Here is a 57,671-nt window from a genome sequence, read left to right on the forward strand (position 1 = left end):
CAACCGTGTGCACCTTGTCGGGCTGCATGCGCAAGCGCTGGTCGATGCATTGGCTCCGGTGTCTGCTCGTGAGTACTCAATTGCGTCGATCCCCGAGGATGGCCGCCTGCAACTTATCGTGCGTCAGGAAATTCATCCTGACGGCGGTCTGGGGCTGTGTTCTGGCTGGCTGACCGAGCATGCGGCGCTCGACGCTGCTGTCAGCCTGCGCTTGCGTCGTAACAGCAGTTTTCACCTGCCTGCCGAGCAGGTCCCGTTGATTTTGCTGGGCAACGGCACTGGACTTGCCGGGCTACGCAGCTTACTCAAGGCACGGATCGATCAAGGGCAAGGGCGCAACTGGTTGCTGTTCGGTGAACGCAACCGAGCGCACGACTTTCATTGCCGTGCGGAGCTTGAGAGCTGGCTTGAGGCAGGCCATCTGACCCGACTGGACCTAGCGTTCTCGCGTGATCAGGCGGAGAAAATCTACGTGCAGGACCGCTTGCGCGAGGCTGAGGATGAATTGCGCGCGTGGCTGAGCGACGGCGCAGCGATCTATATCTGCGGCAGCCTGTTGGGTATGGCGGCGGGGGTGGATCAGGTGTTGAACGAGGTCTTGGGCACGGAGGTGGTCAGCGAACTGATCGAGCAGGGGCGGTATCGGCGGGATGTGTATTGACTCGCGAAGATCGGACGCTCTGCGTCCGGTCTTGACTTCGGAATGCGTCGTTTGAACGACCGTCTTCGCGGACAAGTCCGCTCCCACTGGAGCGAGAGGAACGATAACGTCAACTATCGTGCGACGCTCCGCGTCGGCATGCCGTTCTGGACGCTCTGCGTCCGGTCTTGACTTCGGAATGCGTCGTTTGAACGACCGTCTTCGCGGACAAGTCCGCTCCCACTGGAGCGGGAGGAACGACCACCTCAACTATCGTGCGAAGCTCCGCGTCGGCATGCCGTTTCGGACGCTCTGCGTCCGGTCTTGACTTCGGAATGCGTCGTTTGAACGACCGTCTTCGCGGACAAGTCCGCTCCCACTGGAGCGAGAGGAACGACAATCTCAACTATCGTGCGACGCTCCGCGTCGGCATGCCGTTCCGGACGCTCTGCGTCCGGTCTTGACTTCGGAATGCGTCGTTTGAACGACCGTCTTCGCGGACAAGTCCGCTCCCACTGGAGCGAGAGGAACGACAATCTCAACTATCGTGCGACGCTCCGCGTCGGCATGCCGTTCCGGACGCTCTGCGTCCGGTCTTGACTTCGGAATGCGTCGTTTGAGCGACCGTCTTCGCGGACAAGTCCGCTCCCACTGGAGCGGGAGAAACGATAATCTCAACTCTACGCCTACGCCGCCACAAACTGCTCCGCGTAGTGGCAAGCCACTTGGCGATTATCCACCAGCCTCAGTTCCGGTACGTCGGTTGCGCAGCGCTCGGTCGCGTAGGGGCAGCGCTTGTGGAAGGCGCAGCCGGTTGGCGGGTTGAGCGGGTTGGGCAACTCGCCGACGATCTTGATCTTCGGCTTGAGCGGGTCCGGGTGAATGGTCGGGGTCGCTGACAGCAGCGCCTGCGTATACGGGTGCAGCGGGCGGTTGTAAATCTCGTCTTTGGGACCCATTTCCGCCGGGCGGCCCAGATACATCACCAATACCGTATCGGCGACATGACGCACCACCGACAGGTTGTGGGAGATGAACACATAAGCTGTGTTGAATTCCTTCTGCAGGTCCATGAACAGGTTCAGCACCTGAGCCTGAATCGACACGTCCAGCGCCGAAGTCGGTTCATCCGCCACCAGCACTTTAGGTTGCAGCATCATCGCCCGTGCCAGGGCGATACGCTGACGCTGACCACCGGAAAACATGTGCGGGTAGCGCTGATAGTGCTCGGGGCGCAAGCCGACCTGGGCCATCATCGCCTGCACTTTTTCACGACGTTCCGCTGCTGACAGCCTGGTATTGATCAGCAATGGCTCGCCGAGCTGATCACCGACTTTCTGACGCGGGTTGAGCGAGGCGTAAGGGCTCTGGAAAACCATCTGCACGTCTTTGCGCAACTGCTTGTGCTCGGACTTGCTGGCTCCTGTCACTTCCTGGCCGGCGATTTTCAGCGAGCCGGAGGACGGCTCTTCGATCAGCGTCAGGGCGCGGGCAAGGGTCGATTTTCCACAGCCGGATTCGCCGACCACGGCCAGGGTCTTGCCGGCTTCCAGTTCGAAAGACACGCCGTTAAGCGCGCGCACCAGCGCCGAGCCTTTGAACAGGCCGCGCGAGACTTCGTAGTGACGGGTAAGGTCGCGGGCGGTAAGTACGACGCTCATTACGCCACCTCCTGATTCAAGGGATAGAAGCAACGCGCCAGGCTATGCGCCTTGGGAGCCAGGTCCGGACGCTGGGTCCGGCAGTTGTCACGCACGTACGGGCAGCGCGGCGACAGCAGGCAGCCCTGCGGACGGTCATAGCGGCCCGGCACCATGCCAGGCAGCGTGGCGAGGCGTTCGGCGCCCATGCTGTGCTCGGGAATGGCGGCTAGCAGGGCTTCGCTGTACGGGTGGGCAGGCACGTCGAACAGACCGGGCACCTGACCCACTTCGACTGCCTGACCGGCGTACATCACGCAGACGCGCTGCGCTGTTTCGGCGACTACGGCCAGGTCGTGAGTGATCAGCACCAGCGCCATGTCCTGCTCTTTCTGCAGGCTCAGCAACAGGTCCATGATCTGCGCCTGAATGGTCACGTCCAGTGCGGTGGTCGGCTCGTCGGCGATCAACAGCTTTGGCTCGCCAGCGATGGCCATGGCAATCGCCACACGTTGGCTCATGCCGCCCGACAGTTGGTGCGGGTAGGCATTCAGGCGCGCAGCGGCGCCCGGGATTTCGACTTTTTCCAGCAGCTCCAGCGCCCGCTGATGTGCAGCCTTGCCGGACATGTTCAGGTGCTGACGCAGCACCTCCTCGATCTGGAAACCCACGGTGTAGCTCGGGTTCAGAGCGGTCATCGGGTCCTGGAACACCATCGCCAGGTCTTTGCCGATGATGCGGCGACGCTGCCGGGAGTTGAGCTTGAGCAGATCATTGCCGTCGAAATTGAGTGCGTCGGCGTTGATGATGCCAGGGGAATCGATCAGCCCCATCAGCGCCATCATGGTCACTGACTTGCCGGAACCCGATTCACCCACGATAGCCAGTACTTCACCTCTGTCTACGCTCAGGGACAGGCCGTCCACAACAGGTACGGCCGTGGCGTCGCCGAAGCGGACGTTGAGATTCTTGATTTCAAGAAGTGACATGCGAATCTCCTCAGGCGGCGTTCTTGAGTTTCGGGTCCAGCGCATCGCGCAGACCGTCGCCCATCAGGTTGATTGCCAGCACGCTGAGCAAAATGGTCAGACCGGGCAGGCTCACGACCCACCAGGCACGTTCGATATAGTCGCGAGCCGAGGCGAGCATGGTGCCCCACTCAGGCGTCGGCGGTTGTACGCCAAGACCCAGGAAGCCCAATGCTGCGGCGTCGAGAATCGCCGACGAGAAGCTCAGGGTTGCCTGAACGATCAACGGCGCCATGCAGTTCGGTAGCACGGTGATGAACATCAGGCGCGGCAGGGTTGCACCGGCCAGACGTGCAGCGGTCACGTAGTCGCGGTTCAGTTCGCCCATTACCGCAGCACGGGTCAGGCGGACATAAGACGGCAGCGACACAATGGCGATGGCGATCACTGTGTTGATCAGGCCAGGGCCGAGAATTGCCACGATGGCGACCGCCAGCAGCAACGAGGGCAGGGCCAGCATGATGTCCATCAGGCGCATGACCGAAGGGCCGAGTATGCGCGGGAAGAAGCCCGCCAGCAGCCCGAGAAAAATGCCGGGGATCAAGGACATGACCACCGAGGCCAGACCGATCAGCAGCGACAGGCGCGAACCCTGAATCAGGCGCGACAGCAGATCGCGCCCCAGTTCGTCGGTGCCGAGGATGAACTGCCATTGACCGCCTTCGAGCCATACCGGAGGCGTCAGCAGGAAATCGCGGTATTGCTCGCTCGGGTCATGCGGTGCAATCCAAGGGGCGAACAGGGCGCAGAACACAATCAGAATCATGAACAGCAGGCCGGCAACCGCGCCTTTGTTTTTCGAGAACGCTTGCCAGAATTCTTTGTACGGGGATGGGTAAAGCAGGCTTTGATCGACTGCTACCGCAGGAGTAGGGGTGCTCATATCGATAATCTCAGCGCTGATGACGGATGCGTGGGTTGGCAAAGCCGTAGAGGATATCCACCACGAAATTGACCAGGATCACCAGACAGGCGATCAGCAGAATGCCGTTTTGTACGACCGGGTAGTCCCGCGCGCCAATGGCTTCGATCAGCCACTTGCCAATGCCGGGCCAGGAGAAGATCGTTTCGGTCAGAACCGCACCGGCCAGCAGCGTACCGATCTGCAGACCGAACACGGTCAGCACCGGAATCAACGCGTTACGCAGGCCGTGAACGAATACCACACGTGCCGGCGAAAGGCCTTTGGCCCGAGCCGTACGCACGTAGTCTTCACGCAGCACTTCAAGCATCGAGGAGCGGGTCATCCGGGCGATCACCGCCAAAGGGATGGTGCCCAGCACGATGGCCGGCAGAATCAGGTGATGCAGGGCATCGAGAAACGCGCCTTGCTCGTCGCTGAGCAGCGTGTCGATCAGCATGAAGCCCGTTACTGGCGGAATGTCGTACAGCAGGTCGATCCGCCCGGACACCGGGGTCCAGCCCAGGGTCACCGAGAAAAACATGATGAGGATCAGGCCCCACCAGAAAATCGGCATGGAGTAACCGGCCAGGGAAATGCCCATGACCCCATGGTCGAACAGGGACCCTCGCTTGCGGGCGGCGATCACGCCAGCCAGCAGGCCGAGGATGCCCGCGAAAATCAGTGCTGCCAGCGACAACTCGAGGGTTGCCGGGAACAGCGAGGTGAACTCGCTCCAGACACTGGTGCGCGTACGCAGCGATTCACCGAGGTCGCCTTGGGCGAGCTTGCCGATGTAGTCGATGTACTGGGCATAGAGTGGCTTGTTCAGACCCAGACGTTCCATGGCCTGAGCGTGCATTTCCGGATCGACCCGGCGCTCACCCATCATGACTTCGACCGGGTCGCCCGGAATCAGACGAATCAGGGCGAAGGTCAATAAGGTGATGCCGAAGAAAGTGGGTATCAGCAACCCCACTCGGCGGGCGATAAAACTAAACATCTTGGTGTGTACCTCATCAGCCGGTTAGGCGTGCTCCGGCGAGTCTCGGGTAGAGCTCGCCGGATTATTTTTCTACTTCACCTTGGTAGTGGCGAAGTTGTTAGTGGTGAGCGGGCTTATTTGATAGCCCTCAACGTTGTTGCGCATGGCCGTGAACATTCTGGTGTGAGCCATGCTGATCCACGGCTGATCCTTGTTGAATATTGCCTGGGCCTGCTCATAGAGCGCGGCGCGCTCCTGCGGGTTCACTGTTTCACGAGCCTGATCGATAAGCTTCTGGAAATCGGCATTGCACCAGCGGGCGTAGTTCTCGCCGTTTTTCGCCGCTTCACAGCTGAGCATCGGGGTCAGGAAGTTGTCAGGGTCGCCATTGTCGCCTGCCCAGCCAGCAGACACCATGTCATGTTCGCCATTCTTGGCGCGTTTGAGCATTTCACCCCATTCCATGACGCGAATGTCGATCTTGATGCCGATTTTAGCCAGGTCGGACTGCATCATTTGCGCACCGAGCATCGGGTTGGGATTGGTCGGGCCGCCGCCGTTGCGGGTATAGAGGGTGAAAACAGTGCCCTCGGGTACGCCCGCTTCCTTCAGCAAGGCGCGTGCCTTGTCGAGGTCAATCGGTGGATTCTTGAGGCTGTTGTTGTAACCCAGCAAAGTCGGCGGATACGGGTTGACCGCTACCAGTGCATTGCCTTTGCCGAATACCGCGTTGACATAGGCATTCTTGTCGAACGTCATGTCAATGGCTTTGCGCACCCTCACGTCGCTCAAGTACTTGTGCGTAGTGTTGATCGCAATATAACCGGTCGTCATTGCCTCCAGTTCATCAACCTTCAGATTCGGGTCTTTCTTGATGCTGGGGATATCGTCTGGCTTGGGGTACAGCGCGATCTGGCATTCGTTGGCCTTGAGCTTTTGCAGGCGCACGTTGTTGTCAGTGGCGATGGCCAGAATCAGTGCTTCGGACGGCGGCTTGCCACGGAAGTAATCAGGGTTGGCCTTGAAGCGAACCTGTGCATCTTTGGCATAGCGCTGGAAGATAAACGGGCCGGTGCCGATGGGCTTGCTGTTGAGGTCGCCAGTCTTGTTGGCTTTCAGCAACTGGTCAGCGTATTCGGCCGGGTAGATCGAAGCGAAGGCCATGGCCATGTCTGCCAGGAACGGTGCTTCGCGACGGGTCAGGGTGAATTTGACTGTGTAGTCGTCGGTTTTTTCGACGCTTTTCAGCAGCTCTTTGAAGCCCATGCTTTCAAAGTAGGGGAAGCCGACGCTCGACTTGTCGTGCCACGGGTGCTTCGGGTCCAGCTGACGCTGAAAACTCCAGAGCACATCGTCGGCGTTCATGTCGCGGGTCGGCGTGAAGTAATCGGTGGTGTGAAACTTGACGCCTTTGCGCAGATGGAAGATGTAGGTCAGGCCGTCGTCGCTGATTTCCCAGGATTCAGCCAGTGCCGGAATCACTTCAGTGGTGCCGGGTTTGAAGTCCGCCAGGCGGTTGAACATGGTTTCAGCCACGGCATCGGCCGTTACCGCAGTCGTGTACTGCACCATGTCGAAGCCTTCAGGGCTGGCTTCGGTGCAGACCACCAGCGGTTTTGCCGAAACACTGACCGCGACGCTGAGCAGGGCCAGGGCGATCGAGTTGCTTAGCGATAACAGTTTCAATGTGAACCCTCCATAGAGTTGACGCCGATGGTGGTGCTCTGGCGCAAGGCTGTTGCCTTGCGCCAGAGCGGTTTTCAGCGAATCAAAGAATGTTGAACGGGACCGTCGTTACCAGACGGAATTCGTTGATGTTGCCATCAGCCTGATTCTCGCTGGCGCGGTGCGTGGTGTAAGTGGCGCGAATAGCGGTGGCTTTGAGCGGACCGGACTGTACCGAGTAAGACGAACCAATGCCGTACTCGTAGTGGGTTTCGCCGTCCATCGCCAGCACGTCGGTGTAGCCGGTGCCTTTGTAGTGAGTACCGTCGATGTCCCAGCCGCGGGCCTGGTAGATGTTGAACTTCAGGCCTGGCACGCCGTATTCGGCCATGTTAAGCACGTAAGCAATCTGCAGGGATTTCTCGTTCGGGCCGTTGAAGTCCGAGAGCAGGGAGTTGGCCAGGAAGATGGCGTTGGTGTCGTGGGCGTAGTCGAAATACTCGTTACCGTTCACTTCCTGGTAGGCAAGGCTGACGCTGTGCGCGTTGTGCGTACCGGTGAAGGACAGGCTGTAGGTATCGTTGTCGATTGCGCCCAGTTTGCTTTGACCGGCATCTTTCGTTTTGTAGTAGTTCAGGTTAGTGCTCAGCGCGAATACTTTGCTGTCGCCCAGTTCGTGGGTGAACGCGAAGTAGTACTGGTGCCAGAAGTCTTCCAGGTTCGACGCATAGAAACTGGCGGTCAGGCTGTCAGTCGGCTTGTAGTCACCACCGAACATGTCCAGGCGGTCGGCGGTCTGGCTGCGATCACCGTACTCGGAGCGGAACTTGTCCTGGCTCTGTTCCATACGTGGCGATACGCGGTCGAAGCTGCCGGCCTGGAGGGACAGGTTGTTGAACTCGTCGCTCTGGACGGCCACACCCTGGAAGCTGGAAGGCAGTGCGCGGTTGCCGATGAAGGCGATGACCGGGGTGTTCACCGACTGGCGACCCATGGTCAGCACGGTGTTGGAAACACGTGCCTTGACGTTGCCCAGACCCATTTTGCTCCACTGACCGACGGCATCGCCGTCACGGTCGGCCAGAGTACGGTTGGAATTACCCGCAAAGTCATCAGTGTCGCGGTCCAGCGCAATGGCGTTGTACAGCGCCAGTTCGGTGGAGAAGCCGACTACACCCTGGGTGAAGCCCGAGCTGTAGTTGATGATGGTGCCCTGCTGCCAGTTGATGCGGCGCGGGGTCTGCTTTCTGACGCCGTCGTCGTTATAGCTGAACGTGCTGTCGCGACGTCGCAGTTCGTTGGCGTACCAGTTGCGGGTTGTGCCGGTCAGAAGTTGATCTTCAAAAAAGCCATTGGCGTCGGCCTGTGCGTTCTTGGAGCTCAGCTCGGTCGGCACGAAGGTCTGGCTGGCTGGCGCTGCCTGAACCATCGCGCCAAATGACGAGAGAGATAAGGCCAATAATGCAGTGCTTGTTGTTTTCACGATGTGCAGCTCCCTTTATCACTTTTATAAATGCCAGTTTTTTAAAGTCTGGCTTTTGGTGGTGCAGGGCCTGAGGCCCTGCATTGTTACAAGTATCAATGCGCAACGGCTGTCTTGCGCCGTACACAAGACGGCGAGGACAAGCCTGGGCGGGAATCAATCGACGATGCTCACGCCCGAAAAGTTGTTGCGGCCGAAGGGGCTGACATGGAAGTCCTTGACCTCGGTACGCAGCGGCTGATTGACGGTCGAGTGGGCAATCGGCGTAATCGGTACCTGTTCCTTGAGGTAGCGTTGTGCCTGTTTGTACAGATCGGTGCGCTGCTCGCGATCGGTAGTGGCGACGGCGGCTTTGATCAACTGGTCGTATTTCTCGTCGCACCACATCGAATAGTTGTTACCGCCAATGGCGGCACAGCTGTACAGGGTGCCGAGCCAGTTGTCCGGGTCGCCATTGTCGCCGGTCCAGCCGATCAGCGAGATATCGTGCTCGCCGTTCTTGGTGCGCTTGAGGTATTCACCCCATTCATAACTGACGATGTTGACCTTGATGCCGACCTTGGCCCAGTCGGACTGGAGCATTTCGGCCATCAGCCTGGCATTGGGGTTATAAGGCCGCTGGACCGGCATGGCCCACAGGTTCAGTTCAGTGCCTTCCTTGACTCCGGCAGCACGCAACAGCTCTCTGGCTTTTTCCGGGTTGTAGGGCGCATCCTTGATGCTGTCATCGTAGGACCATTGGGTCGGCGGCATGGCATTGACCGCCAGTTGCCCCGCGCCCTGGTAGACCGCGCCGATGATGGCTTTCTTGTTGACCGCCATGTCCAGCGCCTGACGTACCTGAAGGTTGCCAAGCGGTTCATGACGCACGTTGTAGGAGATGTAACCGAGGTTGAAGCCCGGCTTCTCGATAACCTGCAGGCTTTTGTCTTCCTTGAGCTTGGCGAGGTCCGCCGGGCGCGGGTTGAGCGACACCTGGCACTCGTTGGCCTTGAGTTTTTGCATGCGCACCGAAGCGTCGGTGTTGATGGCGAAGATCAGTTGATCGATCTTCACCCGGCTCGGGTCCCAGTATTCCTTGTTGCCCTTGTAGCGAATCTGCGAGTCCTTCTGATAGCGCTGGAACACGAAAGGCCCCGTGCCGATCGGCTGTTGATTGATGTTTCTGACATCACCTTTGGCCATCAGCTGTTCCGCGTACTCGGCGGACAGAATACCGGCGAAGTTCATCGCGATATTTTGAATGAACGCGGCGTCAACCGTATTTAGGGTGAAGGCCACGGTCAGCGGATCGGTTTTCTCGACGGACTTGATCTTCTTGTTCAGGCCCATTCCGGTGAAATACGGAAACTCGGTCGGGTAAGCGACGCGAAAAGGGTGATCAGGTTTGAGCATGCGGTTGAACGTGAACAGCACGTCGTCGGCGTTGAAGTCGCGACTGGGTTTGAAGTCCTTGTTGCTATGGAACTTGACGCCTTCGCGCAAATGAAAGGTGTAGACCAGACCGTCCGACGAAACATCCCACGAAGTCGCCAGACCCGGAACCACCGAGGTGTCCCCCTGCTTGAACTCGGTCAGGCGGTTGTAGATCGGTTCTGATGCATCGTTGTCGGTGGCCGAGGTGTATTGCGCGCTGTCAAAGCCCGCCGGGCTCGCTTCCGAGCAGAACACCAGGTTATTCGCCTGGGCCAGCGGAGCCAAGGCAAACAGCCCCATGCACGACGTCATCGCAAGAGTTTTACGCATGATGATCCCTATCCTTAAAAGGACGAGCCAAGGCTCGAATGTCTACAAGGCCCACAGGCACGCCCGGTGCTTCGCGATTTACCAGCGCCATGCGGCGACCGCTTCCTGCCTGTTGCCACAACATTTCGACGTTAAGTCGATAGCGGCGCGCGGTATATAGGCTTGAAGGCTGCAAAGCTCGTAGGAAAAAGCGCGGTGACAGTGAAAGCGCGTCGCTGACGACACGTTTCCAGCTGACTGCACGGGCTGCATGTTCAGGTATGGCGGGACACTGCGCCGGGTGAACGGCGCAGCAAACCGCCGCTATTACTTCCCGGTCACGCTCACACCGTAAAAGGAGTTCAAGCCAAACGGGCTGATCTTGAAATCCTGAACGCTGGTACGCATGGGTTGATAGACAGTCGAGTGCGCGATAGGGGTCATCGGCACTGCGTCTTTCAGCAGGTGTTGCGCCTGTTTGTACAGTTCGGTGCGCTTGGCCTGATCAGATGTTTCCTTGGCCTGATGGATCAACGTGTCGAAAGGCTTGTCGCACCACTTGGCAAAGTTGTTGCCGTTCAGCGCGTCGCAGCCAAACAGGGTGCCGAGCCAGTTGTCCGGGTCACCATTGTCGCCGCTCCAGCCAATCAGCATCGCGCCGTTTTCACCATTTTTGGCGCGCTTGATGTATTCGCCCCATTCATAGCTAACGATCTTGACGTTGAGACCGATTTTCTTCCAGTCGGACTGGAGCATTTCGGCCATCAACTTGGCGTTGGGGTTGTAAGGACGCTGTACCGGCATCGCCCACAGGGTGATTTCAGTGCCTTCCTTGACGCCTGCCTTTTTCAGCAAGGCCTTGGCTTTCTCGACGTCGAACGGCGCATCCTTGATGGTTGTGTCGTAGGACCATTGGGTGGGCGGCATGGCGTTGACGGCCAGCTGGCCTGCGCCCTGATACACGGCATCGATGATGCCTTGCTTGTTGACCGACATGTCCAGCGCCTGACGAACTTCCTTGATGGCCAGCGGGTTAGGCTCGTCGCTGCCCTTGATCTTGTCCATGGTGTTGTAGGCGATGTAACCCAGGTTGAAGCCTGCCTGATCAGGCATCTTCAGATTCTTGTCAGCCTTGAGGGGTTCGAGATCGGCAGGGCGCGGGTAAGCGGTGACCTGGCATTCGTTCTTCTTGAGCTTCTGCATGCCCACCGATGCGTCGGTGGTGATGGCGAAGATCAGGTTGTCGATCTTGACGTCTTCAAGTTTCCAGTAATCCTTATTGCCGGTGTAGCGGATGTTGGAATCTTTCTGGTAGCTCTTGAATACGAACGGACCCGTACCGATCGGCTGCTGGTTGATCAGTTCCGGCTTGCCTTCCTTGAGCAGCTTGGCGGCGTATTCTGCGGACTGGATCGAAGCGAAGCTCATAGCCATGTTCTGGATGAACGCGGCGTCGACGGTGCCAAGAACGAACCTGACGGTGTGATCGTCGATTTTCTCGATCTTCTTGATATTGGTGTCCATCGCCATATCGGTGAAGTACGGGAATTCGGTCGGATACGCTTTGCGGTACGGCATGTCCTTGTCAATCATGCGATTGAACGTGAACAGCACGTCGTCGGCGTTGAATTCGCGGGTCGGCTTGAAATAAGGCGTGGTGTGGAATTTCACACCCTCACGCAGATGGAACGTGTAGTTCAGGCCGTCTGGCGAGATATCCCAGCTGGTTGCCAAGCCTGGCACTACGGCGGTGCCGCCGCGTTCGAACTGGCTCAAACGATTGAAAATGGTCTCTGCCGCGGCATCGAAGTCAGTACCTGTGGTGTATTGACCCGGATCGAAGCCGGCAGGGCTGCCCTCGGAGCAGAACACCAGGTTCGATGCTGCGTGGGCGAAAGGTGCGCTGGCGAGCAAGCTGGCGCCGACCAGAAACGGAATGACCGCGTGTTTGAGCATGGTTGCCTCAGTTGTTGTCATTTTTGATTAGAGGGAACGACCTCGTGAGCCGATCCGTCCGATACTTATGCAGGGGCCATACCCAAAGCAAGGCAATGACGTCAAAGAAGCGACAAAGAGTGGCACGATCGTACAAGAATGTCGCGAAAGTGTAATTTTCTGGGCGGTTGATCGTTTGCGCGGTGCATTTTGAATCCGTTCGCGCACCATTCAGGCGCAACCGGGTGAGAAAAATGCACCCGGTTGGAGCCATGTTGTTACTTTGCTGTTCCCAGGCTGACACCGTAGAAGGGCGTCAGACCGAAAGGACTGATCTTGAAGTCCTGCACTTCCTGACGCATAGGCTGAAACACCCGTGAATTGGCAATCGGGGTGATCGGCACTTGTTGCTTGAGAATGTGCTGGGCTTGCTGATAGAGCTTGATGCGTTCATCGCGGTTGGTCGTGATCTTGGCCTGCTGCACCAGCTTGTCGTAGGCGGGGTCGCACCATTTGGCGTAGTTGCTGCCCTTGACGGCTGCGCAGCTATAGAGCACACCGAGCCAGTTGTCGGGGTCACCATTGTCACCGGTCCAGCCGTAGATCATTGCGTCATGCTCGCCGGCCTTGGCGCGCTTGATGTACTCGCCCCATTCATAGCTGACGATGTTGGCCTTGATCCCGATCTTCTCCCAGTCGGACTGAATCATCTGCGCAGACATGCGCGCATTGGGATTGGAGGCGCGCTGAACGGTCATGGCCCACAGATCGATCTTCGTCCCCGGTGCCACACCAGCTTCCTTGAGCAGTTGTCTGGCCTTGGTCACATCGTGTGGCGCATCCTTGATCGTCGGGTCGTAGCTCCACTGGCCAGGCGGCAGGGCGTTTTCGGCCAACTGGCCTGCACTCTGGTAGACCGCCTTGATGATGGCCGGCTTGTCGATGGCCATGTCCAGCGCCTGACGAACCTTGAGTTGATCAAGCGGCGCGTGGGTCACGTTGTAGGCCAGAAAACCCAGGTTGAAGCCTGGCTGACTCAGGACCTTGAGCTTAGGATCCTTTTTCATCTCTTCGATGTCCTGCGGACGTGGATAACCGCTGACCTGGCACTCACCGGCCTTGAGCTTCTGCATGCGCACGGCGGCATCGCTGCTGATCGAGAAGATCAGGTTGTCGATCTTCACATCCTCGGGCTTCCAGTAGTCGGTGTTGCCGACGTAGCGGATCTGCGAGTCCTTCTGGTAACGCTTGAACACGGAAGGCCCGGTGCCGATCGGCTTCTGGTTCAGCTCTTCCGCTTTGCCTTCCTTGAGCAGTTGGTCTGCGTATTCGGCGGATTGAATGGACGCAAAGCTCATGGCCAGGTTTTGTACGAACGCCGCATCAATGTTGTTCAGCGTAAAGCGCACGGTCTGCGGATCGACTTTCTCGACGCTCTTGATCGTCGTGTTCAGGCCCATGTCGGTGAAGTACGGCGACTCCGACGGGTAGGCCTTGCGGAACGGGTGATTGGCATCGAGCAGGCGATTGAAAGTGAACAGCACATCGTCGGCGTTGAAGGTGCGGGTCGGCGTGAAATAATCCGTGGTATGGAATTTCACGCCATCGCGCAGGTGAAACGTGTACGTCAATCCGTCAGGTGACACATCCCAGCGGGTAGCCAGCCCGGGCTCTACTTCGGTTCCGCCGCGCTTGAACTGGGTCAGGCGGTTGAAGACAGTCTCGGCCGAGGCATCGAAGTCAGTGCCGCTGGTGTACTGACTCGGGTCGAAACCGGCCGGGCTGGCTTCGGAGCAATACACCAGAGTGCTCGCCGCCTGGGCCATTGGTGCGCAGGCCAGCAGTGTGCCAGTCAAGAGCAGCGGTTTGAAAAGTGTGTGTCCCATGGATCCCTCGCGTGGTACGGCAGTCACCGTGCATGAATATCGATAATCAGATAGCCAGCGGATAGTGCCGTACTTGGTCGGGGTCGGACAACACGCTTACTTACCGGTCATTCTCTTCCACAAGTCCGCTAACGAGGTGCTTTCGAAAAAAATGTTCAGAAAGTTGCTGCTGTCCTGACTGAAACTCTGCAAGTCTTGCTTTGCGTTGCTCTGCAAGTCGGACTGGTATCGATCCAGCTCGCTCTTGAGTGCGGCCCGTTCGATTTGCGCCGGATTTGCCTCGGCCCATTCACGGACGACGGCGTCCTGCCAGTCACAGTCCATTGGGTGACTGAAAAACCGTGCGGCAACGCGGGCCGGATGCTCGATACCTTCTGTACCTTGCCATTGGCCCAGAAGAGCCTGACCCACTTGAAGCACTGCTTTTCTGGCAAGGATTGCAGCGAGCACATGCAAGGGATGTTGCGCGTGATCCTTGGCCAGCTGCGAATGTGACGGGTCGGTCGAGCCGCTGGTATTGGGGTCTTCGTCGAGCAGGGTTTGCAGATCGTCGACGCTGTTGCCCAGCCAGACGGCCAGACTTTGCATGGCGATACCAAACGCATTGCCAAGCAATCGCCCCGGCGTACCGATGAATGCGTAGAACTTTTCGACCTGTTCGGAGAACGGCAGGCTGGCCCATTGGTCGCGTGCTTCGAGGAACGCCTCGTAGCCCGCAAGCAGACGCTGATCCGGGTGCTCGCCGAGGATGATCAGGAGAATCTGGTCGCGCTCATAACGTTCGCCTGCCTTGAACGCCTCGAACGGCTTGTTGTCTGGCGAGAACAGAATGTTGCCCAGCGGCTCTGCGAGGCTGGCGATGATATCGCTGCCGCCGAACGTGCCGGTCACCAGTGGCCATTGGTGCTTGCAGTTGGCCTTGGAGGTCCAGGGCAGCACACGGGTGTGGCCGAGCTTGATCAGGCTCAGTTCTGCGAAGTTGGAGTGGGCGAAGAAGTCCTCGAGAATATGCAGCGCCGCTCCCATGTCCCGGAGACCGTCAGTGGAGTGTGGGCCAGCCTTTACGGCTGACTCCAGACCTGCGGTCATGATGTCCACCGAACGCTGAATGTTGCGTTTCATCGAGGTCTCATGATCGACCTGTAAAACCGGGTCTTCGGGCAGTACCCAGTCATCGAAATCGGCGTCGCGCTCTTTGGGGCTGGCCGGTTTGGGGTTGATGGCCTTGGGGTTATCGATGTGTTCAGCAGGCCGATAGACGCCGAGTCGCTCCGCTGTCACGACAAAGCGCGAGCGGTCGGTCTGCATCAGATCGGTGAATTCCTTCACCGCCAGCACGTCTACGATGCGGGTCAAGGCCTCGCGGGACAGCAGGTCAGGAAAGCTTTTCGGCATGGTCGTCGCCCGGACGATCTTCGGGTCGAGCAGTTGCGAATAGTCGCGCAGCCAGTTGCCGAAATAGATCGCGCGTATCTCGTCGGGTCTGAAACCTGCAGACTCGAGAACTGCCTCGATAGCGCCATGAGTATGCTTGTGTTCGTCGCCTTTCCCGGCTTCAAACGCCAATGGCGCGGGAAGTGGTTCGCTGTTTATGTCCGTATCCGGATTGTCGGCAACAGCAAAGCGTTCGGAAGTGCTCTCCGGGTGGTTCATCCTTGAATCCTTTGGGGTAAAGACGCGCTGCCGTATCGCTCGGTCAGGGCGGTGGTCTGTGAAATGAGTGCGTAGTTTCGCGGGCGGGGAGGCTGTCGCCAATCAGACGACACGCCGGCAAACGTAGGAGATTGCCGAGGCGCAGAGGGGTATCAAGAGTATGGGTGTGGGAAGTGGTTCGCAGGTGATGGAAAGTGGCGGCAGTCGAAACTGCCGCCGGGTGAATCAAGGCATCGCGACTTCAATCACGCCATCGGCCGCGACGCTGACCTGGCTGGTGCCGGCTTCGACATCCGGGGTTGGTGCCGCTTCGTCACGCAAGGATTTCGCCATCATCATGGCCGGCGCGCGCAGGTAAGGCTGCGGGTAGCCGGAGGTATTGAGGTTCAGGTTGACCAGCTTGTAGCCCGTGCCGCCCAGCGCTTCGGTGACCAGTTGCGCGCGAGCCTTGAACGCCGTCACGGCATCCTTGAGCAGGGCGTCTTCGCTGGTTTTGCGGGTCGATGGCGAAATAGAGAAGTCCATGCCGCCCATTTTCAGGTCCGTCAGCATCTCCCCGGTAAGCTTTGACAGGGCCGCGAAGTCGGCGCTTTCCAGACGCAGTTCGGCACGCTCGCGCCAGCCGGTGATTTTCTGGCCCTTGTCGTCGTAGACCGGGTAACTGTTGCGGCTGCCCTGACGGATTTTCACGTCCTTGACCTGGCGCGCCTGGCCCAGCGCTTTGTTCAGGGTTTCAGTGATCTGCGCCGCCAGTTTTGCCGGGTCGCTGTCCTGCGCTTCGGTGTACAGCGTCACGAGCATCAGGTCACGCTGGACTTCCTGATTGACCTCGGCACGCAGGGAAATCTGATTATAACGGGCTTCTTCAGCCAGAGCCGGCAGGCTGGACAGAGCAGCGGCCAGCGCGACGAACGCGGCAGCGGGGCGGAGATTGAACATGGGAGCTCCTTGTTATCAAACGTCCATCCAACGATTGCCGGATGGTGCAAAGCCTTGAGACTTTAGCCTTATACGCGGGTTTCTGCGATGACCAGACACTCTGGCGTGTGGTGCGATGACGCACTTTTCCAGTTTTGCCTCCCGCTTGGTTATACTCGTCGCGGTCCACCTGGAGCACTCATCAGGAGAGCTCATGCTCGCCCCCGTTCAAATGCTTTCAGCCACACGGCAAAACCTGTGGCGCCTGACATTCATCCGCATTCTGGTGCTGGCCGCGCAGGCAGGTTCGGTCGGGATTGCGTGGCTGTTCGATTTTCTGCCGTTGCCGTGGCTGCAACTGTCGATCACCCTGGGCTGTTCGCTGGTGCTGTGCGGGCTGACCGTCATCCGCCTGCGCACCTCCCTGCCGCTGACCGAGTTCGAGTACGCGCTGCAACTGGCCCTCGACCTGTTGATTCACAGCGCCTTGCTGTACTACTCGGGCGGCTCGGCCAACCCGTTCGTTTCCTATTATCTGGTGCCTCTGACCATCGCCGCCGCCACGCTGCCCTGGCGGTACTCGCTGATCCTGTCCGGCTTCGCGCTGACGATGTACACCATGCTGATGGTTCGTTCCTACCCACTGGAAACCGACGCCATCGCGCGGGAAAACATGCAGGTCTACGGCATGTGGCTGAGCTTTGCGCTGGCGGCGGGGGTTATCACTTTTTTTGCGGCGAAGATGGCCGAAGAGCTGCGTCGTCAGGAACAGTTACGGGCCGAGCGGCGCGAAGAGGGTTTGCGTGATCAGCAGTTGCTCGCCGTCGCGACCCAGGCCGCAGGCGCTGCCCACGAACTGGGCACTCCGTTGGCGACCATGAGCGTGCTGCTCAAGGAAATGCGTCAGGACCATAACGACCCCGCGTTGCAGGACGACCTGGCGGTGTTGCAGGAGCAGGTCAAGCAGTGCAAACAGACCCTCCAGCAACTGGTGCGCGCCGCCGAAGCCAATCGGCGCATGGCCGTGGAACAGCAGACTGCCACGCGATGGCTGGACGAATCGCTTAATCGCTGGCATTTGATGCGCCCGGAGGTGAGTTACCGCTTCTATCAGTTGGGCAAGGGCGAGGTGCCCATGCTGGCCCCGCCGCCGGACTTGACCCAGGCGCTGCTCAATCTGCTCAACAACGCCGCCGATGCCTGCCCCGACGGTCTGGAAGTCAATCTGGACTGGGACAGCGCAGAAGTCTGCATCAGCATTCGCGACCACGGCGCGGGTGTGCCGCTGGCGATTGCCGAGCAGATCGGCAAACCGTTCTTTACTACCAAGGGCAAAGGTTTCGGCCTGGGTCTGTTCCTGAGCAAAGCCAGTGTCACCCGTGCGGGTGGCTCGGTAAAACTCTACAGTCATGAAGAAGGCGGTACGCTCACCGAGCTGCGCCTGCCCCGTGACGCGCGAGGAGAAGAAGCATGAGTGATGAAAATCAGGTCGAAGGCGAAGAGCTGCCGCATCTGTTGCTGGTCGATGACGATGCAACGTTTACCCGCGTGATGGCGCGCGCCATGAGTCGGCGCGGATTTCGCGTCAGCACGGCCGGGTCGGCCGAGGAGGGGCTGTTGCTGGCGCAGCAGGACATTCCTGAATACGCCGCGCTGGACCTGAAAATGGACGGCGATTCCGGCCTGGTTCTGCTGCCCAAACTGCTGGAAATGGACCCGGACATGCGCGTGGTGATTCTCACCGGTTATTCGAGCATTGCCACGGCGGTCGAAGCCATCAAACGCGGCGCCTGCAATTACCTGTGCAAGCCCGCCGACGCCGACGACGTACTGGCTGCGCTGCTGTCCGAGCGCGCCAACCTCGACACGCTGGTGCCCGAGAATCCGATGTCGGTCGACCGCCTGCAATGGGAGCACATCCAGCGTGTGCTGGCCGAGCACGAAGGCAACATTTCAGCGACGGCGCGGGCGCTTGGCATGCACCGCCGAACCCTGCAGCGCAAATTGCAGAAGCGCCCCGTTCGGCGCTGATGAAGGTTTTTTCATAGTGATCGCGTAGGCGTTTTTTTGCTTCATTGTGCTCAGGCATCGTAGTTCCATAGAGAGCGAGCCTGAACCACATGAATCGCAATGCTGAATATTCGGTCGTCAACGATACGGTAAAAGGGGCCTTTTTCCCCCGTGTCTGGAAGCTGATAGCGCCGTATTGGCGCAGTGAGGAAAAGAAGTCTGCCTGGGCTTTGCTGATCGCAGTGATCGCCTTGTCACTGTTCAGTGTGCAGATATCAGTCCTGTTCAACAGTTGGTATCGGGACTTCTACAATTCGCTGCAGAACAAGGATCTGGCGGCGTTCACTCACCTGATCCTGTACTTCAGCGGGATTGCCGCCATCGCTATCCTGGCCGCCGTCTACCGCCTGTACCTGAACCAGATGCTGACCATTCGCTGGCGTCGCTGGCTGACCGAGCAGCACTTCGCCCGCTGGCTCGAGCACAAGAATTACTACCATCTGGAGCAGGGCGGTTACACCGATAACCCCGACCAGCGCCTGTCCGAAGACCTCAATGAATTCACCACCAGCACCCTCAGCCTCGGGTTGGGGTTGATGAGCGCCGTGGTCAGCCTGGTTTCATTTTCGGTCATTCTCTGGGGCGTATCGGGCAGCATCGAGCTGTTTGGCATCACTGTTAACGGTTATATGTTCTGGGCGGCCATGCTCTATGCGTTGGTGGGCAGCTTGCTGACGCACTGGATCGGCAAGCGCCTGATCCCGTTGAACAATCAACAGGAACGCTACGAGGCAGACCTGCGTTTTGCTCTGGTGCGCGTGCGGGAAAACGCCGAAAGCATTGCTTTGTCCGAGGGCGAAAAGAATGAAAATCAACGTCTGAGCGGGCGCTTCACGATGATCTGGAATAACTTCCGGACCTCCATGAAAGTCCAGAAGCGCCTGACCTTCTTCACGTCCGGCTATGCGCAGATCGCGCTGATCTTTCCTTTCATTGTCGCCGCGCCCCGGTATTTCGCAGGCAAGATCGAGCTGGGCGATCTGATGCAGATCAACTCGGCGTGCGGCAACGTGCAGGAGAACTTCAGCTGGTTCATCAGCGCCTACAGCACGTTGGCGTCATGGCGTGCCACGTCGGATCGTCTGCTGAGTTTCCGCCAGGCCATGACCGATCTCGAGGCGCAACAGCCGGCCATCAAGACGGTTTCCGGTGCGGATGCGCTGGTTCTTCGTGATCTTGGGCTGAGCATCGGCGAGGGGCGACAGTTGTTGAACGATGCCAACCTGCGCATCGGCGCAGGCGAGCGGGTCATGCTCAGTGGTCCGTCGGGCAGTGGCAAAAGCTCTTTGCTCAGGGCGCTGGGCGGCTTGTGGACAGAAGGCGCAGGTACGATTCAACTACCGGCTGGTCCTGCACTGTTTCTGCCGCAACGGCCTTATCTGCCTATCGGCACCCTGCGCGAAGCGATGAGTTATCCACAGCCTGCCGATCACTATCCGGCCGAGCGTTTTGCCGACGTGCTGATGCAGTGCCGTCTTGAGCATCTGGTGCCGCGTCTGGATGAAAGCAATCACTGGCAACGCTTTTTGTCGCCCGGTGAGCAGCAGCGCGTAGCATTTGCCCGCGCGCTGCTGATTGCACCGCGCTGGCTGTATCTGGATGAGGCGACTTCGGCCATGGATGAAGAGGACGAGACGGCGATGCATCGTGCAATCATCGACGGCCTGCCCGGGATCGGCCTGCTCAGTGTCGGGCATCGCAGCAGCCTGAAGCGTTTTCATGGTCGGCATGTACGCGTTGAGGGGCGCACCTTGATCGAACAATCGGCTTCCGAGCCTGTTTGAGGTCGGTCCTGTCCGGAGGTTGGCGCTTTTTGAGGGTGTGATCATACAACCGCTGAGCTATGATTAGCCCTTGTTTAGCAGTCCAGAGATCGATGTTGGATGGAAAATCAAAGCGCTCTGCCTCGTGCCCGCAGAAAACACCGCAGCCTCGCGCAGGAGCTGGTGACCGAGCTGTCCGAGCGTATTCGCAGTGGCCAGCTCAAGCGCGGCGATAAACTGCCCACTGAATCCGCGATCATGGAAGAGCAGGGCGTCAGCCGGACGGTGGTGCGCGAGGCGATCTCGCGTCTGCAAGCGTCCGGTCTGGTCGAGACCCGGCACGGCATCGGCACCTTCGTTCTGGACACGCCGAGCCCTAGTGGCTTTCGCATCGATCCGGCGACCATCGTCACCCTGCGTGATGTGCTGGCGATTCTGGAGCTGCGCATCAGTCTGGAAGTGGAGTCGGCAGGGCTTGCCGCTCAACGTCGCAGCGATGAGCAACTGGCAGCCATGCGCGCCGCGCTGGACGCGCTCAATGAAAGCGCCGCCCACGCGACCGATGCGGTGGCCTCGGACTTCCAGTTTCACCTGCAAATCGCGCTGTCGACCGGTAACCGCTATTTCACGGACATCATGACCCACTTGGGGACCAGCATCATTCCGCGCACGCGCTTGAATTCTGCGCGTCTGGCCCATGATGATCAGCAGCATTACATGGACCGGCTGAGCCGTGAGCACGAAGAAATCTTCGACGCCATCGCCCGCCAGGACTCCGACGCCGCCCGCGCCGCCATGCGCCTGCACCTGACCAATAGCCGCGAACGCCTGCGCCACGCCCACGAAGAAGCCGAATCGCAGCGGGCGTGAGGATCGGATGGACGCAGAGCGTCCAGAACGGCATGCCGACGCGGAGCGTCGCACGATAGTTGAGATCAGAGCACACACGTCCCCGTGGGAGCGAGCTTGCTCGCGAAGGCGGGCTCACGGCATACCCACGCAACGTGGATGAGCAGAATTCATGCCTCTCCGAAAAAACCCGAAAATCCCTGTTGAGTGATTTTATTATCAGTTGTACGATGACCTACGACATCGGCACTGGCCCGGTGATCTTCTAACAATTATGTCTCCAGGGTGTTCGAATAATGAATCCACAAGAACTGAAGTCCATCCTCTCTTCCGGTCTGCTGTCCTTCCCGGTTACCGATTTCAACGCACAGGGCGATTTTCATCGCGCTGGCTATATCAAACGCCTTGAGTGGCTGGCGCCTTACGGTGCAAGCGCTCTGTTCGCTGCGGGCGGTACAGGTGAGTTCTTCTCCCTGGCGGCCAGCGAATACTCCGAAATCATCAAGACTGCCGTCGACACCTGCGCCACCAGCGTGCCAATCCTCGCCGGTGTAGGCGGTGCCACCCGCCAGGCCATCGAATACGCTCAGGAAGCCGAGCGTCTGGGCGCCAAAGGCTTGCTGCTGCTGCCGCACTACCTGACCGAAGCCAGCCAGGACGGTGTTGCCGCGCACGTTGAAGCGGTCTGCAAATCGGTCAAGATTGGTGTGGTGGTCTACAACCGCAACGTCTGCCGCCTGACCCCGACCCTGCTGGAGCAACTGGCCGAGCGCTGCCCGAACCTGATCGGCTACAAGGATGGTCTGGGTGATATCGAACTGATGGTGTCGATCCGTCGCCGTCTGGGTGATCGCTTCTCTTATCTGGGCGGTCTGCCTACCGCCGAAGTCTACGCTGCGGCCTACAAAGCGCTGGGCGTGCCGGTCTACTCGTCGGCGGTGTTCAACTTCGTACCGAAACTGGCGATGGACTTCTACCACGCCATTGCCCGCGACGATCACGAGGCCGTCGGCAAGTACATCGACGATTTCTTCCTGCCTTACCTGGAAATCCGCAACCGCAAAGCCGGTTATGCCGTGAGCATCGTCAAGGCGGGCGCGAAGATCGCCGGCTACGACGCAGGCCCGGTCCGCGCGCCATTGACCGACCTGACACCGGACGAGTGCGACATGCTCGCCGCTCTGATGGACAAGCAAGGCAAGCAATAACACCTGTAACGCAAGAGCCGCTGAGCGATCAGCGGTTTTTTCGTTGCCCTGCATGATCTTTACAGGTGGCAGGCGTCATCGCCGTGACACTGCCAAGGGGCCTGTAACGCTACACCCAAAAAACAGCTTTACCCGCGTAAAAAAATAATCAGTGGGAGCTTTACCATGCAAAAGTCCAAGCCGACGCACGTCCGCTATTTGATTCTGTTGATGCTGTTTCTCGTCACCACGATCAACTATGCCGACCGTGCCACCATCGCAATCGCGGGTTCTAGCATCCAGAAAGACCTCGGCATCACGCCGGTCACGCTGGGCTATATCTTTTCTGCATTCGGCTGGGCCTACGTGGCCGGTCAGATCCCTGGTGGCTGGCTGCTCGACCGGTTCGGGTCGAAGAAAGTCTATGCCATGAGCATCTTCACCTGGTCGCTGTTCACCCTGCTGCAAGGCTACGTCGGTGAATTCGGCATTTCCACGGCGATCGTCGCGCTGTTCATGTTGCGCTTTCTCGTCGGGCTGGCCGAAGCGCCATCCTTCCCGGGTAACGCGCGCATCGTGGCGGCCTGGTTCCCGACCGCCGAGCGCGGCACGGCTTCGGCGATCTTCAACTCGGCGCAATACTTCGCCACCGTGCTGTTCGCTCCGTTGATGGGCTGGATCGTTTACACCTACGGCTGGCAGCATGTGTTCGTGGTCATGGGCGCGGTCGGGATCGTGTTCTCGATGATCTGGATGAAAGTCATTTACGGTCCGCGCAATCACCCGATGATCAACGAGGCCGAGTTCGAACACATCTCCAGCAATGGGGCGCTGGTCGATCTGGATCAGGACAAAGGCAAAGGCGCGCCCAAAGCAGCCAGCAGCGGGCCGAAGTGGGACTACATTCGCCAGTTGCTGACCAACCGCATGATGCTGGGCATCTACCTCAGCCAGTACTGCATCAACGGTATTACCTATTTCTTCCTGACCTGGTTCCCGGTGTACCTGGTTCAGGAGCGCGGCATGACCATCCTCAAGGCGGGCATGATCGCGTCGTTGCCGGCCATCTGCGGCTTCATTGGCGGGGTTCTGGGCGGGATCATTTCCGATTACCTGCTGCGCAAAGGGCACTCGCTGACCTTCGCCCGCAAGGCGCCGATCATCGGTGGCTTGCTGCTGTCGACTTCGATCGTGACCTGCAACTATGTGGACGTGGAATGGGTGGTCGTCGGCTTCATGGCGCTGGCATTCTTCGGTAAAGGCGTGGGCGCGCTGGGCTGGGCGGTGATGTCCGACGTTTCGCCCAAACAGATCGCCGGCTTGAGTGGCGGCCTGTTCAACACCTTCGGTAACGTTGCATCGATCACCACCCCGATTGTGATTGGCTACATCATCAGCAGCACCGGTTCGTTCAAGTGGGCACTGGTGTTCGTCGGCGCCAACGCGCTGGTGGCGGTGATCAGTTACATTTTCATCGTGGGTGAAATCAAGCGTGTGGAATTGAAAGAGCCGCCTGCCAAGGGGCCATTGCTGAACGATCCAGTCAGCGACCTTTCCGAAGCAAAATCCTGAGGAAACCGTGATGAACCTGATTCAACATGCCGATTCTCCACGCTACATCCGGTTGCATCCGCTGGATAACGTCGTGGTCGTGGTCAACGACCAGGGCGTGCCGGCCGGGACCGAGTTCGACAACGGCCTGGTGACCGTCGATAACGTGCCGCAGAGCCACAAGGTCAGCACCGTGGATCTGGCGGTCGGCGAGGCGATTATTCGTTACGGCCATACCATTGGTTACGCGCTGCAACCGATCCCGCGCGGCAGTTGGGTCAGGGAAGATCAACTGCGCATGCCGTCTGCGCCTGCGCTCGACAGCCTGCCGATGTCCGACGCGGTGCCGGAGAAACAGGCGCCGCTTGAAGGCTATACCTTCGAAGGCTACCGCAATGCCGATGGCACGGTGGGTACCCGGAACATTCTGGGCATTACCACCACTGTGCAGTGCGTGACCGGCGTGCTGGATCATGCGGTCAAACGCATTCGTGACGAATTGTTGCCCAAGTACCCGAACGTTGACGACGTGGCGGCGCTGACCCACAGCTACGGCTGTGGTGTGGCGATCACTGCCACCGATGCCTACATCCCGATTCGCACCGTGCGCAATCTGGCGCGCAACCCGAATCTGGGCGGCGAAGCGCTGGTCATCAGTCTGGGCTGCGAGAAATTGCAGGCCGGGCAGGTCATGCACGAAGGCGACAGCTCGGTGGACCTGAGCGATCCCTGGTTGTACCGGCTTCAGGACTCCAGCCACGGCTTCAATGAAATGATCGAGCAGATCATGGAACTGGCCGAGACACGCCTGAAGAAACTAGATCTGCGCCGTCGCGAGACCGTTCCGGCCTCGGAGCTGATCCTTGGCATGCAATGCGGCGGCAGTGATGCGTTTTCCGGCATCACCGCCAACCCGGCGCTGGGCTATGCCTCGGACCTGCTGTTGCGTGCTGGCGCGACGGTGATGTTTTCCGAAGTGACTGAAGTGCGTGATGCTATTTATCTGCTGACCTCCCGTGCGCAGGACCAGGACGTCGCTCAGGCGCTGGTTCGCGAGATGGACTGGTACGATCGCTATCTGGCCAAAGGCGAGGCGGATCGCAGCGCCAACACCACGCCGGGTAACAAGAAGGGCGGGTTGTCGAACATTGTCGAAAAATCCCTGGGGTCGATCGTCAAATCCGGCAGCAGCGCGATCAATGGCGTGCTTGGCCCTGGTGAACGGGTCAGCGGCAAAGGCCTGATCTTCTGCGCCACGCCGGCCAGTGACTTTGTCTGCGGCACGCTGCAACTGGCCGCCGGGATGAACCTGCACGTATTCACCACCGGGCGCGGTACTCCGTATGGTCTGGCGATGGCTCCGGTGGTCAAGGTGTCGACCCGCACTGAACTGGCCCAGCGCTGGCCCGACCTGATCGATATCGACGCCGGCCGCATCGCCACCGGACGCGCCAGCATCGAGGATCTGGGCTGGGAGTTGTTCCACTTCTATCTGGACGTGGCCAGCGGCAAGAAAAAAACCTGGACCGAACACTACCGCCTGCACAACGACATCACCCTGTTCAACCCGGCACCGATTACCTGACAGGGTGGGCCGCTGCGCGCTGTCTGAGCACAATCCGAAAGATTCTCTGAACTTTAGGGCGCTCTGTGGCCTCTTCTACTGTAGGGCGGCTGGTCTGGTCGCCTTCGTTGAAGGTGCAGGAGATTTCAAATGGGTTGGATATCGGAAAATCATTTGTGGTTATTTGCAGCGCTGACCGCCCTGATCGTGATTTCGGACATCTGGGCAGTCATGCGTATTCGCAAAAGCAAGACACAGTCTAGCAACAAGCTGATGTGGATCATCGTCGTCGTCGCCGTGCCGATCGCTGGCGTACTCGCTCTTATCGTTGCAGGTCCGCGTCATGTGGACACCCCTGCCAAACCTGAGCAGCAAAGCACCAAGTACTGACCCCGCCTTCGATAAATACCCCACCAGCCAGCGGGGTATTTTTTTCAGCGCCATTTTCCCCGCCCACAGACCCTCTGCATGGAAAGAGGCGCCGTCGACTGGCAAAAATAAAAAACTCTGCAATTCTTCTGCAATGACGAGGTGTTTATATGCTCGCCATCCAGACCCGAAAAGGAGAGAGCACATGTCGATCATCACCAAGTGGGCGTTGCAGGCGGTTGCATTATTTGTGCTGGGCTGGATGGCAGCAGTGACGGCGAGCTGGAGCAACAACGTTGCCAGTGGCACAGGAAATGACCGGCTGGCAGAGCTGAACAGTGGCGTACTGACGACGTCAGCAGTCGCCGGCTTGAGCGCTGCCACACGGGTTGAATGAGCCCGCCAGGCCATTACTTTTTTGCAGGCAAAAACATGGCCCACAACGGGGTGGGCCAAATGGGATTCATCAAAGGAGTGGGTTCAATTTACCCAGCCTGACGTGAAGAGGATGTGAAACGGATGTCATGGAAACGAGAACTGTTTCAAATTCAGGACAGCACTGAAAAGCGCTGAAAGAGGCGTGCAGCGGAGTGGTTGCAGAGTGCCCGTCGTACCCACGCGAGGCGTCGGTACAACAGGCAGCAAACGGATCAGCCGTATGACAGCGCTGATCCGCGATTCATGAGGAGAGTCTCAACGCTTCAGCGGGCCATGGCCCTGGCGCTTCGCTCTGGAGCGGCACGTTGCGTCATGTGAGGGAGTGGATGAGGTGCGTCGATTCGGGACTTCATGCGATCTGCGAACTCTCTGGCTTCCTGCCAGCTCCGGCAGCTCACCGGATAGTCATCCAGTTTTACAACCCAGTTAGCTCCGTACATACCTTCTTCAATTCGGATAAGCATGGTTGGCATCCTCCAGTCAGTAAGGTTGAATCTGTGCCGAGTCATCGGCGCGAAAGCAGACGACGAAATCCTGCGCCGAAAATCCGCGTTGGGCTACAAAAAATTACAAATCCCGATGAATGCGACTTATCGTCTAAAGCCCGCATCGGTGCTATGAAAAAGTTTGCACGCAGGCAGCCTGACGCAAGAATGTGACAGGCTGTGGAGGGCGAATCAGAACGCCAGTTTGAAGCCGATAATGCCCAGCATGACTGCCAGACAAGGGCGCAGCAGATCATCGGACACGCGGCCAGTCATGTGACTGCCCAGGTAGATGCCCGGTAGCGAACCCATCAACAGCCAGCCCAGCAATTCCCAGTTCATGTTGCCCATGCTCGCGTGGCCCAGACCGGCGACCAGCGTCAGCGGGACGGCATGCGCGATTTCTGTGCCTACCAGGCGTCGGGTGGGCAGCAGCGGATAAAGAATGAACAGCGCCACGGTGCCAAGCGCGCCCGCTCCGATGGACGTCAGTGCGACCATGGTGCCGAGGATCAGGCCGGTGATAACGGTCAGTACCGTCAGGCTGGTGCCACTGAAAAAGGAATGACCGTCGCCGCGGCCATGGGCGAAGGCCAGCAGCCTTTTCTTGAACAGAATGGCCAGTGCGGTCAGTAGCAGGACAAACCCCAGCGCCTGTTTGATGATTGCGTTCAGCGCATCAGGTGCCGTATGCAGCGAACTCAGAAACCACAGCGTCATGAGCACGGCCGGAACGCTGCCGAGGGTCAGCAGGCCAGTGACCTTCCAGTCGATATTGTCGTTTTTACGGTGAACCAGCACCCCGCCGGATTTGGTAATCGCGGCATACAACAGGTCCGTACCCACGGCGGTCGCTGGATTGATACCAAACCACAGCAGGATCGGCGTCATCAACGAGCCGCCGCCGACGCCCGTCATACCCACGATAAACCCGACTACCAGCCCTGCAACGACAAACCCCAGATTACCCGCTTCCATAACCAACCTTGTCAAACCAATGCATCAGGCAAAAAGTGCCGGGAAGCATAACGACTTGAATCCGAAATGGTTATGACGAAGTGATCTAACGTTATAACCGCTTGTCGCGGATGACAGCCGCTTCGGCGGCCTCGGCAACGCTTTGCAGGCGACGGGTCGGGCCGAGCCAGTCCACCAGCGCGTCGGCTTCCATGGGTTTGGCAATCAGATAGCCTTGCCCCTCGTCGCAACCCCATTGCTTGACCAGACGGCGAATCTCGTCGGTCTCGATGCCTTCCGCCACTACGCAATAGCCCAGCTTTTTGGCCAGGCCGATCAAGGCCTTGACCAGCCGCTGATCAGTCTTGTCCGACGCCAGATTGCGAATCAGCGACTGGTCCAGCTTGACCGTGGTGGCGGGCAGCTGACGCAGATAATTCCAGTTGCTGTAGCCCGTGCCGAAGTCATCGATCGCCACATCCATGCCCATCTGGCGCATGCGTTCCAGCTGATGGCGTACTTCGGCCGGGTTGTGCATCAAGGCACCTTCGGTGAACTCCAGCTCGAACCGGGTAGGGTCGATCTTGTGCTGACCCAACAGGCGAATCATCCGGTCGGTAAAGGCCGGGCCGGTGAGGTCTTCCGGGCTCACGTTGATGGCAATACGGAAGTCGAATCCTTCCTGCTGCCAGCTTGCGGCTTGTTCGATTGCACTCTTCAGAACCCACAGACTCAGCGGGCGCATCAGAGCCGTCTTTTCGGCCAGCGGGACGAACTCGGCCGGCCCGATGGGCCCAAGCGTCGGATGGTTCCAACGCAGCAAGGCTTCCACCGAGGTGCACAGGCCGGTATTCAGGTCGATGCGCGGCTGGTAAACCAGACGCAGCTGATCGTGAGCATGCACGGCGGTGGTCAGTGAGCTGAGCAATTTGAACGCACGCTGTTGCGCGGCATCGTAGTGCGGTTCGTACATCGCCCAGCCGAGCTCGCGGTCACGCGCGTCGTCGGCCGCGCTGATGACCATGCGCATCCAGTCTTGGTCATTATTATTCGGCTCGCGGTTCAGGCTCACGACGCCAAGGCCCACCTGCATCTGCACCGGAATACCCCGGCACTCTACGGGCGTCTCGAAGTTTTGCAGGATGGTGCGAAACAGATGTTCAGGCACATGGTCGTGAGGCAACAGAAAACCGAAGCGCGTAGGGCTGACTTTGTACAGCGGGCAGCCCGACGGCAACAGGCTCTCCAGACGGTTCTTGATCTCCGTCACCATGTCCTGGGAAAAGCTGTAACCCAGCGCCTTGACGATGTCGTTCAGGAAGGTGGAAGAGATCATGTCCACCGCCACCAGTTGGTAATCGATACCGGATGCCAGCGCCTGATGAATGTCTTCCTCCAGACGCGACCGGTTGTACAAACCGGTAGGCTGGTCGATGAAGCAACTGAGCCGCAGGCTGACGATGCGCTTCATGACCAGGGACGCAAAGCCCATGAGCATCTTCGTCTGATGCGCAGTCATCGGCTCGCGAGGCTGGGTGTCGATCACGCACAGGCTGCCCAGCGCCAGGCCGTCATCGGTAATCAGCGGGGCGCCGGCGTAATAGCGAATATCAGGATGCCCGGTGACCAGGCCGTTGTTCACGAAACGTTCGTCGAGCGTTGCATTGGGGACTTCGAAGAGCAGATCGGAAAGGATCGTGTACGCACAGAAAGACACGTTACGTGGTGTCTCTCTGGCCTTCAGGCCAACCCTGGCGCGAAACCACTGGCGATTTTCGTCAACGATGGAGACCAGTGCGATGGGCGACTGAAAAAACGCAGCGGTCATCGACACGATTTCGTCCAGTACATCGTCTGAGGTGTCTTCCAGTACACACAGCTCCCTGATGCGCAACAGGCGTTGCGTTTCATTCATCGGGATAGGGGCGCTGGCGTTCATAGAATTCTCGCTGGGTGCTCAATGATGACTATTTGACATCACGAGACTCACTTTAACAGACGAAAGAATTTCGACTACAGGCGCGCGACAAACAGTTAGTCGGCCGACGCATGGTTTTTTTGAGGGGGTTTTGTCCTACAAGCCCGGCGAACAAGGCTGTGCCCCATTATTTTCAGGGCTTTATAGCCATTACCGTTCGTCGCTTGCTAGTGAATCAATGCAAATCAGCGTTGCAGCTGTGCACGCCAGTGGTCGCCGAGCGCATTTGTGTGAAGTCCTTCATGAATATTCGCGTCGGTAGGGAATTTTTCGGTTTGCGAAATGTCTTTGTCGCACCTGATACAAGTTGCGACAATTTTTACAATTCAGTTGCGCTGTCTCAGGGGTCGCTCAGCGATTTTTGCGGCCCGCAACCTTGCACGCTCCATCCAGCAACAGCCCTGCGTGACCGTTTACACCGCTAATCTGTTCCCTGCTTCAGTGACCTCATGCTCATCCGCCAGGGTGATCGTGAATCATGCCCGTGTGGGCTGTTTTCAGCTATCCAGACCTGCTCCGAGACCTTGAATATGGACGTTCGCCAATTTGAATTTCTGTCGCGCCAGCCTTCGGCTCAGGTGGCTCCGCGCGCCAACTTCATGGGGATGCCCAAACGCCTGCTGGCATTGCTGCTGGCGAACGTCATGTTCTGGCAACCGGTCTGGGCGCAGGCCGAAGGCATCGCGGTCAGCGGCACCACCAACACGTCCGTAGGCCAGGCCGGCAATGGCGTGCCGGTGATCAACATCGCCGCACCCAACGGGGCAGGTTTGTCGCACAACCAGTACCAGCAGTACAACGTCGACAGCAAGGGCGTGATTCTCAACAACGCGACCAATGCCGTACAAGCCACCCAGTTGGGCGGCAATATTCTGGGTAACAGCCAGTTGGGCGGGCGCGCCGCCAGCACCATCCTCAATGAAGTCACCGGCGCCAATGCCAGTCAGCTCAACGGCTATACCGAAGTGGCCGGGCAGGCGGCGCGGGTTATCGTTGCCAACCCGTATGGTGTGAGCTGCAACGGTTGCGGTTTCATCAATACCCCACGCGTCACCCTCAGCACCGGCACGCCCGTGCTGGACGCGAACGGCAAGCTCGATCACTTCGCAGTGGACGGCGGCAGCATCAGCATCGACGGCAAAGGCCTGGATGCGAGCGCGGTCGATCAGTTCGACCTGATCACCCGTTCGGCGAAGATCAACGCGGATATCTACGCCAAACAATTGAACGTCATCACTGGCGCCAACGACGTCAACGACGACACGCTGGCGACCACGGCGCGTGCCGGCAATGCTGCCGACAAGCCGCAACTGGCGATCGATTCCTCGGCGCTGGGCGGCATGTATGCCAATGCGATCAGGCTGGTCGGCACCGAGCAGGGCGTCGGCGTGAAGACGGCGGGCAACATGGCTGCCAGCGGTGGCGACATCCAGATCGACGCCAACGGCCACCTGAACATGGCGCAGGCCTCGGCGCAGGGCGCGCTGAACGTCAACGCGCCCAGCGTCGAGATGACCGGCAAAACCTACGCGAGCAGTGTCAACGTGCGTACCCCAGGCGAGCTGGTCAACCAGCAAAGCCTGGCGGCACGCGAGCGGGTCGAGATCAGCGCGGGCAAAGTGACTAATGCGGGCACCATCGCCTCGGGCATCGAAGCCGACAACAGCCGCAACGCGACGGGCGACGTCACGATCAGCGCGCCAGTGGTCGCCAACACCGGCAATATCGAAGCCAGCCGCGCGCTGACCGTCAATGCGGCACAAACCCTCAATAACCAGGGCGTGGTGCAAGGCGGTGCGGTCAGCCTGACCAGCGGCCAGATCACCAATCAGGGATTGGCGGCGCGCCTTGTCGGCGAACAGTCGCTGTTCATCTCGACCCCCGCCATCGTCAACCTGTCTGGCGTGATCCGCTTCGCGAGCGGGCAAGCGGCCAGCTTGCAACTGGACAGCCTCGACAACCGCGACGGGCTGATTCAGGCAACGGGCGGCAGCCTGGCGATCAGCGCAGGTGCGCTGGATAACAGTGGCGGTCAGATCGACGCTGATAGCCTCACGGTTGCCTCCACAACGCTGAATAACCGTTCCGGTCTGCTGTCGGCACGAGCAGGTAATGCACGGGTGACGGCGAGCACCACGCTGGACAACACCGGCGGCACCGTTCAGGCGCAGAACTTGCTGAGCGTTGCCGGTGGCACTGTCGTCAACCAGAGTGGCAGCCTGCTGGGGGCGGGCATCGACGTGACGGCGCCGGGCGCGCAGATCGACAACCGTGGCGGCCTGATTCAGGCATCGGCTGGCGACCTGGCGATCAGTGCAGGTGCGCTGGATAACAGTGCTGGTCAGATCGACGGCAACCGCCTGACCATTGCGTCCACCACGCTCGACAACCGCTCCGGCCTGCTGTCGGCCCGTGCGGGCGATGCGAATGTGACCGCGCGCGACACGCTGGATAACACTGGCGGCACTGTTCAGGCGCAGAACCTGCTGAGCGTCACCGGCGGTAATGTGCTTAACCAAAGCGGCCGCCTGCTGGCGGTCACCGGCAACCTCGGTCTCAATGCCACAGGTCTGGATAACCGCAGCGGCAGCGTGCTGGGAGCGGGCGTCAACGTCAGCGCACCGGGCGCGCAGATCGATAACCGTGGCGGCAGAATCGTCGGTGACCGCATCGACCTGAGTGCCGCCGGTCTCGACAACCGCGAGCAGGGCCTGCTGGCCGCCGGAGCGCAAGGCATGGCCCTGCGCTTCGCCCCGACGGCAAGCCAGGCGCAGTTGCTCAACAGCAGCGGCCAGATCCAGAGTGACGGTGACCTGCAGGTCAGCGGCGCATGGCTGGACAACAGCGGCGGTACGCTGCTTGGCCAGAGCGTGCTGATCGACGCGCCGCGCCTGATCAACGACAGCAATGGCGCAGTGGTCAGCAGTGGCGGCGACGTGACCCTGACAGTCAACAACCTGCTGAGCAACATGACCGGCATCATCGATGCGGGCAGCCGTCTGGTCACGCTCAGCGGTGCGTCCGAGCTCGACAATCAGGGCGGCAGCATTCGTGGCAATCAGCTGAACCTGCAAGCCACCACCCTGCGCAACAGCCAGCAAGGCCAACTGGTCGCAGGCAGCGGCGGGCTGGTCTACACCGGCAGCACGCTGGATAACAACGGCGGTACGCTGCTTGCGAGTGGCGGCACCACCCGGCTGGAGCTGGGCAACGGCGCGGTCAGCAACGTCGGCGGGACGATTCAGGGCGACACCGTGCAGGTTACCGCCGGTTCGCTGGACACCAGCAGCGACGGCAGCAAGGCGGGCATGGTCTCCAGCCTGGTCGACAGCCTGACCCTGAGTGTGGATTCGCTGACCAGCGATGCGGGCAAACTCTTCGCCAGAACCGCGCTGGTATCGACCGGCACCACGCTGTCGAACACCAACGGCAGCCAGCTAAGCGGCGACAGCGTCAACCTCACCGCCGCCAACCTGATCAACCGTGGCGGCCTGATCGAATCCAACACCACGCTCACGTTGCAAGGCGGTTCGCTGGACAACACCGCGGGGCAATTGAGTGCCTTGGGCAACCGGGTCAATAACAGCACCGGCCTCAACAACACGGGCACCAGTGCACTGCGGGCGCTGAGCGCCGATACCAGCACCTTCGATTTTGCCGGCAGCATCACCAACCAGAACGGCCATATCGACGTCGGCAACACCGATTTTGCGCTCAAAGCCGATGCGCTGGACAACCGCGCCGGCAGCATCGAGCACGCCAACACCGGCCTGCTGACCCTGGATTTCAACCGGGTCACCGGCGCAGGCGGCAGCATTACTGCGCTGGGCAGCGGTGACTGGAATTTCGGCGCCGTTGACGGGCTGGGCAACGTGCAGCTCAACAACGCACTGACCTACACCAGCGATTCGCTGGCGCTGCTGGCCGGTGACCGGCTGGCGAGCGGCAGCGGTCTGACCCTCAACCTGAACAGCCTCAACAACGCTGGCGAACTGCTCAGCGATGGCGACCTGACCCTCAACCTGAACGGCGACCTGACCAACAGCGGCCGTCTGTCTGCGCAAAACCTGCTGACCCTCACCGCCAACAACGTCAGCCAGAACGGCGGCCGCATCGGCGCGGGCAGCGACACGCGCCTGAACCTCGGCGGCACCCTCGACAACCTCGGCTACCTGACCGCCCGCCAGAACCTGCGCATCGACGCGGCACAGATCGACAACCGTGGCACGCTGGGCGCGCAAGGCAACGTCAACCTCAATGCCGGCAACGCCATCACCAATAGCGCCGACTCGCTGCTGTTCAGCGGCGGCGCCATGGCGTTGCGCACTGGCACGTTCAGCAACCTGTACGGCGACGTTTACAGCCGTGGTGACCTGAGCGTGGCCAACCTCGACGGCAGCGCCGCGCAGCGTTTCAGCAACCTGTCCGGCACCGTGGAAAGCGAAGGCTCCATCGCCATTAACGCCGCCGCCGTGGAGAACGCCAAGGCCGAGTTCGAACTGGGGCAGAGCATCGTCACCGGCAGCCTGGACTGGCAGTGCAGCCAGCACTGCGGCGGTCACGACTCGTTCAAGCGTGGTCACATCATCATTAACCAGACCTTTGTCGAAAGCGCCATCAAGGACTCGCCGTCGGCGCGTCTGGTCGCCGGCAAAGACCTCGAGGTGCAGGCCGACAACGTGCAGAACCGCTACAGCCTGCTGGCGGCCAACGGCAACCTGACAATCACCGCCAACGACCTGCTCAACCAGGGCGCTTCCGAGCGCACCGGGCAGAACACCATCAAGATCAGGGCGCAGGGCCGGGTCAACACCGGCTACTGGGATCAGATGGATTTCATCGACGTCCCGGCCTTCAATGCCGCCGTCGCAGCCGGCAACTTCGACCCGGTACGCTTTGAAGAGCTGAAAAGCCGCTCTACCGACAGCCGCTTCATCGAGCAAAGCAACGTCACCGTCTGGAGCGACGATCCGCAACCCAAGTACGCTGCCACGCTGCAAGCCGGTGGCACGGTCAACCTGAACGTCGCGCGCACCGTGCAGAACGGTTAACACCCCCGAAATACTCACCGGCACCCTCGGCGAGGATCAGACCGCCCTCAAGGTCGGCGGGCTCGACATCACCATCAACAAGCAGGCCACCGATGCCAGCGCCGCCAGCGTGGCGTCCGTCCAGCCGGTGCAGCGCGTGGCTGCCGATGGCAGCGTGCAGACCGTGTTCACCCCGGTGGATTACAGCGGCATTCCGTTCGCCGCCGTAGACCCGACCGCAGGCGCGACCTTCCAGCTGCCGAAAGGCGACTACGGGCTGTTCATCCGCAACCCCGATCCGACCAGCAACTACCTGATCGAGACCAACCCGAACCTGACCAACCTGTCGCAGTTCCTCGGCTCGGATTACCTCCTCAGCCGCCTCAACATCAACCCCGACAGCAACTGGCGTCGGCTGGGCGATGGCCTTTACGAACAGCGCCTGATCCGCGACGCGGTACTGGCGCAAACCGGCCAGCGCTTCCTCGCTGACGGCCTGGGCAGCGACTACGATCAGTACCGCTACCTGATGGACAACGCCCTCGCCAGCAAAGACGCCCTGAACCTCAGCCTCGGCGTCTCGCTGAACGGCGAACAGGTCAGCGCCCTGACCCACGACATCGTGTGGATGGAAAACCGCGTCGTTGACGGCCAGAAAGTCCTCGTCCCCGTGCTGTACCTGGCCCAGGCCGACTCGCGCAACGTGCGCGGCAACAGCCTGATTCAAGGTCGTGACCTGAACCTCATCTCCGGCGGCGACCTGATCAACGTCGGCACCCTGCGCGCCAGCAACAACCTCAACGTCAGCAGCGGCGGCAGCATCTATCAGGGCGGCCTGGTCGACGCCGGCAACAACCTGCAGATGACCGCGCAGGACAGCATTCGCAACGCCATGGCCGGGGAAATCCGTGGCGGGCGTGTCAGCCTCACTGCTGTCAAAGGCGACATCCTCAACGACCGTACGGCGATTCAAGTCGGTGACGGCGTCGGCATGCGCACTGTGACCGACACCGGCAGCACCATCACTTCCCGGGAAAACCTTGCCCTCAACGCCGGTCGCGACATCACCAATTACGGCGCCATGAGCGCCGGTGGCGACGTGTCGCTCACGGCCGGTAACGACATCAACCTGCTGGCCAAAACCGACAGCAGCAAGAACTACCAGATCATCACCGGCGGTCGTAAATCGACCATGACCACCGACGTCAAGAACCTTGCGTCCACGGTCACTGCCGGTGGCAACGTGAACATCGACGCGGCGCGCGACGTCAACGTCCTCGCCAGCCAGGCCAAGGCCGGCAATGACCTGCCCCTCAACGCCGGCCGCGACTTCAACGTCAGCTCGGCCAGCGACTCGCACAACGTTGAAACCCGCACCAAACACAACAAGACACGCACCGTCGAAGAAAACGGCCGGACCACCCAGCTCGCCAGCGAACTGACCGCAGGCAATAACTTCACCGCCCAAGCCGGGCGCGACACCAAACTCGTCGCCAGCAAGATCACCGCCGGCAACGAAGCGTACCTGTACAGCGGCAACACCCTGAGCCTGCTCGCTGCGCAGGACAGCACGCATACCCTGTACGACATGAAGAAAAAGGGCAGCTTCGGAGCCAAAAAAGCCCAGCGCGACGAAGTCACCCAGACCACCAACGTCGGCACCGAAATCCGCACCGCAGGCAACCTGACGTTGGCAAGCAATGGCGACCAGCTGTATCAGGTCGCCAAGCTGAACAGCGGCAAGGACCTGACCCTGCAAAGCGGCGGCGCAGTGACCTTCGAAGGCGTGAAAGACCTGCACGACGAGAGCCATACCAAGAGCAAAAGCGACATGGCCTGGTTCTCGATGAAGGGCAAAGGCAACACCGACGAAACCCTGCGCCAGAGCGAACTGGTCGCCCAGGGCCAGACCGTGATTCAGGCCGTGAACGGGCTGAAGATCGACGTCAAACAGGTCAACCAGCAAACCGTCAGCCAGACCATCGACACCATGGTCAAGGCCGACCCGCAACTGGCGTGGCTCAAAGCGGCCGAGCAGCGCGGCGATGTGGACTGGCGGCAGGTGAAAGAGCTTCACGACTCGTTCAAGTACAGCAACTCAGGCATGGGCCAGGCGGCGATGCTGGCGGTGATCATCATTGTCACTGTTGTGACGGCGGGTGGGGCGAGTGCGCTGGCGGCTTCGGCGGGCAGTGCAGTGGGAGCCGGGGCCGGTAGCACCATGGCTGCTGCAACAGCGGCCACCGCCGCAGGCCTGGGCAACGTAATGGCCACCGCCGCACTGACCTCCATGGCCAGCACCGGTGCGGTCAGCGTCATCAACAACAAAGGCAATTTGGGCGTCGCGCTGAAAGACACCTTCGGCAGCGACAGCCTGAAAAACGCCACCATCGGTGCACTGACCGCTGGCGCGTTGAACTACGCAGACAGCACCTGGTTCCAGGGCGCGAGCCCGGCCAATGGCGACGGTGCGAAAGTCATCGGTTCCGGGCCGGTGCAAAACCCCGGCTACTCCAAGGAATGGCTCAGCTGGCAGAAGGCGCAAGACGCGGTCGTGCGCAGCGGTACGCACGCGGTTATCGAAAGCGGCATCTCCACCGCCATCAACGGCGGCAGCCTGAAAGACAATCTGGGCTCCGCGCTGGTGTCGCAAGGGTTTGATCTGGCCGCTGCTGTAGGCAACAAAAACCTGGGCGACTTTGCCGACTACATGGACCTGGACCCCGGCTCGGCAGAAAAAAATATTCCTGCACGCCATGCTGGGCGGCGCATTTTCAGCGGCTCGCGGCGGCGACTTCAAGACCGGCGCCATTGCTGCCGGTGCGGCTGAGGGGTTGACGGGGATCGCCAACGAAAACCTCGGCAAGTATCTGGACAGCCGCTTCGTAACGGATGACCAGTTCCGGGTGGCGACGGCGCAGATCGTGGGTATCGCAGCGGGTTCGCTGGTCAACGGCGACCCGAACGACGCGGCGTGGGTGGCGGGGAATGTTGAGCGGTATAACGCTCAGTTGCAAAGGCCCCAAACGGCCGCATTGCAAAAACTGAGGGAGCTCAACCCTGAGCTTTCGGATCGTTTGACTGATGCTGCGTGCGCATTGTCCCAGTGCGCCGCTTCGATTCCGGTTGATGATCCACAATACGGTAAATTCAAGGCGCGTCAGGACCGCGGTGAAGGCTACAAGACCGAAATTGCAATGCTGCAAGCGACGGGAGAGTTTGACGGCCGTAGCTGGACAGATCGAAGTGATGATTTCCTGAATTCCCACGGAAAATGTGTTCAAGCTACAAATGCGGGGGTGGATACCGCCTCAGGCATTGCAGGTGGCGTAGCCAGCTATGCCGGCATGATGGCGACCTCTCCGGTCTGCGTAGGCATCGTGACCTGCGCTTTGCCAGCGGGATTTGGGGTGTTAGGCACCCAGCAGTTGGTAGGCGCGTGGGACTCCGCAAGTCAGATCAATGCTGGCTTCACATCCGACCAGCCTGGTCGGGTGCAGGCTGCTTTTCAGCTTGAGACGTTCCCGGGCGAGTCGAGCATAACCAAGGACCTGGCAGCCAATGCCGGTAAGTCCGTGCTCGAAATGAGCGCGTTTGGATTGGCAGCGAAGTATTTCAATGGTCTTTCTGCTGCGGATGAGGTGGTGTTTCCGTGGGGCGGTGAGAGCATTGCTGGTGCAAAAGCTACTGCTACAACGGGAGAAGTTGTAGCTACTGAAGCCACAAGTGCAAATGCCCAAGCTGCATTGAGAGCGAAACTATCAGGGCTACAAAAAGCTCAAGAGACAGCAGCGGTCACTAGAAAACTGCCTGATGGCCGTATTCGTTACTACACACAAGAGGTTCCTGTAAGGACAGAAGGACCTACTCGGGGTGCTTCTTTCGCCACGGAGTTTGATCCTGAAACGGGCAGTACGAGGCAATGGATGGAAAGCTATGACCATGCAGGAGAAGTAATCCGTGTCCACCCGAAAAGTATTAATGGGCAGCCGGTTGATGCTCAGCACTACCCTCCGACCGGAGCAGAGCTAAAGAGTTGGGGGCAGCAATGAGCATGGAAGACATAGTGGCTGACAGACTTGGAAGAGTAGTTGCTGATGGATTTGATATTTTTAAAATATCAAAAGAGGCACTTGATATTTACCAAGATCCAAACCTTTCTCTCACAAAAGATTTAGACATTGCGTTGTTGTCACTAATGGCAATGGTCGAAGGGCCAGAGTTTGAGATGACGGAAAAAGAATTTTATGATTTTTTATCTGATATTCGACAGATGTAGTTTTCAATATACCCAACTTGATCAGGCACTATCGACACCGGCCTTGCGAACCAACCGGTTGTTGGGACTGACGGAAAACCAATACCAGTTTACTCAGAGAAGCTTAAGGAGACGCTGATTTATTCTAAAACCCAGCTGTTGCCCCCAGATAAATCAAGGCCTCCAGAGCGTTGCAGGGACGAAAAATCGAATAAATCAGCGCCTCCTTAACAGCCCTTATGCCACACAAGAATTTCCATCGACACCCATTGCGCATGGCTTTCCCGATATCGTTGATAACTATGCAGGCAGCGCTACTAAATTCTCCCTCCGCAACGGTTCGTCGCTTTACCAGGCAGCAGGTAGTTACAATGGGGTCGCAGGTAGATTTGAGTGGATTGTAGATCCAAATTTGGGTGGTGTAACACACAGAATATTTGTGCCAAATGGAACTGTTAATGGGATACCGGTGAAACCATGATTCAAACAATTTTTGAGCGTATTAATAACTATGGTTTAACTGATTGGGCCGTTCTACTCCAGGGATTCTGTGGCGTTTCTGGTGTATTGGGTCGATTACCAGCGTTTTGTGTGAGAAATTTTGCAAATGCTGAGCTTGAAAGGTTTGATAAGAATCACCCGTTGCTCGAGGTAATTATTAGCTTAGGGAGCCGCTGATTTATTCGATTTTTCGTCCCTGCAACGCTCTGGAGGCCTTGATTTATCAGGGGGCAACAGCTGTGCTTTAGAATAAATCAGCGTCTCCTTAGGGAGGCGCTGATTTATTCGATTTTTCGTCCCTGCAACGCTCTGGAGGCCTTGATTTATCTGGGGGGCAACAGCTGGGTTTTAGAATAAATCAGCGCCTCCCTAGGGAGGCGCTGCAAAAATAGCCAACTGTCCCCACCCTTGGCACACTAAGTTCCTTCAACAGCCTCCCTCTCCGTGAGCGTTACGCGCGTGCAGAAGACCTTCTCCGAACTCGAATATACCGGCAAGAAAAAGCAGACTCGCCGAGATCGCTTCCTGGCTGACCTTGAACAGTTGGTGCCCTGGGCCCTGCTGGAGGCGCAAGTGGCGCCGTTTTATAGCAACACCGCAGGCAAGCGCGGACGCCCTGCGATAGGGGTGTCGCGCATGTTGCGCATGTACGTCGTGCAGCAGTGTTTCGGTTTCTCCGATGAAGGTTGCGAAGATGCCGTCTACGACAGCCAGGCCATCCGCGGTTTTATGGGTATCGACCTGGGTCGCGAGTCTGCACCGGATGCCACCACCTTGCTGCGTTTTCGCCGCTTGCTGGAAGTCCATCAGCTAACCCGGCTGCTGTTTGAAACGATTAACCAGCATCTGGCCAGCCGGGGGCTGCTGCTCAAGGAAGGCACTATCGTCGACGCTACTCTGATCGCCGCGCCGCCCTCGGTCAAGAACCGAGAAGGCAAGCGTGATCCTGAGATGCATCAGGCCAGGAAAGGCAATCAATGGCACTTTGGGATGAAGGCCCACATTGGTGTAGACGCCACGTCGGGGCTGGTGCACAGCGTAGTAGGGACGGCCGCTAACGTGGCGGATGTCACCCAGGTTGGCCAGTTGCTTCACGGTGACGAAACCTATGTTTCGGGTGACGCTGGATACACCGGTGCGGCCAAGCGACCGGAGCATGCTGAACGGGACGTTATCTGGTCGATTGCAGAACGGCCAAGCAGTTACAAGCAGCACGGCGAAGGCAGCGTGCTGTATCGGGTCAAGCGCAAAATTGAATATGCCAAGGCGCAACTGCGTGCCAAGGTCGAGCACCCCTTCCAGGTAATCAAGGTGCGCTTCAATCATCGCAAGGTTCGCTACCGTGGGCTGGAAAAGAATACAGCGCAGTTGTTCAGTTTGTTTGGGTTGGCCAATCTGATGCTGGCCAAGCGGTATTTACAACAGACGGCAGGATAAATCCGTCTGAAAGGCGGGACTGGCCCGCCTTTCAGCAAAATGAGGGCAGAAATCTGCTCGAGAAACGTAAAATAAGGCCGGCAGGTTGAAAAAAACCGGCTTGGAAATGGGGACGGTGCGAACGGGTTAATTGTTCAGCGTCTCCCTAGGAGGGTGTAGACAAAATCATGTAGTGAGTCGGCGCGCGAGTATTCGAGCCTCGGCCAACCAAACCCATGCCTCGCTTACCGCAAAAAGGCGATCATGATGCATGATCAGTCGCCGAGCTCTCTCATTCCAGGCATGAGTTCGCTCCACTACCCATCGCTTGGGCATGACCACAAATCCAGTCTGAACAGGCTCCACGGAAAATAGATCGCCTTGTTCAGAGTGCCATTGCCCTGTTCTTCTGTTATTCGGGCCACGGATCACTTGAACATCGATAGCGTGCAGTTGATGGGTGCGCTGTGCCCATTTTCCTGCGTACGCACTATCAACAAAAAGCGTGCTCAGTGACGGATATTTTTCCTTCGAGTACGCCACCGCATCATCCGCCGCGTCACGATCCTGCACGCTTGCAGCACTGATACTGACAGCCAGCAGCAGGCCCAATGTATCGACAATCAGACTTCGTTTACGCCCCTTCACTTTTTTGCCTGCGTCGTAGCCGCTGTCACCGCCTTGAGGAGAACTGCGGGTCGACTGTGAATCCAGGATCGCTGCTGACGGGCTGTCAGCGCGTTCTTCCCGCTCACGCCATTGAGCTCGCAAGCGATCATGCATTTGCTCGAACTTGCCTTGAGCGCTCCACCGGCGGAACGTTTTGTAGACATTGTCCCAATGAGGAAAATCGCGGGGTAGCATTCGCCATGAGCACCCCGTGCGTACGACATAGCAACAGGCTTCCAGCAACGTGCGCCGAGAGTGAAGCGGTGGCACTCCTCGTCCGCCCTGGCTTTCAAACAGGTCGGCGACCAGTGCCCACTCGGTATCTGTCAAGCAACTCGGATATAGCTGCTCCGGCAGTTGGCGGCGGTGGGTTTCATTGTAGCCATAGGCTTTATTAGGTTCAGGTGACTGAAAACTTCCCTTGGCCCGCTGCTTTACACGCGTAATCCCTGCCATTTTCAACGCTTTTGCAAAGGTGTCGGGATGCGCAGTGATACCGGTTTCGGCGAAGAATACGAGCGCCAATTCGGCCTGGCTGGAATAGGGCTGTGCATGAGCGAGTTTCACCAGCACGGGATAGTGCTCGGCGGCAATCGAGCGAGGACGTCCGGTTTTAGGCATGGCTTGAGGGCTATTCAGACAAGGGAGTGAAAGTTTAATTTATTTTGTCTACACTCTCTAGGGAAGGTCTGAAAAAGCCTTTTCTTCAAAAGTCGAAGCCAGTAAATACAGGCGCTCCAGCCCGGTTCCTCTCCAAAAAAATGGGCTTTTTCAGAGGATACTTAGGGAGACGCTGATTTATTCTAAAACCCAGCTGTTGCCCCCAGATAAATCAAGGCCTCCAGAGCGTTGCAGGGACGAAAAATCGAATAAATCAGCGCCTCCTTAGGCGTTGTACTTGCGACATCACCACCCGCCGTCGTGCCCGTACCAGCCAAACCCGGCCCTTTTGCACCATTTTACAGCAGGACAATATCGGACTGACCCTATTGCCTACCTCTCTTCTAAAAGTGCTGAAACAACCCTTGCACAAAACAGTTTCATTTCGAACTCATCTATAAGATGTTCGCCGCCTCCAGGCCGATAAAGCGAGAGCTTTTCCTGCAGCTCATCAAAGAGATTTTCAAACTTACCAAACCCTTCATTTTCTTCAATTTCATCCAGAAGGGTTTCCGTATCTTTTGCCCATTGAACCGAAATATTGGAACCACTCACAAATCTATCAAGATGTTCAATCAAATTATCTATCGTCATTTTTTCTTTACCGGATTAACAACCGTGATAATACGACCCCCATCCACAGCAATTTGAGCTTTAGGATATTTAGAGTTCATGAGCGTAACTGAGGTACCACGATCATCTATTTTTATTTTTCTAAGGAGACGCTGATTTATTCTAAAACCCAGCTGTTGCCCCCAGATAAATCAAGGCCTCCAGAGCGTTGCAGGGACGAAAAATCGAATAAATCAGCGCCTCCCTAATTTTATCTGCGGTATCAATAAAATCCTCTACTTCCAGAATGGTCATCGGCTCTCTGCCTTTAGGCGGATTTACCATACGATCCGCAGCATGAAAGTTAATTTGCTTACCACCAGGTGTCATAGCGACACCAAGCAACTGCTTAGTAGCGAATTCCCCATCAAAAAGAACAGGCAAATTATTCTTAGTCGTTCCGGCTACTTCTTTTGCTTTTGCACCAACGATTCTCTCACCGCCCCACGGAAACACCACCCCATCCGCAGCAGAAATACCATTGAAATACTTCGCTGCCAATCCAAACGCGCTCATTTCGAGCACGGACTTACCGGCATTGGCTGCCAGGTCCTTGGTTATGCTCGACTCGCCCGGGAACGTCTCAAGCTGAAAAGCAGCCTGCACCCGACCAGGCTGGTCGGATGTGAAGCCAGCATTGATCTGACTTGCGGAGTCCCACGCGCCTACCAACTGCTGGGTGCCTAACACCCCAAATCCCGCTGGCAAAGCGCAGGTCACGATGCCTACGCAGACCGGAGAGGTCGCCATCATGCCGGCATAGCTGGCTACGCCACCTGCAATGCCTGAGGCGGTATCAACCCCAGCATTTGTAGCTTGAACATATTTTCCGTGGGAATTCAGGAAATCATCGCTTCGATCTGTCCAGCTACGGCCGTCAAACTCTCCCGTCGCCTGCAGCATTGCAATTTCGGTCTTGTAGCCTTCACCACGGTCCTGACGCGCCTTGAATTTACCGTATTGTGGATCATCAACCGGAATCGAAGCGGCGCACTGGGACAATGCGCACGCAGCATCAGTCAAACGATCCGAAAGCTCAGGGTTGAGCTCCCTCAGTTTTTGCAATGCGGCCGTTTGGGGCCTGTGCAACTGAGCGTTATACCGCTCAACATTCCCCGCCACCCACGCCGCATCATTCGGATCGCCGTTGACCAGCGAACCGGCTGCGATACCCACGATCTGCGCCGTCGCCACCCGGAACTGGTCATCCGTTACGAAGCGGCTGTCCAGATACTTGCCGAGGTTTTCGTTGGCAATTCCCGTCAACCCCTCAGCCGCACCGGCAGCGATTGCGCCGGTCTTGAAGTCGCCGCCGCGAGCCGCTGCAAATGCGCCGCCCAGCATTGCGTGCAGGAATATTTTTTCTGCCGAGCCGGGGTCCAGGTCCATGTAGTCGGCAAAGTCGCCCAGGTTTTTGTTGCCCGCAGCAGCGGCCAAGTCAAAACCTTGCGACACCAGCGCGGAGCCCAGATTGTCTTTCAGGCTGCCGCCGTTGATGGCGGTGGAGATGCCGCTTTCGATAACCGCGTGCGTGCCGCTGCGCACGACCGCGTCTTGCGCCTTCTGCCAACTGAGCCACTCTTTGGTGTAGCTCGCACCGTTGCCGTTGGCGGGGCTCGCGCCTGGAACCAGATGCTGTCGGTGTCGGTCACGGTGCGCATGCCGACGCCGTCACCGACCTGAAAACGGGCGAAAGTAAACTAGAAAAAAGCCTTACAGATTAAGAAAAAAGCTACTTTTTAAAGAACAGTATCGATCTTAAACGCTTTACACCGTACAGACGATCATTCTGGGCAGCACCACCAGTCGATATTGCGCCCGCTAGTGTGATGTTTTCGAAATAAGTTACTTATTGCCTGCGGTTTCAAGTGCTTCACGCGCCCGTTGAATTTTGTTCAGAATCTCCTCTCCCTTTGCGTTCCAAACGTATCGGGTCGGCTGAGCATTACGTAACGCCATGAACGCTGTAATGGAGCTCTCCAGCTCGCGAACCGAGGCAAAACTGCCGTCGCGAAGATACACCGTGATGTCTCGAAAGAAGCGTTCAACCATGTTCATCCAAGAGCTGGAGGTCGGCGTGAAATGAATATGAAAACGCGGATGCTTCGCCAGCCAGGCCTTCACTGCGGCATGCTTGTGGGTCGCGTAGTTATCGACGATCAGATGAAGCTGGAGGTGTTTGGGCGTTTCTTTATTGATCTTCTTGAGAAAGGCCAACCACTCTTGATGCCGGTGCTGACGCTCGATGCTGCTGATCAATTTTCCTTGGAGGTAATCCAGTGCGGCGAATAACGTGACCGTGCCATGACGGGTGTAATCATGGGATTTAGTCTGGATATGACCGATGCCCAAAGGCAAACCCGGCTGTGTTCGCTCCAACGCCTGAACCTGGCTTTTCTCATCACAGCACAACACTAAAGCCTTATCCGGTGGGGCCAGATAAAGCCCGATCACATCCCAGAATTTCTCCTCAAACTGCGGATCGTTGGACAACTTGAATGTGCGCGTCAGGTGGGGCTTTAAATCATTGGCAGCCCACAGCTTATGGACGGTGGTCGAGGAAATACCCGCCGCCTTTGCCATGCTCCGACAGCTCCAGCGTGGTTCTCCGATGCGAGGACGGGTGACCTGTTCCAGGACACGGCGAACTGTCTCGGCAGGCAAAGATGACTTGCGTCCACGCCCAGGTTCGTCGACCAGTCCGTCCAGTCGACGAGCCTGGAAACGCTGGCACCAGAGCGTGATCGTTGGGCAGGAAAAGCCCGTCAAACGTGCAATGTTGTCTCGGGTTTCACCTTCGGCAGCCAGCAGGATTATGCGTGCTCGACGACCCTCTCGCTGAGGTATGGTGGCAGAGCGAACGCGTCGTTTGAGTTCGATCGTTTCTTCAAGGCTAAGCGTGATGTCCAGAGCGCTCACGATAAGCTCTCCACGGCTGGGATGACATCTGAAGTGTAGCCGAAAATAACGAAAAGATATTTCGCGAACAGCACACTAGTTCGTGGAATAGTAACTATAAAGATCCGCATCAGGCCAAGTTTCGTCATATGCGGTCAATGTGCTCCGCAGGGCCTCACTACGAGGATCATCCGAAGGATTCATCTTTAAAAGTACAAATTCTTTAATTTCGCCCCACTGAAGCTCACGCATACAAAATGCCACTGCTTCAAATGGCGTGCTTCCGGACATCAACATAAACTTAAATCTTTCTATAAAATCTTTTTTGTATTCCGGATGTTTTTTTACAAACTCTAAAATATTTAACAAAGACTTCTCATATGAAATCTCTAGCTCTTCACCAAAAGCAGCCATGGCCAAATCGCAAAGCATATCAAACTGTTTAATTACTTCATTCATTTCGGTACCCATGCACCTTTTCTGGAATTGCCAGGATCTGGCACCCAGACTTTTTCTATGTACTTACCTCCCACGTCAAGCCCTTTTTGAGAGAATGCATTTTCTGCAGCGGCTTGGGCAGCACGACCAGAGGGTTCATAGTGCCCCGATGTATTATCAATATATTTAACTTCCCCATTCACGATTTTTACTTCTCCCGCAGCAATAACGGGCTTACCATTCGCAAGGTCGATATGGCCACCACCTACATCATTAAATTTTCGCCCGATTACCAACTGACCATCCTCAAGAATGACATAGTTATATCTTCCTGCGCCTTGAGTCAACTTTGTATCTGAGATAAGTGTTGGAACACTTGTTGGGTGATCTGGGAATTGATTGGGAAAACTAGGCGCCGCTTGCTTTTCGACAGAATCTGCCGTTGCTTTTGCACCATCAGCCAAACAGCAAGGCTCATTATACTTCGCCAATACGACATCATTACTCGTGGCAGCGAAAGCATCATCCGCTCTGACGGTTCCAGTACGCTCCAGCTGCGAAGTATAGTCGACGTTGCTGACGTTCAAGCCGTAGAAATCAGCGGCATCATCCGCGAGCCCTGAAACGCTGCTGCCTCCAAGCGCTTCCGACCTGCTTGTCGCAGCCAGGTCCACAGACGCTCCGCTTTTCGCTACCAGAATATTTTCTGCTCTTGCGAGGCTCGACGCTTCACTTGCTTTTGCAAGCTGCCCGAACTTTCCTGCGGAGCCCACCGGCACCACCATCGAGGCGACGTCAGTACCGATCTCTGTGACTTGTGCGGCCGACTCGTAGCTGTTGCCTTGCAGGTTGGACACAAACGCCCGGCCAGACTGCCTTGTCGTCATCTGACCGATTGGATCTAGTGAGGAGTCAGCCACTGGACCGAGAAGACTATTGACTCCGCCCAGAGGGTCGCCGCCCAGAAGTTCGCCCCCCACCTTGGCAGTGGCCCTTACCATTCCCCAGGCGCTACGACCAATTCCCGCAAAGCCGCCTGCGACACTCTCAAGAACATCTGTCGGCTTATCACTGAAGTTCAGATTGGTTTCATAAAAATCCACCAACCCCTGAGTCTTGTTACCTTGCGGATCACCCAGATAGTCAATGTTCCTATTGCTGTCTTTATATGCAGCAGGTCGAGATGTCTGGAAGTCGACAATCATCGTCGCCGTCTCGTTACCGCTATACGAACGAGGACTGCCGTCTACCGAAGCGTCCGAGCGGGCGTACTGGTCGGCGATAGGCGCAAGTGCTACGCCCAAATGAGCCAAGGTATCTACGTCAATGTTGGCGTCTTTCTCCGGGATCGACTTATTCCAGCCCTCATCGGTGTAATAGGCCAGAGCAACAGCCATGCGACGTGTCGCTTCTTCCTGGCTAATGTTCTTGTCTGCTGCCAGTTTGGGCGCTTCTCTTTCGATTAACTGAGCTGCTCTCGGGTGCAGTTGCTCGTTATACCGCTCTACATTCCCCGCCACCCACGCCGCATCATTCGGATCGCCGTTGACCAGCGAACCCGCTGCGATACCCACGATCTGCGCCGTCGCCACCCGGAACTGGTCATCCGTTACGAAGCGGCTGTCCAGATACTTGCCGAGGTTTTCGTTGGCGATCCCCGTCAACCCCTCAGCCGCACCGGCAGCAATGGCGCCGGTCTTGAAGTCGCCGCCGCGAGCCGCTGAAAATGCGCCGCCCAGCATGGCGTGCAGGAATATTTTTTTCTGCCGAGCCGGGGTCCAGGTCCATGTAGTCGGCAAAGTCGCCCAGGTTTTTGTTGCCTACAGCAGCGGCCAGATCAAACCCTTGCGACACCAGCGCGGAGCCCAGATTGTCTTTCAGGCTGCCGCCGTTGATGGCGGTGGAGATGCCGCTTTCGATAACCGCGTGCGTACCGCTGCGCACGACCGCGTCTTGCGCCTTCTGCCAGCTGAGCCATTCCTTGGAGTAGCCGGGGTTTTGCACCGGCCCGGAACCGATGACTTTCGCACCGTCGCCATTGGCCGGGCTCGCGCCCTGGAACCAGGTGCTGTCTGCGTAGTTCAACGCGCCAGCGGTCAGTGCACCGATGGTGGCGTTTTTCAGGCTGTCGCTGCCGAAGGTGTCTTTCAGCGCGACGCCCAAATTGCCTTTGTTGTTGATGACGCTGACCGCACCGGTGCTGGCCATGGAGGTCAGTGCGGCGGTGGCCATTACGTTGCCCAGGCCTGCGGCGGTGGCCGCTGTTGCAGCAGCCATGGTGCTACCGGCCCCGGCTCCCACTGCACTGCCCGCCGAAGCCGCCAGCGCACTCGCCCCACCCGCCGTCACAACAGTGACAATGATGATCACCGCCAGCATCGCCGCCTGGCCCATGCCTGAGTTGCTGTACTTGAACGAGTCGTGAAGCTCTTTCACCTGCCGCCAGTCCACATCGCCGCGCTGCTCGGCCGCTTTGAGCCACGCCAGTTGCGGGTCGGCCTTGACCATGGTGTCGATGGTCTGGCTGACGGTTTGCTGGTTGACCTGTTTGACGTCGATCTTCAGCCCGTTCACGGCCTGAATCACGGTCTGGCCCTGGGCGACCAGTTCGCTCTGGCGCAGGGTTTCGTCGGTGTTGCCTTTGCCCTTCATCGAGAACCAGGCCATGTCGCTTTTGCTCTTGGTATGGCTCTCGTCGTGCAGGTCTTTCACGCCTTCGAAGGTCACTGCGCCGCCGCTTTGCAGGGTCAGGTCCTTGCCGCTGTTCAGCTTGGCGACCTGATACAGCTGGTCGCCATTGCTTGCCAACGTCAGGTTGCCTGCGGTGCGGATTTCGGTGCCGACGTTGGTGGTCTGGGTGACTTCGTCGCGCTGGGCTTTTTTGGCTCCGAAGCTGCCCTTTTTCTTCATGTCGTACAGGGTATGCGTGCTGTCCTGCGCAGCGAGCAGGCTCAGGGTGTTGCCGCTGTACAGGTACGCTTCGTTGCCGGCGGTGATCTTGCTGGCGACGAGTTTGGTGTCGCGCCCGGCTTGGGCGGTGAAGTTATTGCCTGCGGTCAGTTCGCTGGCGAGCTGGGTGGTCCGGCCGTTTTCTTCGACGGTGCGTGTCTTGTTGTGTTTGGTGCGGGTTTCAACGTTGTGCGAGTCGCTGGCCGAGCTGACGTTGAAGTCGCGGCCGGCGTTGAGGGTCAGGTTTTCAAGGGCAGTGATGGTGCTGCCGGTGTCGGTGTCGGTGCGCATGCCGACGCAGTGACCGACCTGAAAACGGGTCAGCGTAAACTAGAAAAAAGCCTTACAGATTAGGAAAAAATTTATCTTGTTAAAGAGCAGCATCGACCTTAAGGAGGCGCTGATTTATTCGATTTTTCGTCCCTGCAACGCTCTGGAGGCCTTGATTTATCTGGGGGCAACAGCTGGGTTTTAGAATAAATCAGCGTCTCCCTAAAAGAAATTCAATCAAGCTATCATCTATGACTTTTACTACTATTTCAGATAATGCTCCTTCCGAAACAAAAGCTCTTGTACCAACACTCATTTCACTATCACCGTCGTAATGGTTTTAACTTTCGCAGAATCAACCGTAGGATTTGACTCGATAACCATCTCCGGTGCACCGCCTGGAAGATGCTGACCTGAACCTTGAAAGTACTCGTTTCCTTGAAGAGGACTATTCGGGGACATTTCAGTGATGCCGTCCACTTGACGCACCTTGAATCCACTAGCCATAGAACCATGCTCCAACCCCATTGCCTGTTCAAGCTGGGCTGCCTGTAATCTAGTGATCACCGTTTCCCCACCGATATTTAGAGGTCCGGTAATACTGGAAATTGCCTCTCCATCGGTAACACGTCACCCTGTTCACGGCGCTCGATTACCTTGTGGGGCGATTGATCAGTTCCATCGAGCGCCAACACCGGCATCAGGAGTGGCTGGACTTCCTCAAGAAATCCATCAGGAAACGCCCAAGCACCTTCAATTGCACCTGATCGTCGACAACTACGCCACGCACAAACACCCGAAAGTGAAGGCCTGGCTGGAAAAGCACAAGCGCTTCCATATGCATTTCACCCCGACCTCAAGTTCGTGGATGAATAGGGTTGAGCGCTTCTTTCGCGATATCACGGTATACCTGCGCGACGGTAGTTTCAGCCCGGTTCGCGAGTTGGAAAGCTCAATCACCACATTTCTGGCACTGCGAAATGCCCAGCCGACTCGCTAGGGAGACGCTGAACAATTAACCCGTTCGCACCGTCCCCATTTCCAAGCCGGTTTTTTTCAACCTGCCGGCCTTATTTTACGTTTCTCGAGCAGATTTCTGCCCTCATTTTGCTGAAAGGCGGGCCAGTCCCGCCTTTCAGACGGATTTATCCTGCCGTCTGTTGTAAATACCGCTTGGCCAGCATCAGATTGGCCAACCCAAACAAACTGAACAACTGCGCTGTATTCTTTTCCAGCCCACGGTAGCGAACCTTGCGATGATTGAAGCGCACCTTGATTACCTGGAAGGGGTGCTCGACCTTGGCACGCAGTTGCGCCTTGGCATATTCAATTTTGCGCTTGACCCGATACAGCACGCTGCCTTCGCCGTGCTGCTTGTAACTGCTTGGCCGTTCTGCAATCGACCAGATAACGTCCCGTTCAGCATGCTCCGGTCGCTTGGCCGCACCGGTGTATCCAGCGTCACCCGAAACATAGGTTTCGTCACCGTGAAGCAACTGGCCAACCTGGGTGACATCCGCCACGTTAGCGGCCGTCCCTACTACGCTGTGCACCAGCCCCGACGTGGCGTCTACACCAATGTGGGCCTTCATCCCAAAGTGCCATTGATTGCCTTTCCTGGCCTGATGCATCTCAGGATCACGCTTGCCTTCTCGGTTCTTGACCGAGGGCGGCGCGGCGATCAGAGTAGCGTCGACGATAGTGCCTTCCTTGAGCAGCAGCCCCCGGCTGGCCAGATGCTGGTTAATCGTTTCAAACAGCAGCCGGGTTAGCTGATGGACTTCCAGCAAGCGGCGAAAACGCAGCAAGGTGGTGGCATCCGGTGCAGACTCGCGACCCAGGTCGATACCCATAAAACCGCGGATGGCCTGGCTGTCGTAGACGGCATCTTCGCAACCTTCATCGGAGAAACCGAAACACTGCTGCACGACGTACATGCGCAACATGCGCGACACCCCTATCGCAGGGCGTCCGCGCTTGCCTGCGGTGTTGCTATAAAACGGCGCCACTTGCGCCTCCAGCAGGGCCCAGGGCACCAACTGTTCAAGGTCAGCCAGGAAGCGATCTCGGCGAGTCTGCTTTTTCTTGCCGGTATATTCGAGTTCGGAGAAGGTCTTCTGCACGCGCGTAACGCTCACGGAGAGGGAGGCTGTTGAAGGAACTTAGTGTGCCAAGGGTGGGGACAGTTGGCTATTTTTGCAGCGCCTCCTTAGGGAGACGCTGATTTATTCTAAAACCCAGCTGTTGCCCCCAGATAAATCAAGGCCTCCAGAGCGTTGCAGGGACGAAAAATCGAATAAATCAGCGCCTCCTTAGCGATACTTATTCAGAGTTGTTACTCAGCAGTCGATACATACTGTATCGAGCTTGCGGTGGGGCTGTACAGAAGCTAGTTGGTTGCTGGGTCGCGATAAAGCCAGCAGGTCCTGTTCAGTCGATTGATGACAGTGCTTTGAACTCTCAGCGGGAGAACGCAGTTGTAAACTTGGTCAGAATTGAAATTCCTATGGAGACGCTGATTTATTCTAAAACCCAGCTGTTGCCCCCAGATAAATCAAGGCCTCCAGAGCGTTGCAGGGACGAAAAATCGAATAAATCAGCGCCTCCCTATAGGTAATAAGCGCTTTTAAGAATGTCTGCTCCTCAGGATGGATTGGTTAGCAGTAGCAGTCAGACTATTTTTGAAGAGTTTCAAAATTGATATTGCGTGGATAAGAAAAACAGTGAATTTAACTGGGAAGTTATAGAGGGTGTCATCTCCGAAGGTGCATGAGCGGTTTGTCCTCTGGATTACTGGGCAGGTTGAAGCTGGGATGGTAGTGTAGTGGTTTAATGATTCCGGACACTCATTTAGGCGAGAATATCGCCAGATATAGAGGTGTCAGATGACCAAACAACGCCGTACCTTTTCCCCTGAATTCAAGCGCGAGGCTGCCGACCTCGTTCTCAAGCAGGATTACAGCTTCATTGAGGCCAGCCGCTCGCTTGGTGTCGGCGAGTCGGCTTTGCGTCGATGTGTGGACCAGGTGCAGCAAGAACGCACGGGCGTCACCCCGCAGAGCAAAGCGCTGACCCCCGAGCAGCAAAAAATCCAAGAGCTGGAAGCCCGAATTGCTCGCCTTGAACGGGAAAAATCGATCTTAAAAAAGGCTACCGCGCTCTTGATGTCGGAAGATCTCGAGCGTTCGCGCTGATTAACCAGTTGAGCATCCACGAGCCGGTTGATTGGCTGTGCAAGGTGTTTGAAGTGACCCGCTCGTGCTACTACGCTCGGCGTCTCAGGCGCCGCACACCGGATGTAGAACGCCTTCGATTGCGCAGTCGGGTGAACGAGTTGTTCACCCAAGGCCGCAGTGCTCCTGGTAGCCGTAGCATCATGGCCATGATGCAGGGCGACGGCGAGCAGATCGGGCGATTCAAGGTGCGCAGCCTGATGCGCGAGCTGGAGTTGGTCAGCAAACAACCGGGATCGCATGCTTACAAAAAGGCGACGATCGAGCGGCCCGACATCCCTAATGTTTTGAACCGGGAGTTTGATGTGCCCGCTCCTGACCACGTCTGGTGTGGCGATATCACTTACATCTGGGCTCAAGGGAAATGGCAGTATCTGGCGGTTGTGCTAGATCTTTTTGCCCGCCGTGTTGTGGGCTGGGCGTTGTCGGGAAAGCCGGATGCCGACTTGGTCATCAAGGCCTTGGACATGGCTTACGAGCAGCGAGGGAAGCCTCATGGTTTGCTGTTCCACTCCGACCAGGGCTCGCAATATGGAAGCCGGAGTTTTCGCCAGCGCCTTTGGTGATATCGCATGCGTCAGAGCATGAGCCGGCGAGGAAATTGTTGGGATAATGCGCCGATGGAGCGGGTGTTCAGGAGCTTGAAAACCGAGTGGATACCGACCATGGGCTACACGACGGTCCAACAAGCTCAGCGGGATATCAGCCATTTTTTGATGCACAGGTACAACTGGATTCGACCGCACCAATTTAATGGTGGGCTGCCACCGGCTCAGGCCGAGGAAAAATTTAACGTCGTGTCCGGGATCAGTTGACCACTACATTTTTTTCTAGGTGGGGTTCGTGGCGCGCATACGAAGCAATCATGACGCTGATGTCGCAACGTCGAATGTTTGTCGCGGTAGCGGGGCAGGCCGTGGTTGGAACTGCCAGCCTCGACGGGCGGGCTGTGCGTTCGGTGTTTGTTGATCCCGAGTGGCATCGACAGGGGATCGGGCGATTGTTGATGGCTGAGATCGAGCGGGTGGCTCGGGAGAATGGCGTGGTGTGTCTGGTGGTGCCGTCTTCGCTGACGGCGCAGGCGTTCTATGCCGCGCTGGGCTTTGAAGTCGTGCGCGAGCAGCGGGAGGGCGAGGAGCGCACTTTGATCATGGAGCGGCGGTTAAGCGTTTGAGTGTTGCCGCGTGTCAGGCGGTGGTTTCTTGAATTTCCTGCAGCTGGTAATGCGCATACAGCGTGCTGGCGATCAATGTGCAGAAGACTTTCAGGGTATCGAGCGTGTCGTCATCATCGAGCTGTGCCGGCAGGGTGTCCAGGCCGCACAGGGTGCCGAAGAAGTCGCCGTTGGGGAAAATGATCGGCAGCGAAAAATAGCTCTGGAAGCCGTAAAGTTTCGGGACGGGGTGTTCTGCGTAAACCGAGTCGGTCGCCAATTCGTTGATGATAATCGGCTGCCTGTGCTGACGCAGTTCATTGCACAGCGTGGTTTCCAGCTTGAGCTCGTGGCCCGCTTCGAGTCCGAAATTGATTTCGTCGTAGACTGCGCAGGCGGTCCAGCTGCTGTCGGTTACTTTCGCAATCGCTGCGAATCTCAGCTTGGTCAGCCGGGTCACCAGACGCAGAAGGCTGGTGGTGGCCTCGATTTCACTGATGACTGCCAGCTCTGCTGAAGTCAGGTTGCTGTTCAAAATGTATCACCCTGGTCATAAAAGCACGCATGCAGCCTTGGCAGTACGCCTGGCGGTGCCGGTTTTGTGCAGAGCGTGATCGTGCCATATCTGATCAAGGCTTACATAGCTATCTTGGTCGTTGCCCTCAACTATTTAGTATCAACTTTTAAAGAATGCCCCAGGACGGCCCCCGACAAGGCGGTATTAGTCGGGGCATTTGCTGTTATTGCTGTACCGCGTCGCGATCAAGTTTTGAATCGCAACACTAAATCGTTCAGATTCACAGCCAGTTCCGACAGCTCGTTGCTGGCTTCCAGCGTCTGGCGGGTGCCCTCGCTGCTTTGCACGGCGAGGTTACGGATGCTGATCAGGCTTCTGTCCACGTCGCGCGCCACATGCGCCTGTTGTTCCGACGCAGCGGCGATTTGCAGGTTGCGGTTATTGATTTCCAGTACCGAATCGGTGATCTGGCGCAGCGACTGCCCGGCATCTTCAGCGGTTTTACGCGTACTGTGAACTTCCAGTGTGCTCTTCTGCATGGATTCGACAGTGGCAGACGAACCGGCCTGAATAGCCGAAATCATCTGTTCGACATCCTGAGTCGAAGTCTGCGTGCGATGCGCCAATGCCCGAACTTCATCGGCCACCACGGCGAACCCGCGACCCTGTTCGCCTGCACGCGCTGCTTCGATGGCGGCGTTGAGTGCCAGCAGGTTGGTCTGTTCCGCGATACCGCGAATCACGCTCAATACTTTGCTGATGTCCTGCGCCTGACCGGCGAGGGCTGTGACCTGCGCGGATGAACCTTCGACCAGGCTGGTCAGGTTTTGCATGGCGGTCAGGGTTTCCGAGACACGCTGGTTGCCCAGGTCGGCAGAAACGCTGGACTGCTGAGCGGCGGCGGAAGTGGACGTAGCATTACGAGCGACCTCTTCTACGGCAGCACTCATTTCGTTGACGGCGGTAGCGGCCTGTTCGATTTCGCTGTTCTGTTGCTGCAAGGTGCGGTCGGCGCTTTCGGTGATCGAGGTCATCTCGACGGCGGCGGTGCTCAGTTGAGCGGACGCGCCGGAGATTTGCTGAATAGTATCGCGCAGGGTGTTCGACATGGTGTTCAGCGAGTTCATCAGGCGCGACGCTTCGTCCTTGCCGGTGATTTCCAGTTGCCGGGTCAGGTCACCTGCCGCAATGTCTTCCGCAAGTTTCAGGGATGCGCTGATCGGATCGACGATACTGCGGGTCAGCGCGATGGCAAGAAACACGGTCAGGATCGACGCAACGATCACCACGATCAGCAGTACGTTGACGCTGTGGTTATAGACCTCGGTTGCGTCACTGCCTGAGCGTTCCGCTTCTTTCGCGTTTTGCCCGCGAAGGGTGCTGAGGTCGGCCTGGTAAGCATTGGCCCGCTGGACTTGCTCGGTGTTGGCAAAAGACAGCGCTTTCTCATGGTCGGTCGCATCGGTTGTAACGATCTGCTTAACACCGGCAACGTACGTGTCCATCTTGTTGTGGGCGGCCTCGAACTGGATTCGGTCCTGCTCGCCGGAAATCAGGTGCTGCCGGTAGAACTCACTGCGTGATTGCAGGGTGTTAATGGCTTCCAGGGCATTGCTCGCCGCGGTGCTTCGCACTGCCGGATCAGTGCTGGCCAGCATGCGAATGCTCTCCAGACGGGCATGAAGCAAGGCGATCTGGATATCGTCGACCACCTGGATGCTCGGCAGGGAGTTTTCTTCTATGTTCTGTTCCGCGCCGCGCAGATGGCCGATCTGCACGTACGAAAAGGCCCCCAGACCTATCAAGATCAGGGTGATGATGCCAAAGCATAACGATGCTCTGCGCGAAATATTCATTGATCTGAGATTCATGTCAGCCTCCGACGGCAAAAACGGGCGGACGGGTAAGAGACCCGTTCCAATAACGGGTTTTCTGCTGGTGCCGGGAGAGCTTTAATTAAAATCGATGAAAGTTATTTCATGCCTGCGTTAGTCACTGGATGTAACCGCTGGGTATCAAAGAGCAGGACCAATCGTTCAACAGGTGAATGGTGTTACCTCTCAACTTAAGGAGACGCTGAACAATTAACCCGTTCGCACCGTCCCCATTTCCAAGCCGGTTTTTTTCAACCTGCCGGCCTTATTTTACGTTTCTCGAGCAGATTTCTGCCCTCATTTTGCTGAAAGGCGGGCCAGTCCCGCCTTTCAGACGGATTTATCCTGCCGTCTGTTGTAAATACCGCTTGGCCAGCATCAGATTGGCCAACCCAAACAAACTGAACAACTGCGCTGTATTCTTTTCCAGCCCACGGTAGCGAACCTTGCGATGATTGAAGCGCACCTTGATTACCTGGAAGGGGTGCTCGACCTTGGCACGCAGTTGCGCCTTGGCATATTCAATTTTGCGCTTGACCCGATACAGCACGCTGCCTTCGCCGTGCTGCTTGTAACTGCTTGGCCGTTCTGCAATCGACCAGATAACGTCCCGTTCAGCATGCTCCGGTCGCTTGGCCGCACCGGTGTATCCAGCGTCACCCGAAACATAGGTTTCGTCACCGTGAAGCAACTGGCCAACCTGGGTGACATCCGCCACGTTAGCGGCCGTCCCTACTACGCTGTGCACCAGCCCCGACGTGGCGTCTACACCAATGTGGGCCTTCATCCCAAAGTGCCATTGATTGCCTTTCCTGGCCTGATGCATCTCAGGATCACGCTTGCCTTCTCGGTTCTTGACCGAGGGCGGCGCGGCGATCAGAGTAGCGTCGACGATAGTGCCTTCCTTGAGCAGCAGCCCCCGGCTGGCCAGATGCTGGTTAATCGTTTCAAACAGCAGCCGGGTTAGCTGATGGACTTCCAGCAAGCGGCGAAAACGCAGCAAGGTGGTGGCATCCGGTGCAGACTCGCGACCCAGGTCGATACCCATAAAACCGCGGATGGCCTAGCTGTCGTAGACGGCATCTTCGCAACCTTCATCGGAGAAACCGAAACACTGCTGCACGACGTACATGCGCAACATGCGCGACACCCCTATCGCAGGGCGTCCGCGCTTGCCTGCGGTGTTGCTATAAAACGGCGCCACTTGCGCCTCCAGCAGGGCCCAGGGCACCAACTGTTCAAGGTCAGCCAGGAAGCGATCTCGGCGAGTCTGCTTTTTCTTGCCGGTATATTCGAGTTCGGAGAAGGTCTTCTGCACGCGCGTAACGCTCACGGAGAGGGAGGCTGTTGAAGGAACTTAGTGTGCCAAGGGTGGGGACAGTTGGCTATTTTTGCAGCGCCTCCTTAAGTATTAGCTCTAATCGGATGTTCTTTTCCACGGCAGCGGATTTTGTTTATCTAAGAGACCTTGTCCATTCGCGTCTCATCGGCGAACGGTCTGTTGGCGTCGACCACGCTGTCCA

36 protein-coding genes and 7 pseudogenes (2 of these 43 cut by a window edge) are annotated in these 57,671 nt (G+C 57.9%); 16 read left to right on the forward strand and 27 right to left on the reverse strand.

The window, feature by feature from the left end; genetic code table 11:
- A protein-coding gene (locus BLT55_RS25865) for a PepSY domain-containing protein (RefSeq protein ID WP_055001545.1) crosses the window boundary here: on the forward strand, positions 1 to 661 show its end. It extends 1,865 nt beyond the left edge of the window; only the last 661 of its 2,526 coding nucleotides appear in the window; the start codon falls outside the window, past its left edge; its stop codon occupies positions 659 to 661.
- A gap of 665 nt (positions 662 to 1,326) precedes the next feature.
- Here BLT55_RS25865 and BLT55_RS25870 read toward each other — a convergent pair.
- The 11 genes from BLT55_RS25870 to BLT55_RS25920 all read right to left on the reverse strand — a co-directional run bounded on the left by BLT55_RS25870 (position 1,327) and on the right by BLT55_RS25920 (position 16,480).
- Complete coding sequence (locus BLT55_RS25870) at positions 1,327 to 2,301, reverse strand: peptide ABC transporter ATP-binding protein (protein ID WP_055001527.1); 975 nt, start codon at positions 2,299 to 2,301, stop codon at positions 1,327 to 1,329.
- On the reverse strand, positions 2,301 to 3,269 hold the full coding sequence (locus BLT55_RS25875) for an ABC transporter ATP-binding protein (RefSeq protein WP_055001528.1): 969 nt from the start codon (positions 3,267 to 3,269) through the stop codon (positions 2,301 to 2,303). The genes BLT55_RS25870 and BLT55_RS25875 overlap by 1 nt, the downstream gene beginning before the upstream one ends.
- Before the next feature lie 10 nt (positions 3,270 to 3,279).
- The gene (locus BLT55_RS25880; RefSeq protein ID WP_055001529.1) at positions 3,280 to 4,191 is read right to left on the reverse strand and encodes an ABC transporter permease subunit; all 912 of its coding nucleotides are present in this window, start codon (positions 4,189 to 4,191) and stop codon (positions 3,280 to 3,282) included.
- Positions 4,192 to 4,201: 10 nt separating this feature from the next.
- On the reverse strand, positions 4,202 to 5,212 hold the full coding sequence (locus BLT55_RS25885) for an ABC transporter permease subunit (RefSeq protein ID WP_055001530.1): 1,011 nt from the start codon (positions 5,210 to 5,212) through the stop codon (positions 4,202 to 4,204).
- Between the two features lie 72 nt (positions 5,213 to 5,284).
- A complete protein-coding gene (locus tag BLT55_RS25890; protein ID WP_055001531.1) occupies positions 5,285 to 6,880 on the reverse strand; it encodes an ABC transporter substrate-binding protein in 1,596 nt (531 codons plus the stop codon).
- Between the two features lie 82 nt (positions 6,881 to 6,962).
- Positions 6,963 to 8,342 (reverse strand): OprD family porin, encoded by a 1,380-nt coding sequence (locus tag BLT55_RS25895; RefSeq protein WP_055001532.1) that lies wholly within the window; start codon positions 8,340 to 8,342, stop codon positions 6,963 to 6,965.
- Between the two features lie 156 nt (positions 8,343 to 8,498).
- A complete protein-coding gene (locus tag BLT55_RS25900; RefSeq protein ID WP_055001533.1) occupies positions 8,499 to 10,088 on the reverse strand; it encodes an ABC transporter substrate-binding protein in 1,590 nt (529 codons plus the stop codon).
- Between the two features lie 306 nt (positions 10,089 to 10,394).
- Positions 10,395 to 12,023 (reverse strand): ABC transporter substrate-binding protein, encoded by a 1,629-nt coding sequence (locus BLT55_RS25905; RefSeq protein WP_055001534.1) that lies wholly within the window; start codon positions 12,021 to 12,023, stop codon positions 10,395 to 10,397.
- A gap of 257 nt (positions 12,024 to 12,280) precedes the next feature.
- A complete protein-coding gene (locus BLT55_RS25910) occupies positions 12,281 to 13,888 on the reverse strand; it encodes an ABC transporter substrate-binding protein (protein WP_055001535.1) in 1,608 nt (535 codons plus the stop codon).
- 96 nt (positions 13,889 to 13,984) lie between these two features.
- Complete coding sequence (locus BLT55_RS25915; RefSeq protein ID WP_055001536.1) at positions 13,985 to 15,541, reverse strand: HET-C-related protein; 1,557 nt, start codon at positions 15,539 to 15,541, stop codon at positions 13,985 to 13,987.
- A 225-nt stretch (positions 15,542 to 15,766) separates the two neighbouring features.
- On the reverse strand, positions 15,767 to 16,480 hold the full coding sequence (locus tag BLT55_RS25920) for an SIMPL domain-containing protein (RefSeq protein ID WP_055001537.1): 714 nt from the start codon (positions 16,478 to 16,480) through the stop codon (positions 15,767 to 15,769).
- 193 nt (positions 16,481 to 16,673) lie between these two features.
- Here BLT55_RS25920 and BLT55_RS25925 point away from each other — a divergent pair, with 193 nt between their 5' ends.
- From BLT55_RS25925 to BLT55_RS25970, 9 genes are all read left to right on the forward strand, one after another.
- A complete protein-coding gene (locus tag BLT55_RS25925) occupies positions 16,674 to 17,933 on the forward strand; it encodes an ATP-binding protein (protein ID WP_055001538.1) in 1,260 nt (419 codons plus the stop codon).
- A complete protein-coding gene (locus tag BLT55_RS25930) occupies positions 17,930 to 18,490 on the forward strand; it encodes a response regulator transcription factor (protein WP_055001539.1) in 561 nt (186 codons plus the stop codon). The genes BLT55_RS25925 and BLT55_RS25930 overlap by 4 nt, the downstream gene beginning before the upstream one ends.
- An 89-nt stretch (positions 18,491 to 18,579) precedes the next feature.
- Positions 18,580 to 20,313 carry an ABC transporter ATP-binding protein/permease gene (locus BLT55_RS25940; RefSeq protein ID WP_055001540.1) on the forward strand — a complete coding sequence of 578 codons (1,734 nt, stop codon included), beginning with the start codon at positions 18,580 to 18,582 and terminating at the stop codon, positions 20,311 to 20,313.
- A 99-nt stretch (positions 20,314 to 20,412) separates the two neighbouring features.
- Entirely contained in the window at positions 20,413 to 21,162 is a 750-nt protein-coding gene (locus BLT55_RS25945; protein ID WP_007249099.1) for a FadR/GntR family transcriptional regulator, read from the forward strand.
- A 275-nt stretch (positions 21,163 to 21,437) separates the two neighbouring features.
- A complete protein-coding gene (gene kdgD, locus BLT55_RS25950; RefSeq protein WP_005620479.1) occupies positions 21,438 to 22,349 on the forward strand; it encodes a 5-dehydro-4-deoxyglucarate dehydratase in 912 nt (303 codons plus the stop codon).
- A 165-nt stretch (positions 22,350 to 22,514) separates the two neighbouring features.
- Positions 22,515 to 23,900 carry an MFS transporter gene (locus BLT55_RS25955; protein ID WP_054085997.1) on the forward strand — a complete coding sequence of 462 codons (1,386 nt, stop codon included), beginning with the start codon at positions 22,515 to 22,517 and terminating at the stop codon, positions 23,898 to 23,900.
- Between the two features lie 10 nt (positions 23,901 to 23,910).
- Entirely contained in the window at positions 23,911 to 25,464 is a 1,554-nt protein-coding gene (gene garD / locus BLT55_RS25960; protein ID WP_055001541.1) for a galactarate dehydratase, read from the forward strand.
- Between the two features lie 129 nt (positions 25,465 to 25,593).
- Complete coding sequence (locus BLT55_RS25965; protein WP_007249096.1) at positions 25,594 to 25,833, forward strand: PLD nuclease N-terminal domain-containing protein; 240 nt, start codon at positions 25,594 to 25,596, stop codon at positions 25,831 to 25,833.
- A 184-nt stretch (positions 25,834 to 26,017) separates the two neighbouring features.
- Positions 26,018 to 26,209 carry a hypothetical protein gene (locus BLT55_RS25970; RefSeq protein ID WP_007249095.1) on the forward strand — a complete coding sequence of 64 codons (192 nt, stop codon included), beginning with the start codon at positions 26,018 to 26,020 and terminating at the stop codon, positions 26,207 to 26,209.
- Between the two features lie 304 nt (positions 26,210 to 26,513).
- Here the strand turns inward: BLT55_RS25970 and BLT55_RS34075 are convergent, their stop codons facing one another.
- The 3 genes from BLT55_RS34075 to BLT55_RS25985 form a co-directional block, all read right to left on the reverse strand.
- On the reverse strand, positions 26,514 to 26,714 hold the full coding sequence (locus BLT55_RS34075) for a hypothetical protein (protein ID WP_055001542.1): 201 nt from the start codon (positions 26,712 to 26,714) through the stop codon (positions 26,514 to 26,516).
- 213 nt (positions 26,715 to 26,927) lie between these two features.
- On the reverse strand, positions 26,928 to 27,713 hold the full coding sequence (locus BLT55_RS25980) for a sulfite exporter TauE/SafE family protein (RefSeq protein ID WP_055001543.1): 786 nt from the start codon (positions 27,711 to 27,713) through the stop codon (positions 26,928 to 26,930).
- A 91-nt stretch (positions 27,714 to 27,804) separates the two neighbouring features.
- Positions 27,805 to 29,631 carry a sensor domain-containing phosphodiesterase gene (locus BLT55_RS25985; RefSeq protein ID WP_055001544.1) on the reverse strand — a complete coding sequence of 609 codons (1,827 nt, stop codon included), beginning with the start codon at positions 29,629 to 29,631 and terminating at the stop codon, positions 27,805 to 27,807.
- A 569-nt stretch (positions 29,632 to 30,200) separates the two neighbouring features.
- On the opposite strand from BLT55_RS25985, the pseudogene BLT55_RS25990 reads away from it, so the two are divergent.
- From BLT55_RS25990 to BLT55_RS26000, 3 genes and pseudogenes are all read left to right on the forward strand, one after another.
- A pseudogene (locus tag BLT55_RS25990) lies at positions 30,201 to 38,752 on the forward strand (two-partner secretion domain-containing protein).
- Positions 38,749 to 38,979, forward strand: a complete 231-nt coding sequence (locus BLT55_RS25995; protein ID WP_055002011.1) for a hypothetical protein — start codon at positions 38,749 to 38,751, stop codon at positions 38,977 to 38,979. Before BLT55_RS25990 ends, BLT55_RS25995 begins: the two are co-directional and overlap by 4 nt.
- A gap of 939 nt (positions 38,980 to 39,918) precedes the next feature.
- Positions 39,919 to 40,896, forward strand: coding sequence for an IS5 family transposase (locus BLT55_RS26000; protein WP_007247761.1), 978 nt, complete (start codon positions 39,919 to 39,921; stop codon positions 40,894 to 40,896).
- A gap of 165 nt (positions 40,897 to 41,061) precedes the next feature.
- Here BLT55_RS26000 and BLT55_RS26005 read toward each other — a convergent pair whose 3' ends face one another.
- The 7 genes and pseudogenes from BLT55_RS26005 to BLT55_RS33590 all read right to left on the reverse strand — a co-directional run bounded on the left by BLT55_RS26005 (position 41,062) and on the right by BLT55_RS33590 (position 49,851).
- The gene (locus BLT55_RS26005) at positions 41,062 to 42,165 is read right to left on the reverse strand and encodes an IS5-like element ISPsy19 family transposase (RefSeq protein WP_004663854.1); all 1,104 of its coding nucleotides are present in this window, start codon (positions 42,163 to 42,165) and stop codon (positions 41,062 to 41,064) included.
- Positions 42,166 to 42,537: 372 nt separating this feature from the next.
- Positions 42,538 to 42,783 (reverse strand): hypothetical protein, encoded by a 246-nt coding sequence (locus tag BLT55_RS26010; protein ID WP_208601287.1) that lies wholly within the window; start codon positions 42,781 to 42,783, stop codon positions 42,538 to 42,540.
- 156 nt (positions 42,784 to 42,939) lie between these two features.
- Positions 42,940 to 44,456 (reverse strand): annotated as a pseudogene (locus BLT55_RS34080) (DUF637 domain-containing protein); the annotation flags it as partial.
- 205 nt (positions 44,457 to 44,661) lie between these two features.
- The gene (locus BLT55_RS26020; protein ID WP_004663932.1) at positions 44,662 to 45,735 is read right to left on the reverse strand and encodes an IS630 family transposase; all 1,074 of its coding nucleotides are present in this window, start codon (positions 45,733 to 45,735) and stop codon (positions 44,662 to 44,664) included.
- 75 nt (positions 45,736 to 45,810) lie between these two features.
- Positions 45,811 to 46,185: a hypothetical protein gene (locus tag BLT55_RS26025; RefSeq protein ID WP_223862864.1), complete on the reverse strand. Its 375-nt coding sequence runs from the start codon at positions 46,183 to 46,185 to the stop codon at positions 45,811 to 45,813.
- A pseudogene (locus BLT55_RS34580) lies at positions 46,170 to 49,368 on the reverse strand (DUF637 domain-containing protein); the annotation flags it as partial. The pseudogene BLT55_RS34580 and the gene BLT55_RS26025, both read right to left, overlap by 16 nt.
- Before the next feature lie 315 nt (positions 49,369 to 49,683).
- Positions 49,684 to 49,851, reverse strand: a complete 168-nt coding sequence (locus BLT55_RS33590) for a hypothetical protein (RefSeq protein ID WP_167359967.1) — start codon at positions 49,849 to 49,851, stop codon at positions 49,684 to 49,686.
- 149 nt (positions 49,852 to 50,000) lie between these two features.
- Here BLT55_RS33590 and BLT55_RS26045 point away from each other — a divergent pair.
- A pseudogene (locus tag BLT55_RS26045) lies at positions 50,001 to 50,368 on the forward strand (IS630 family transposase); the annotation flags it as partial.
- Between the two features lie 148 nt (positions 50,369 to 50,516).
- Here BLT55_RS26045 and BLT55_RS26050 read toward each other — a convergent pair.
- Complete coding sequence (locus BLT55_RS26050; RefSeq protein ID WP_007247761.1) at positions 50,517 to 51,494, reverse strand: IS5 family transposase; 978 nt, start codon at positions 51,492 to 51,494, stop codon at positions 50,517 to 50,519.
- A 762-nt stretch (positions 51,495 to 52,256) separates the two neighbouring features.
- On the opposite strand from BLT55_RS26050, the pseudogene BLT55_RS26060 reads away from it, so the two are divergent.
- Positions 52,257 to 53,419 (forward strand): annotated as a pseudogene (locus tag BLT55_RS26060) (IS3 family transposase).
- Positions 53,416 to 53,778: a GNAT family N-acetyltransferase gene (locus BLT55_RS26065; protein WP_310886897.1), complete on the forward strand. Its 363-nt coding sequence runs from the start codon at positions 53,416 to 53,418 to the stop codon at positions 53,776 to 53,778. Before BLT55_RS26060 ends, BLT55_RS26065 begins: the two are co-directional and overlap by 4 nt.
- 13 nt (positions 53,779 to 53,791) lie before the next feature.
- Here the strand turns inward: BLT55_RS26065 and BLT55_RS26070 are convergent, their stop codons facing one another.
- From BLT55_RS26070 to BLT55_RS26085, 5 genes and pseudogenes are all read right to left on the reverse strand, one after another.
- On the reverse strand, positions 53,792 to 54,292 hold the full coding sequence (locus tag BLT55_RS26070) for a GAF domain-containing protein (RefSeq protein ID WP_007249084.1): 501 nt from the start codon (positions 54,290 to 54,292) through the stop codon (positions 53,792 to 53,794).
- 227 nt (positions 54,293 to 54,519) lie between these two features.
- Positions 54,520 to 55,401, reverse strand: a complete 882-nt coding sequence (locus BLT55_RS34940; protein ID WP_397389533.1) for a methyl-accepting chemotaxis protein — start codon at positions 55,399 to 55,401, stop codon at positions 54,520 to 54,522.
- Positions 55,375 to 56,145 (reverse strand): annotated as a pseudogene (locus tag BLT55_RS34945) (MCP four helix bundle domain-containing protein); the annotation flags it as partial. The gene BLT55_RS34940 and the pseudogene BLT55_RS34945, both read right to left, overlap by 27 nt.
- A 343-nt stretch (positions 56,146 to 56,488) precedes the next feature.
- Positions 56,489 to 57,466 (reverse strand): annotated as a pseudogene (locus BLT55_RS26080) (IS5 family transposase).
- 140 nt (positions 57,467 to 57,606) lie between these two features.
- A protein-coding gene (locus BLT55_RS26085; protein WP_074801129.1) for a proline iminopeptidase-family hydrolase crosses the window boundary here: on the reverse strand, positions 57,607 to 57,671 show its 3' end. It continues 883 nt past the right edge of the window; 65 of the gene's 948 nt are visible here — the last part of the coding sequence; its start codon lies off the right edge, out of view; its stop codon occupies positions 57,607 to 57,609.

This window comes from Pseudomonas cannabina (assembly GCF_900100365.1).
GTDB classification, from domain to species: domain Bacteria; phylum Pseudomonadota; class Gammaproteobacteria; order Pseudomonadales; family Pseudomonadaceae; genus Aquipseudomonas; species Aquipseudomonas cannabina.

Coding starts and splice junctions, on each gene's coding strand:
- BLT55_RS25915 (WP_055001536.1), bottom strand. CDS start 15,541: ATGAACCACCCGGAGAGCACTTCCGAACGCTTTGCTGTTGCCGACAAT.
- BLT55_RS25985 (WP_055001544.1), bottom strand. CDS start 29,631: ATGAACGCCAGCGCCCCTATCCCGATGAATGAAACGCAACGCCTGTTG.
- garD (WP_055001541.1), top strand. CDS start 23,911: ATGAACCTGATTCAACATGCCGATTCTCCACGCTACATCCGGTTGCAT.
- BLT55_RS25930 (WP_055001539.1), top strand. CDS start 17,930: ATGAGTGATGAAAATCAGGTCGAAGGCGAAGAGCTGCCGCATCTGTTG.
- BLT55_RS34940 (WP_397389533.1), bottom strand. CDS start 55,401: ATGAACTCGCTGAACACCATGTCGAACACCCTGCGCGATACTATTCAG.
- kdgD (WP_005620479.1), top strand. CDS start 21,438: ATGAATCCACAAGAACTGAAGTCCATCCTCTCTTCCGGTCTGCTGTCC.
- BLT55_RS25965 (WP_007249096.1), top strand. CDS start 25,594: ATGGGTTGGATATCGGAAAATCATTTGTGGTTATTTGCAGCGCTGACC.
- BLT55_RS25875 (WP_055001528.1), bottom strand. CDS start 3,269: ATGTCACTTCTTGAAATCAAGAATCTCAACGTCCGCTTCGGCGACGCC.
- BLT55_RS25900 (WP_055001533.1), bottom strand. CDS start 10,088: ATGCGTAAAACTCTTGCGATGACGTCGTGCATGGGGCTGTTTGCCTTG.
- BLT55_RS26025 (WP_223862864.1), bottom strand. CDS start 46,185: ATGGGTACCGAAATGAATGAAGTAATTAAACAGTTTGATATGCTTTGC.
- BLT55_RS25980 (WP_055001543.1), bottom strand. CDS start 27,713: ATGGAAGCGGGTAATCTGGGGTTTGTCGTTGCAGGGCTGGTAGTCGGG.
- BLT55_RS25995 (WP_055002011.1), top strand. CDS start 38,749: ATGAGCATGGAAGACATAGTGGCTGACAGACTTGGAAGAGTAGTTGCT.
- BLT55_RS25910 (WP_055001535.1), bottom strand. CDS start 13,888: ATGGGACACACACTTTTCAAACCGCTGCTCTTGACTGGCACACTGCTG.
- BLT55_RS25905 (WP_055001534.1), bottom strand. CDS start 12,023: ATGCTCAAACACGCGGTCATTCCGTTTCTGGTCGGCGCCAGCTTGCTC.
- BLT55_RS25970 (WP_007249095.1), top strand. CDS start 26,018: ATGTCGATCATCACCAAGTGGGCGTTGCAGGCGGTTGCATTATTTGTG.
- BLT55_RS25925 (WP_055001538.1), top strand. CDS start 16,674: ATGCTCGCCCCCGTTCAAATGCTTTCAGCCACACGGCAAAACCTGTGG.
- BLT55_RS25870 (WP_055001527.1), bottom strand. CDS start 2,301: ATGAGCGTCGTACTTACCGCCCGCGACCTTACCCGTCACTACGAAGTC.
- BLT55_RS26005 (WP_004663854.1), bottom strand. CDS start 42,165: ATGCCTAAAACCGGACGTCCTCGCTCGATTGCCGCCGAGCACTATCCC.
- BLT55_RS25945 (WP_007249099.1), top strand. CDS start 20,413: ATGGAAAATCAAAGCGCTCTGCCTCGTGCCCGCAGAAAACACCGCAGC.
- BLT55_RS25920 (WP_055001537.1), bottom strand. CDS start 16,480: ATGTTCAATCTCCGCCCCGCTGCCGCGTTCGTCGCGCTGGCCGCTGCT.
- BLT55_RS25885 (WP_055001530.1), bottom strand. CDS start 5,212: ATGTTTAGTTTTATCGCCCGCCGAGTGGGGTTGCTGATACCCACTTTC.
- BLT55_RS25955 (WP_054085997.1), top strand. CDS start 22,515: ATGCAAAAGTCCAAGCCGACGCACGTCCGCTATTTGATTCTGTTGATG.
- BLT55_RS25940 (WP_055001540.1), top strand. CDS start 18,580: ATGAATCGCAATGCTGAATATTCGGTCGTCAACGATACGGTAAAAGGG.
- BLT55_RS34075 (WP_055001542.1), bottom strand. CDS start 26,714: ATGCTTATCCGAATTGAAGAAGGTATGTACGGAGCTAACTGGGTTGTA.
- BLT55_RS25880 (WP_055001529.1), bottom strand. CDS start 4,191: ATGAGCACCCCTACTCCTGCGGTAGCAGTCGATCAAAGCCTGCTTTAC.